The sequence below is a fragment of the uncultured Friedmanniella sp. genome (assembly GCF_964244285.1).
Lineage (GTDB): Bacteria > Actinomycetota > Actinomycetes > Propionibacteriales > Propionibacteriaceae > Microlunatus.
In genome coordinates, this window is sequence record NZ_CAXTHT010000010.1 from 1 (window position 1) to 48,073 (window position 48,073).

At 71.8% G+C, this 48,073-nt stretch carries 46 protein-coding genes, 2 tRNA genes and 1 pseudogene; 16 read left to right on the top strand and 33 right to left on the bottom strand.

From position 1 onward, the window contains the following. A pseudogene (locus ACFE7W_RS17700) lies at positions 1-100 on the bottom strand (3-isopropylmalate dehydratase small subunit); the annotation flags it as partial. A 1-nt stretch (position 101) separates the two neighbouring features. Continuing rightward, positions 102-1,508, bottom strand: a complete 1,407-nt coding sequence (leuC, locus tag ACFE7W_RS17705) for a 3-isopropylmalate dehydratase large subunit (protein WP_375426148.1) — start codon at positions 1,506-1,508, stop codon at positions 102-104. A gap of 128 nt (positions 1,509-1,636) precedes the next feature. On the opposite strand from leuC, the gene ACFE7W_RS17710 reads away from it, so the two are divergent. The 3 genes from ACFE7W_RS17710 to ACFE7W_RS17720 all read left to right on the top strand — a co-directional run bounded on the left by ACFE7W_RS17710 (position 1,637) and on the right by ACFE7W_RS17720 (position 4,307). Further along, a complete protein-coding gene (locus tag ACFE7W_RS17710) occupies positions 1,637-2,359 on the top strand; it encodes an IclR family transcriptional regulator (RefSeq protein WP_375426149.1) in 723 nt (240 codons plus the stop codon). Positions 2,360-2,392: 33 nt separating this feature from the next. Further along, positions 2,393-3,499: an App1 family protein gene (locus ACFE7W_RS17715; protein ID WP_375426150.1), complete on the top strand. Its 1,107-nt coding sequence runs from the start codon at positions 2,393-2,395 to the stop codon at positions 3,497-3,499. Positions 3,500-3,581: 82 nt separating this feature from the next. Then, positions 3,582-4,307, top strand: coding sequence for a DUF2470 domain-containing protein (locus tag ACFE7W_RS17720; protein WP_375426151.1), 726 nt, complete (start codon positions 3,582-3,584; stop codon positions 4,305-4,307). Between the two features lie 87 nt (positions 4,308-4,394). Here the strand turns inward: ACFE7W_RS17720 and ACFE7W_RS17725 are convergent, their stop codons facing one another. From ACFE7W_RS17725 to ACFE7W_RS17735, 3 genes are all read right to left on the bottom strand, one after another. Further along, positions 4,395-4,928, bottom strand: coding sequence for a mismatch-specific DNA-glycosylase (locus tag ACFE7W_RS17725; RefSeq protein WP_375426152.1), 534 nt, complete (start codon positions 4,926-4,928; stop codon positions 4,395-4,397). A 74-nt stretch (positions 4,929-5,002) separates the two neighbouring features. After that, positions 5,003-5,758 (bottom strand): SDR family NAD(P)-dependent oxidoreductase, encoded by a 756-nt coding sequence (locus ACFE7W_RS17730; protein WP_375426153.1) that lies wholly within the window; start codon positions 5,756-5,758, stop codon positions 5,003-5,005. A gap of 105 nt (positions 5,759-5,863) precedes the next feature. Beyond that, positions 5,864-6,682, bottom strand: a complete 819-nt coding sequence (locus tag ACFE7W_RS17735; protein WP_375426154.1) for an NAD-dependent epimerase/dehydratase family protein — start codon at positions 6,680-6,682, stop codon at positions 5,864-5,866. Positions 6,683-6,744: 62 nt separating this feature from the next. Between ACFE7W_RS17735 and ACFE7W_RS17740 the strand changes: the two genes are divergently transcribed. After that, complete coding sequence (locus ACFE7W_RS17740; protein ID WP_375426155.1) at positions 6,745-7,194, top strand: MarR family winged helix-turn-helix transcriptional regulator; 450 nt, start codon at positions 6,745-6,747, stop codon at positions 7,192-7,194. Positions 7,195-7,307: 113 nt separating this feature from the next. On the opposite strand, the gene ACFE7W_RS17745 is transcribed toward ACFE7W_RS17740, so the two are convergent. After that, positions 7,308-7,916, bottom strand: a complete 609-nt coding sequence (locus tag ACFE7W_RS17745; protein WP_375426156.1) for a TetR/AcrR family transcriptional regulator — start codon at positions 7,914-7,916, stop codon at positions 7,308-7,310. A 56-nt stretch (positions 7,917-7,972) separates the two neighbouring features. On the opposite strand from ACFE7W_RS17745, the gene ACFE7W_RS17750 reads away from it, so the two are divergent. Further along, positions 7,973-8,770, top strand: coding sequence for an SDR family NAD(P)-dependent oxidoreductase (locus ACFE7W_RS17750; protein WP_375426157.1), 798 nt, complete (start codon positions 7,973-7,975; stop codon positions 8,768-8,770). Positions 8,771-8,882: 112 nt separating this feature from the next. Here the strand turns inward: ACFE7W_RS17750 and ACFE7W_RS17755 are convergent. From ACFE7W_RS17755 to ACFE7W_RS17775, 5 genes are all read right to left on the bottom strand, one after another. Further along, a tRNA-Glu gene (locus tag ACFE7W_RS17755) sits at positions 8,883-8,955 on the bottom strand. A gap of 76 nt (positions 8,956-9,031) precedes the next feature. Then, positions 9,032-9,106 (bottom strand) — tRNA-Gln (locus ACFE7W_RS17760). Between the two features lie 62 nt (positions 9,107-9,168). Continuing rightward, entirely contained in the window at positions 9,169-10,185 is a 1,017-nt protein-coding gene (locus ACFE7W_RS17765) for a lysostaphin resistance A-like protein (RefSeq protein WP_375426158.1), read from the bottom strand. 81 nt (positions 10,186-10,266) lie between these two features. Further along, on the bottom strand, positions 10,267-11,808 hold the full coding sequence (gltX, locus tag ACFE7W_RS17770) for a glutamate--tRNA ligase (RefSeq protein ID WP_375426159.1): 1,542 nt from the start codon (positions 11,806-11,808) through the stop codon (positions 10,267-10,269). Continuing rightward, complete coding sequence (locus tag ACFE7W_RS17775; protein ID WP_375426160.1) at positions 11,805-12,650, bottom strand: fumarylacetoacetate hydrolase family protein; 846 nt, start codon at positions 12,648-12,650, stop codon at positions 11,805-11,807. Before ACFE7W_RS17775 ends, gltX begins: the two co-directional genes overlap by 4 nt. 51 nt (positions 12,651-12,701) lie before the next feature. On the opposite strand from ACFE7W_RS17775, the gene ACFE7W_RS17780 reads away from it, so the two are divergent. Then, positions 12,702-13,994, top strand: coding sequence for a thymidine phosphorylase (locus ACFE7W_RS17780; RefSeq protein WP_375426161.1), 1,293 nt, complete (start codon positions 12,702-12,704; stop codon positions 13,992-13,994). A 22-nt stretch (positions 13,995-14,016) separates the two neighbouring features. Here ACFE7W_RS17780 and cimA read toward each other — a convergent pair whose 3' ends face one another. Both cimA and ACFE7W_RS17790 read right to left on the bottom strand, forming a co-directional pair. After that, positions 14,017-15,684: a citramalate synthase gene (cimA, locus tag ACFE7W_RS17785; protein WP_375426162.1), complete on the bottom strand. Its 1,668-nt coding sequence runs from the start codon at positions 15,682-15,684 to the stop codon at positions 14,017-14,019. Between the two features lie 203 nt (positions 15,685-15,887). Next, complete coding sequence (locus tag ACFE7W_RS17790) at positions 15,888-16,973, bottom strand: branched-chain amino acid aminotransferase (RefSeq protein WP_375426163.1); 1,086 nt, start codon at positions 16,971-16,973, stop codon at positions 15,888-15,890. A 130-nt stretch (positions 16,974-17,103) separates the two neighbouring features. On the opposite strand from ACFE7W_RS17790, the gene ACFE7W_RS17795 reads away from it, so the two are divergent. Next, entirely contained in the window at positions 17,104-18,171 is a 1,068-nt protein-coding gene (locus tag ACFE7W_RS17795; RefSeq protein WP_375426164.1) for a 3-isopropylmalate dehydrogenase, read from the top strand. A 47-nt stretch (positions 18,172-18,218) separates the two neighbouring features. On the opposite strand, the gene ACFE7W_RS17800 is transcribed toward ACFE7W_RS17795, so the two are convergent. Further along, entirely contained in the window at positions 18,219-18,374 is a 156-nt protein-coding gene (locus ACFE7W_RS17800) for a hypothetical protein (RefSeq protein WP_375426165.1), read from the bottom strand. A gap of 135 nt (positions 18,375-18,509) precedes the next feature. On the opposite strand from ACFE7W_RS17800, the gene ACFE7W_RS17805 reads away from it, so the two are divergent. Beyond that, complete coding sequence (locus ACFE7W_RS17805) at positions 18,510-19,073, top strand: O-methyltransferase (RefSeq protein ID WP_375426166.1); 564 nt, start codon at positions 18,510-18,512, stop codon at positions 19,071-19,073. A 31-nt stretch (positions 19,074-19,104) separates the two neighbouring features. Continuing rightward, positions 19,105-19,644 (top strand): hypothetical protein, encoded by a 540-nt coding sequence (locus tag ACFE7W_RS17810; protein WP_375426167.1) that lies wholly within the window; start codon positions 19,105-19,107, stop codon positions 19,642-19,644. Here ACFE7W_RS17810 and ACFE7W_RS17815 read toward each other — a convergent pair. The 6 genes from ACFE7W_RS17815 to ACFE7W_RS17840 form a co-directional block, all read right to left on the bottom strand. After that, the gene (locus ACFE7W_RS17815; protein ID WP_375426168.1) at positions 19,641-20,549 is read right to left on the bottom strand and encodes an NAD-dependent epimerase/dehydratase family protein; all 909 of its coding nucleotides are present in this window, start codon (positions 20,547-20,549) and stop codon (positions 19,641-19,643) included. The two genes, ACFE7W_RS17810 and ACFE7W_RS17815, sit on opposite strands and share 4 nt — an antisense overlap. Positions 20,550-20,637: 88 nt before the next feature. Next, positions 20,638-21,657: a ketol-acid reductoisomerase gene (gene ilvC, locus ACFE7W_RS17820; RefSeq protein ID WP_375426228.1), complete on the bottom strand. Its 1,020-nt coding sequence runs from the start codon at positions 21,655-21,657 to the stop codon at positions 20,638-20,640. A 79-nt stretch (positions 21,658-21,736) separates the two neighbouring features. Further along, positions 21,737-22,285, bottom strand: coding sequence for an acetolactate synthase small subunit (ilvN, locus tag ACFE7W_RS17825; RefSeq protein WP_375426169.1), 549 nt, complete (start codon positions 22,283-22,285; stop codon positions 21,737-21,739). Between the two features lie 28 nt (positions 22,286-22,313). Beyond that, the gene (locus ACFE7W_RS17830; protein WP_375426170.1) at positions 22,314-24,068 is read right to left on the bottom strand and encodes an acetolactate synthase large subunit; all 1,755 of its coding nucleotides are present in this window, start codon (positions 24,066-24,068) and stop codon (positions 22,314-22,316) included. A 273-nt stretch (positions 24,069-24,341) separates the two neighbouring features. Next, on the bottom strand, positions 24,342-25,283 hold the full coding sequence (locus tag ACFE7W_RS17835; RefSeq protein ID WP_375426171.1) for an aminoglycoside phosphotransferase family protein: 942 nt from the start codon (positions 25,281-25,283) through the stop codon (positions 24,342-24,344). Continuing rightward, positions 25,280-26,134, bottom strand: a complete 855-nt coding sequence (locus tag ACFE7W_RS17840; protein ID WP_375426172.1) for a helix-turn-helix domain-containing protein — start codon at positions 26,132-26,134, stop codon at positions 25,280-25,282. The genes ACFE7W_RS17835 and ACFE7W_RS17840 overlap by 4 nt, the downstream gene beginning before the upstream one ends. 27 nt (positions 26,135-26,161) lie before the next feature. On the opposite strand from ACFE7W_RS17840, the gene ACFE7W_RS17845 reads away from it, so the two are divergent. Genes ACFE7W_RS17845 through ACFE7W_RS17855 form a run of 3 tightly spaced genes read left to right on the top strand, consistent with a single transcriptional unit; the run spans position 26,162 to position 27,243 of the window. Further along, positions 26,162-26,644, top strand: a complete 483-nt coding sequence (locus ACFE7W_RS17845) for a VOC family protein (protein WP_375426173.1) — start codon at positions 26,162-26,164, stop codon at positions 26,642-26,644. Between the two features lie 34 nt (positions 26,645-26,678). Beyond that, positions 26,679-26,909 (top strand): ribbon-helix-helix domain-containing protein, encoded by a 231-nt coding sequence (locus ACFE7W_RS17850; protein ID WP_375426174.1) that lies wholly within the window; start codon positions 26,679-26,681, stop codon positions 26,907-26,909. Then, positions 26,896-27,243, top strand: a complete 348-nt coding sequence (locus ACFE7W_RS17855) for a type II toxin-antitoxin system PemK/MazF family toxin (RefSeq protein WP_375426175.1) — start codon at positions 26,896-26,898, stop codon at positions 27,241-27,243. Before ACFE7W_RS17850 ends, ACFE7W_RS17855 begins: the two co-directional genes overlap by 14 nt. A 22-nt stretch (positions 27,244-27,265) precedes the next feature. Here the strand turns inward: ACFE7W_RS17855 and ACFE7W_RS17860 are convergent, their stop codons facing one another. The 6 genes from ACFE7W_RS17860 to hisF all read right to left on the bottom strand — a co-directional run bounded on the left by ACFE7W_RS17860 (position 27,266) and on the right by hisF (position 33,694). Then, entirely contained in the window at positions 27,266-28,444 is a 1,179-nt protein-coding gene (locus ACFE7W_RS17860) for a winged helix DNA-binding domain-containing protein (protein WP_375426176.1), read from the bottom strand. 88 nt (positions 28,445-28,532) lie between these two features. Continuing rightward, on the bottom strand, positions 28,533-30,260 hold the full coding sequence (gene ilvD / locus ACFE7W_RS17865; protein WP_375426177.1) for a dihydroxy-acid dehydratase: 1,728 nt from the start codon (positions 30,258-30,260) through the stop codon (positions 28,533-28,535). A gap of 10 nt (positions 30,261-30,270) precedes the next feature. Further along, positions 30,271-31,524: a glycosyltransferase 87 family protein gene (locus ACFE7W_RS17870; RefSeq protein WP_375426178.1), complete on the bottom strand. Its 1,254-nt coding sequence runs from the start codon at positions 31,522-31,524 to the stop codon at positions 30,271-30,273. After that, complete coding sequence (locus ACFE7W_RS17875; RefSeq protein ID WP_375426179.1) at positions 31,521-31,949, bottom strand: HIT family protein; 429 nt, start codon at positions 31,947-31,949, stop codon at positions 31,521-31,523. The genes ACFE7W_RS17870 and ACFE7W_RS17875 overlap by 4 nt, the downstream gene beginning before the upstream one ends. Beyond that, complete coding sequence (locus ACFE7W_RS17880; protein ID WP_375426180.1) at positions 31,946-32,881, bottom strand: 2-hydroxyacid dehydrogenase; 936 nt, start codon at positions 32,879-32,881, stop codon at positions 31,946-31,948. The genes ACFE7W_RS17875 and ACFE7W_RS17880 overlap by 4 nt, the downstream gene beginning before the upstream one ends. 39 nt (positions 32,882-32,920) lie before the next feature. Then, positions 32,921-33,694, bottom strand: a complete 774-nt coding sequence (gene hisF / locus ACFE7W_RS17885; protein ID WP_375426181.1) for an imidazole glycerol phosphate synthase subunit HisF — start codon at positions 33,692-33,694, stop codon at positions 32,921-32,923. 65 nt (positions 33,695-33,759) lie between these two features. Between hisF and ACFE7W_RS17890 the strand changes: the two genes are divergently transcribed. After that, positions 33,760-35,259 (top strand): TldD/PmbA family protein, encoded by a 1,500-nt coding sequence (locus ACFE7W_RS17890; RefSeq protein WP_375426182.1) that lies wholly within the window; start codon positions 33,760-33,762, stop codon positions 35,257-35,259. Further along, positions 35,259-36,713: a metallopeptidase TldD-related protein gene (locus tag ACFE7W_RS17895; protein ID WP_375426183.1), complete on the top strand. Its 1,455-nt coding sequence runs from the start codon at positions 35,259-35,261 to the stop codon at positions 36,711-36,713. The genes ACFE7W_RS17890 and ACFE7W_RS17895 overlap by 1 nt, the downstream gene beginning before the upstream one ends. A 22-nt stretch (positions 36,714-36,735) precedes the next feature. Here ACFE7W_RS17895 and ACFE7W_RS17900 read toward each other — a convergent pair whose 3' ends face one another. Next, positions 36,736-38,670 (bottom strand): S8 family serine peptidase, encoded by a 1,935-nt coding sequence (locus ACFE7W_RS17900; RefSeq protein WP_375426184.1) that lies wholly within the window; start codon positions 38,668-38,670, stop codon positions 36,736-36,738. Positions 38,671-38,821: 151 nt separating this feature from the next. On the opposite strand from ACFE7W_RS17900, the gene argE reads away from it, so the two are divergent. Both argE and ACFE7W_RS17910 read left to right on the top strand, forming a co-directional pair. Then, complete coding sequence (gene argE, locus ACFE7W_RS17905; protein ID WP_375426185.1) at positions 38,822-40,012, top strand: acetylornithine deacetylase; 1,191 nt, start codon at positions 38,822-38,824, stop codon at positions 40,010-40,012. Continuing rightward, positions 40,009-41,283, top strand: coding sequence for an MFS transporter (locus ACFE7W_RS17910; protein WP_375426186.1), 1,275 nt, complete (start codon positions 40,009-40,011; stop codon positions 41,281-41,283). Before argE ends, ACFE7W_RS17910 begins: the two co-directional genes overlap by 4 nt. 23 nt (positions 41,284-41,306) lie before the next feature. On the opposite strand, the gene ACFE7W_RS17915 is transcribed toward ACFE7W_RS17910, so the two are convergent. The 6 genes from ACFE7W_RS17915 to ACFE7W_RS17940 all read right to left on the bottom strand — a co-directional run bounded on the left by ACFE7W_RS17915 (position 41,307) and on the right by ACFE7W_RS17940 (position 47,872). After that, complete coding sequence (locus tag ACFE7W_RS17915) at positions 41,307-44,231, bottom strand: DEAD/DEAH box helicase (protein ID WP_375426187.1); 2,925 nt, start codon at positions 44,229-44,231, stop codon at positions 41,307-41,309. Between the two features lie 12 nt (positions 44,232-44,243). Next, positions 44,244-45,140: a diacylglycerol/lipid kinase family protein gene (locus ACFE7W_RS17920; RefSeq protein WP_375426188.1), complete on the bottom strand. Its 897-nt coding sequence runs from the start codon at positions 45,138-45,140 to the stop codon at positions 44,244-44,246. 3 nt (positions 45,141-45,143) lie between these two features. Next, positions 45,144-45,980, bottom strand: coding sequence for a twin-arginine translocase subunit TatC (gene tatC, locus ACFE7W_RS17925; protein WP_375426189.1), 837 nt, complete (start codon positions 45,978-45,980; stop codon positions 45,144-45,146). 97 nt (positions 45,981-46,077) lie between these two features. Continuing rightward, on the bottom strand, positions 46,078-46,491 hold the full coding sequence (tatA, locus tag ACFE7W_RS17930; protein WP_375426190.1) for a twin-arginine translocase TatA/TatE family subunit: 414 nt from the start codon (positions 46,489-46,491) through the stop codon (positions 46,078-46,080). A 91-nt stretch (positions 46,492-46,582) separates the two neighbouring features. After that, the gene (locus ACFE7W_RS17935; protein ID WP_375426191.1) at positions 46,583-46,780 is read right to left on the bottom strand and encodes a hypothetical protein; all 198 of its coding nucleotides are present in this window, start codon (positions 46,778-46,780) and stop codon (positions 46,583-46,585) included. Between the two features lie 111 nt (positions 46,781-46,891). Beyond that, on the bottom strand, positions 46,892-47,872 hold the full coding sequence (locus tag ACFE7W_RS17940) for a helix-turn-helix transcriptional regulator (RefSeq protein ID WP_375426192.1): 981 nt from the start codon (positions 47,870-47,872) through the stop codon (positions 46,892-46,894). Between the last annotated feature and the right edge of the window lie 201 nt (positions 47,873-48,073).

Below are 48,073 nucleotides of genomic sequence, written 5' to 3' on the forward strand. Positions count from 1 at the left end.
TCACCCGCTTGAGGTAGACCGCCGGGATGATCTGGTCGGTGTCGACGTTGCTGCGGCGCAGCGGCAGCGCCGTCCCGGTGTGGGTCGTGAACGCGTCCATCTCAGACCTCCTGCAGATCGGCGGGGGCACTCAGGGTGCCGGTCACCGCGGTGGCGGCGGCGACGGGCGGCGAGACGAGATGGGTCCGGCCACCCTTGCCCTGGCGGCCCTCGAAGTTGCGGTTGGACGTGGAGGCCGCCCGCTCGCCCGGAGCGAGCTGGTCGGGGTTCATCCCCAGGCACATCGAGCAGCCCGCCGCCCGCCACTCCGCGCCGGCCTCCTTGAAGATGAGGTCCAGGCCCTCGTCCTCGGCCTGCAGCCGGACCCGGGCCGAGCCCGGGACCACCAGCATCCGTACGTGCTCGGCGACGTGGCGACCCTCGATCACGGCCGCGGCAGCGCGCAGGTCCTCGATCCGGCCGTTGGTGCACGAGCCGAGGAACACCGTGTCCACCGCGATCTGGCGCATCGGCTGGCCCGCCTGCAGACCCATGTACTCCAGCGCCTTGCTGGCCGCGGTCCGGTCGGCCTCCTCGGAGAACGTCTCCGGGTCGGGGACGGCCGCGCCGAGGGGCACGCCCTGGCCGGGATTGGTGCCCCAGGTGACGAACGGACTGAGCTGGGTGGCGTCGAGGTCGACCTCGGCGTCGAAGACGGCGTCGTCGTCGGTGCGCAGCGTGGACCAGTACGCGACGGCGGCGTCCCAGTCGGCGCCCACCGGAGCGTGCCGACGGCCCTCCAGGTAGGCGAAGGTCTTCTCGTCCGGCGCGATCATACCGGCCTTCGCGCCCCACTCGATGCTCATGTTGCAGATGGTGAGCCGGCCCTCCATCGACAGGTTCTCCACCGTCGAGCCGCGGTACTCGACCACGTAGCCCTGGCCGCCGCCGGTGCCGACCTTGGCGATGAGCGCGAGGACGACGTCCTTCGCGGTCACGCCGGGCGGCAGGTCGCCGTCGATGTTGACCGCCATCGTCTTGGGCTTGGCCTGGGTCAGCGTCTGGGTGGCCAGCACGTGCTCGACCTCGGAGGTGCCGATGCCGAAGGCCAGCGCTCCGAACGCGCCGTGGGTGGAGGTGTGGGAGTCACCGCAGACCACCGTCATGCCGGGCTGGGTCAGGCCCAGCCACGGGCCGATGATGTGCACGACACCCTGGTCGGCCGAGCCGAGGCTGTGGATGGGGACGCCGAACTCGGCGGCGTTGCGGCGCAGCGTGTCGACCTGCGTCCGCGACACCGGGTCGGCGATCGGCTGGTCGATGTTCAGCGTCGGGGTGTTGTGGTCCTCGGTGGCCAGGGTGAGGTCGGGCCGTCGGACCGGACGACCGGCCTGGCGGAGGCCGTCGAAGGCCTGGGGACTGGTGACCTCGTGCACGAGGTGGAGGTCGATGTAGAGCAGGTCCGGCTCTCCCTCTGCTGAGCGCACGACGTGCGCGTCCCAGACCTTCTCGCTCAGTGTCCTGCCCATGCTTCTCCTTCGTCTGCGTGCACCCGGGTCGACCGCCTCCCGGTCCGGAACGGCGGTTCCCACTGTTGCGCCCGACGCCGCCGCCGGAGCAACTTGAGTTTCAACATCCGAGACGGCAGTATCAAGGCATGGACAACTCTAGCGGGGTCGGCGTGCTGGACAAAGCCGCCCTCGTGCTGGGCGCTCTCGAGACCGGACCGACCACGCTGGCCGGTCTGGTGGCGGCGACCGGGCTCGCCCGGCCGACCGCCCACCGCCTCGCCGTGGCGCTCGAGCACCACCGCCTGGTCAGCCGCGACCTGCAGGGCCGCTTCATCCTGGGGCCGCGGCTCGGCGAGCTCGCGTCGGCCGCCGGTGAGGACCGGCTGCTCGCGACGGCAGGTCCGGTGCTGGCCCGGTTGCGCGACATCACCGGCGAGTCGGCCCAGATGTTCCGGCGCCAGGGCGACTACCGCGTCTGCGTGGCCACCGCCGAACGGATGTCCGGGCTGCGTGACAGCGTCCCGGTCGGTACCCAGCTGACCATGACGGCCGGGTCGGCCGCCCAGGTGCTGCTGGCCTGGGAGGAGCCCGACCGAATGCAGCGCGGCCTGCGCGGCAGCCGCTACTCCGCCGTCGCGCTTGCTGCGGTCCGTCGTCGCGGGTGGGCGCACTCGGTGGGCGAACGCGAGCCGGGCGTCGCCTCGGTGTCCGCACCCGTGCGCTCCCCCTCCGGCAAGGTCATCGCCGCGGTCAGCGTCTCCGGACCGATCGAGCGGCTCTCCCGCCAGCCCGGTCGGCTGCACGCTCCAGCCGTCATCGCCGCCGCCGAGAGGTTGAGCGAGGTCCTGCGCCGCAGCGGCGCAGAGTGACCGCGGGCGGACGCAAACCGTTAGGTTGACGCCATGACGACGGAGACGGCCGACGCCCAGCAGGAGGGGTCGATGCCTGAGTCGTCCATGCACCGGGCGGCCCGGATCGACCTCGCGGTCCTGCGCTGGCGGGCCAAGCGGGCGCGTCGGGCCGGCTGCCACGCCACCGTCATCCCCTACACCGGCTACGGCTCCACCACCTGGATCCGGCTGCTGGGCCGGGTGCTGCTGACCCGGGGCGACCAGCAGCCCGACGTCGAACCGACCGGCGCGCGCGGCTGGCGCAGCTTCACCAGCGTCCCCGTCGAGGACGCCCAGGTGACCGTGCTGGTGGAGGGTCGCTCGTATGAGGTGCGTGCCGACCACAGCGGCATCGTCGACACGGTGCTCGCCGTCGAGCTCGGTCCCGGCTGGCACGAGATCAGCCTCAGCTCCGAGGGATCGGAGCCGGTGACCTCGGAGGTCTTCGTCGTCGACCCCACGACCCGCGTCGGCCTGGTGTCCGACATCGACGACACGGTGATGGTGACCGCGCTCCCCCGGCCACTGCTCGCGGCCTGGCACACCTTCGTGGTGAACGAGCACGCACGGTCCACCACCCCGGGGATGCCGGTGCTCTACGAGCGCCTGACCAGCCACTTCTCCGGGGTGCCGGTGGTCTACCTGTCCACCGGCGCCTGGAACGTGGCTCCGACCCTGACCCGCTTCCTGTCCCGCAACCTCTACCCGCCGGGCCCGCTGCTGCTGACCGACTGGGGACCGACGGCGGACCGGTGGTTCCGCAGCGGCCAGGAGCACAAGCGGGGGAATCTCGAACGCCTGGCCGAGGAGTTCCCCGACGTCCGGTGGCTGCTGGTCGGGGATGACGGCCAGCACGACCCGATGATCTACGGCGAGTTCCTCAACCGGCACCCCGACCAGGTCCTCGCCGTCTGCATCCGCCAGCTGACGCCAGGCGAGGCCGTTCTGGCCGGCGGCAGCACCCGCGTCCGCCCCGTCGACGAGGCGTCCGACGTCCCCTGGCTCTACGCGGCGGACGGGGCCGGTCTGGCCGAGGAACTCGACCGGGTCGGGCTGCTGCCCGATGGTCCGTCGCAGCCGGAGATCGACTCCCGCGACAGCCCGTCCGGCCGCCTCTGACTCCCACGGGAGGCGTGCGGCCGGCGACGTCCGCTCGCCGGTCCACATTCCCAGGCAGGTAAGGATAGGCTAACCTCATCGAGTGACCGTCTATGTCCCGCCGCCGCTCCTCGCTCTGAGCCCAGCCCAGCGAGCCCGGACTGCCGTCGTGGCGTGTCACGCCGTCCGCTGGTCGGCCGGTGATGACGAGGTGATCGTGCCTTTCGTCGAGCAGCGCGGTTCGCTGCTCCTTCTGGTGAGCGGGCACCAGCGGGAGCGTCTGCTCGACAGTGGCGGCGGGTGGGTCACCCTCGACGCCCACACGCTGGGCTCGGTACGCCTGACCGGAGAGTTCCGGGCGGTGGCGCAAGCGACGTCGCGGGAGGTGCTGGACCGTGTCCGGGCCTGCCACCGGGAGTGCCTCGACTGTCCGGCCAGGGGGCTCTCGGACGTGGTGGCGCTGGAGGTCGACCTGGTCGAACTGGGGACGCCGGGCTGCGGGTACCAACCCATCGACGTGGTCGGCTACGTGCAGGCGCAGCCCGACTGGATGCTGGCACTCGGGGTGCAGATCCAGCAGCACCTCAACGCCGACCATCTCCACCTGGTCGTGGCTGCAGCCTGCGCCTTCACCGGTGTGCGGACCGAGCAGGTGCTGTCGGCTCAGGTCGAGTGGATCGACGGCTGCGGGTTCGACGTCGGCGTGATCGACGAGAGCGGCGGTCGTCGGCTCCGCGTCGAGTTCGCGAACCCTGTCGTCGATCCGGACCAGCTCTCCGACGCCGTCCACGTCGAACTGGAGCGTGCAGCAGGCCCAGCGGGGGCATGAGCGGAGTCCGCTGCTGGCGATCCTCGCCGCATCCCGGAACGGGACCGTGCTCGACCTCGACGACCTGCGTCGCCGTACCAGGCCGGTTCACGTCGTCGCGAGAAAGTCGGCGAGGTCGGCCCACAGCGCCATCCGTAGCGGCAGCGGCATGCCGTTGTTCGCTCCGGAGGGGCCGGGGAGCACGAAAGCCGGGCGCCCGGCTACGGTCCAGCCTGGCTCGCCGTAGCCGCGGGGTACCCGCTCCCCGGCACCGCGGGCGTACCAGGTCGCCGCGGTCTTGCTGACGAAAGCCACCACTCGCGGTGCCGTTCCCTCGATGGCGCGGTCGAAGGGCTGACGGTGGACGACCATCTCCGGCTCGTGGCCGGCGCGCGCGACGCGTTCGATCACGAGATCGGTGAGACCCAGCCCGAGCGCCGGCAGCCGTACGGCGTCGTCGGGTCCGAGGCGTTCGGGGACCAGCCCGCTGCCGTGGAGGAGCTCCCAGAACCGGTTGCCGACGCCTGCGTAGTACCGGCTCGGCGCCCGCTCACGACCTACGGTGCCGGCGATCACCAGCCGCACCCCGGGCCGGAGCAGGGTGCGGTCGGGCTCGGTGTTCCTCACATCTGGGCTGGTCACGATGCTGACCATCTCACCTGGTTTCGGGAGAGCAGAACGACTGTCGGCGGCTTGCAGGCTCAGCGCGGCGACCGCTACCACGGGATGGTGGTGTTCTCCCAGCGCGTGAAGGTGTTGGTGGGCCCGTCGGGGCCGAGGAGTGCGACGCGGACGACCTCGCGCGAGCCGTCCTCGATCGACTCGGTGCCGGCGAAGTTGTTGAGCGCGGTGCTGGTGAAGCCCGGGGAGACGAGGTTGATCTTGATGTCGGTCTGCTCGAGCTCGATCATCATCGCCAGCGTGATGGCGTTCTCCGCGGTCTTCGACGCGGCGTAGCCGGGTGCATAGGCCAGGCGGTACGGGAAGCTCGGGTCCGCGTTCAGAGCCAGCGAGCCGACCCCGCTCGACACGTTGACGATCCGGGCGTCGGACGACTCGCGCAGGAGCGGCAGCATCGCCTGGTAGACGGCGAGCACGCCGAAGACGTTGACGTCCCAGATCGCGCGGACCTCGTCGAGGGAGACGATGCTCGCGGTCGACGACGCGGCCAGCTCCTCAGGCGTCGCGCGGTCGGTGCGGGTGTTGGAGATGCCCGCGTTGCTGACCAGCAGGTCGAGACGGCCGTGCTCGGCGCGGATCCTCGTCGCCGCGGCGGCGATCGACGCAAGGTCGGTGACGTCGATCTGGATCGCGGTCGCTCCCGTCGGAATACCAGCGGCGGCGGTCTCGCCGCGGGCGAGGTCACGGGAGCCGAGGTAGACGGTGACGCCGTTGGCGGCGAGCTTGGTGGCGACTTCGAGGCCGACTCCCTGGTTGGCCCCGGTCACCAGGGCGATGCGTTCTGCGGACATGTGGTCTCCTGTTGGTTTGCTGACGATGGGGCTGGCTAACGGCAGATGCCCGGACAGGGCTCGGCGTCCCGTCCCCTCCCGTGGACGTCGGTAGTCGGGACTGGGCTAGAGGATGCCGTCGCGGGCGGCGTGGTAGACGGTGGGCACGCTCGGGGTGAAGCCGAGGTCGCGGATGATGGTGCCGTCGAGGTGCCCGAACCATGGGTTGACCAGCGGTTCGGCCGACCCTTCGATCGGCTGCCCGGCGAGGCGGGCCATCTCGTAGATGGTGGCGGGGGCATCGGAGGCGACGTTGACGATCCGGCCGTCCATTCCTCCTCTCAGCGCGAGCCGTACGGCGGCGGCGATGTCGCGGTGGTGCGCCACCGCGTAGGTCTGCGCCGGGTGCAGGCCCAGCTGCGGGGCGAGCACGGAGAGGGAGGCGAGGTGACCATCGCCTTCGCCGTAGACGAACGGGAACCGCAGGACCGCCCAGGTCAGGCCGCTGTCGCGGAGCAGCTGCTCGGCGGCGACCTTGCTCGCGCCGTAGGCGGTGGTGGGTGCGCAGGCGTCGGTCTCCAGCGCCGGGCGGGTGGCGTCGGCGTTGTAGACGTTCCCGGTGCTGCTCATGACGAGCCGGGCGTTCGGCGCGTGCTTCCTGACGGCGGCGGTCAGGTTGCGGGTGCCGTCGAGGTTCGCTCGCCAGATGGCGGCCTCGTCCTGGGTGCGAAACAGCGCCGCCAGGTGGACCACCGCGTCGACGCCCTCGACCGCGGTGCGCAGAGTGCCGGGGTCGGTCAGGTCGCCGCGGACGGGGGTGACCTCTGGCGGCAGCGCCGCGTCGCCGCGGACAAGCGCGCGGCACTCGAAGCCGTCCCGGACCAGACGCGGCACGAGCCGCGATCCCACCAGACCCGTAGCGCCGGTGACGAGCACGCTGGCCATAAGACTCTCCTCCCAACTGATCGTCAGTACAACTGATGATCAGCGTAGCGTAATCTGGGGGAATGGCAACCGAGTGGGACGTAGGTCCGCGGCTGGCTGCGCGGCTGACCTATGTGCTCAAGCGCGCTCTGCTCGACCTCGAAGACCTGCACGCCGAGTACCTGGCGGAGGTCGGAGTCAGCGGCCGCGAGCTGGGGGTCCTGCTCCTCCTGGACAGCAAAGGTCCGGAGTCACAACAGGAGACAGCTCGACGCCTCGGGGTCGACCGAACCACGATGGTCGCGCTGCTCGACGGGCTGGAGGCCAAAGGGCTGGTAGCCCGTCGCGCGGACGCCGCCGACCGGCGACGCAACGTCCTCGAGCTGACCGACGCCGGGCAGACGGCCCTCGAACGAGCGGTCCACGCCAGCGACGAGGCAGAACGGCAGCTCCTCGCCGGCCTCGACGACGCCGAGTCCGCGCGACTGCGCACGCTCCTGACCCGCCTGGCCCCGGACCGCACGAAGCACTAGGCACCAGGCGCTAGGCACGCCTCGGCCAGACGCCGAGGGCGCTGAGCGAGGTCTACCCCAGGGTGGGTTGTAGCCGTCGGGAACGGTTCCACGTGTCGCCAACCCTCGTGCACCTAGGAGGCAGCGGCGAGGCCGAGGGGGTGCAGCACCTGGTCGAGAGACGCCTCGAGGGGCCAGGGGTCCCGCTCGGGCTGGCTGAGGACGAGACCGCCCTGGATTGCGGACAAGATGGCTGCGGCCAGGCGTTGGGGATCGGCGTCGCGACCGATCTCGCCCACGTCCTGCATGCGACGGACGCCTGCCGCCAGCAGGTCGCGCCACTGGGTGAACGAAGTGGCAATCATGCTCGCGAGCTCTGGGTCAGCGGAGGCCGCCTCCGTGGCCAGGGACCCGATGGGGCAGGCCCACCGGCCAAGGCCGATGTAGTAGTCCACCAGCCGGGTCCGCCACCTCTCCCAGGACGCCCAGCTCGAGAGGTCGTGGATCTCGGGCTCCTGGGCTGCGAGCAGCTGTTCGCCTTCCCACTCGGCGACGGCACGGACGAGCTCGTTCTTGCCGCCGGGGAAGTAGTGGAACAGCTGAGACTTGCTGGTCAGGGTCGCCGCGCGCACATCGTCCAGGCTCGTGCCGCCGATTCCTGCCGCCAAGATCTGATGGCCGGTCGCCTCGACGATCCGCTGCCGCGTGGCGCGGCCACGGTCGGTCAGTCGGGGCTGGGTCACGAACGTCAGCATAGTTGACTGGACCAATCGGTCCATGTCTGATAGAAGACTGGACCATGCAGTCCAATAGCGAACTCCTCGACTCCCTCCCTCCCGACCAACGACTCACCGGCCGCACCGTCGTCGTCACCGGCTCCACCAGCGGCATCGGCGAGGCCGTCGCCCGTGTCCTCGCCGCCTCCGGGGCCACCGTCGTGATCAGCGGCCGCGACCAGACTCGGGCCGACGCGGTGGTCGCCACCATCGCCGGAACCGGCGGCCGCGCGGTGGCCGTCCCGGTGGATCTCACCGCGTCCTACGCCGACCTGCGAGCTTTCGCGGCGGACAGCCGCGATGCGCTGGGCGGCCGCGTCGACGTGCTCGTCAACAATGCCGGCGTCTACCCCGTGGGCGCGACCGAGAGCTTGGCCGACGTTGATCTCGACACGATGCTGGCCGTCAACGTCCGGGCACCGCACGTCCTGGTCGGTGCGCTCGCGCCCGCGATGGCCGAGCGGGGCGGCGGGGCGGTGATCAACATCGGTTCGTGGATGGCCCGCGTGGGCAGCCCCTTCGGAGCGATGTACACCGCCACCAAGGCGGCGCTGGAACAGCTGACCCGGGCCTGGTCGGCGGAGTACGGTCCGCGCGGGGTCCGAGTGAACACGGTCGCCCCCGGGGTGACAGCCACCCCTGGCAACGCCGACGCGGCGGACATCGTGGCCGCGATGACGCGCAGCACCGTCGCCGGGCGACCGGTTCGCCCCGTCGACATCGCCTTTGCTGTCCGCTACCTGGCGAGCGACGAGGCGGCTTTCGTGCACGGCACGACCCTCGACGTCGACGGCGGGCTCCTCGCGGCGCGGCTCGGCTGAGGCCATCACCCACCCTGTCCGACCGGGGACACGAGCCCTGCTCCACCGAAGTCGGTGGCGGATCGATGGTCGACCTGACCATCTGTCCTCGTGAGCACGATGATCTGAGAGGTAGCCCCGACGGGATTCGAACCCGCGCTACCGCCTTGAGAGGGCGGCGTGCTAGGCCGCTACACAACGGGGCCCTAGCGCCTGTACGTCTGACCAGGCCGCAGAATCTTACCAACCCGCCGGCTGTCCGGCGAATCCGCAAGCTCTACGTGGCTGGGGTACTAGGACTCGAACCTAGACTAACTGAACCAGAATCAGCCGGGCTGCCAATTACCCCATACCCCACCGGGCGGCCTTGGCTGTCCTTGCCGCCTGGGTGCGCCCCGAACGGGGCACGAGGAAAGACTTTACTGTAGTGACCGGCCGCCGCCCAAACCGCCTGGCCGCGACGCCACGAGCTCGACGGTGTGCCGCAGCCGTAGCGCCCGGAAGGTGAGGTAGGCGAGCACCGCGAAGAGCGCGAAGCTGCCGACGTCGAGGCTCGCGTCCAGCCAGCTGAGGCTCTGCACCGCCTTGAGGGTGGCGATCGAGCTGGTCAGGCCCGCGATCACGAACGCGAAGATGTTGTTGACCACGTGGGCAGCGATGCCGGCCTCCAGACCGCCCGTCCGCCACACCAGGAGTGCGGCCAGCAGACCGAAGGCGAGCCGGTCGACGAACAGCGGCAGGTTCTGGCTACCGTGCAGCAGCGCGAACACGACCGACGAGCCGACGATCCCCACCCACGGTCGAGCGGCGAGGCTGCCCAGCGCCTGCAGCAGATAGCCCCGGAAGAAGACCTCCTCGGCGGCGGCCTGCAGGGGCGAGCTGACCAGGATCACGACCAGGAAGCCCCAGAACCCGTGCTGTGGGTGAAAGGCGGTCGTGCCGGTGACCACACCGGGTACCACCTGGACGCCGAGCAGGCTCACCACCGCGACGGGCCCGCAGAGAAGCAGATACCGCCACCGCAGCCGCGGCTGCACCGAGGACAGCCAGCGCGGGCGAACTCGGTGGAGGACGGCCAGCATGGCCCAGGCGATCGGAATCAGCGTGGCGAGGCCGAGATTGACCCCCAACATGCCCACGGGGCGCTCGAACGCGAAGGCTTGCCGGTAGTACTCGGCCCAGGACTCGCGGCGGCCGCTGACGGAGTAGCCGAGCGCCACGACGACCTGACTGACCAGTGAGGCGCTCAGCAGGTAGAACAGCACCAGCCCGAACACCACGCCCGCGCCGGAGCGCAGCCGCGACGCGTGGGGCCCGCGCAGGATCTGCGGGTAGGTGGCTCCCTCCTGCGGCAGCACCTCGTTCGTCTCGTCCAGCGGCGGGGTGAGCGGGACGCTGCGACGGGCCGGCCGCTTCGGCGGCTTCGGGGGCGCCACCGGCGCCAGCTGAGCTCCCGACCGCACGGCCGGGTTGCCCGAACGTGAGCCGCGGGCGGGCGGGCGGGCAGCCATCTCGGCCTACGCCGAGGGCCGGGTCAGCGTGGCCCGGGCCGACTCGATCCGGGCGAGGGCCGATGCGCGGCCCAGCAGCTCGATCGACTCGAACAGCGGTGGGGAGATCTTCCGTCCGGTGATCGCGACGCGAACCGGCCCGAAGGCGAGCTTCGGCTTCAGCCCGAGGCCCTCCACCAGGGCGGAGCGCAGCGCCGCCTCGACGGATGCGTGGTCGAACGTCTGCAGCTCCGTCAGCGCCGCCGCCGCTGCCGCCAGCGTCGCGTCGGCCTCGGGGGCGAGCGCGGCCGCCGGGTCGATGACCACGTCGGCGTCGGCCCGGAACAGGAAGCCGAGCATGTCGACGACCTCGGACAGCGTGTTCATCCGCTCCTGCACCAGCGGCGTGGCCGCGTGCAGCAGCTGCGCCTCCTCGGCCTTCGGGGGCTCGGCCACCAGGCCGGCGCCCTGCAAGAACGGCAGTAGCGCCCGGGTCAGCTCCGCGGGCTCGAGGGCGCGGATGTGGAGTGCGTTGATGGCCTCGCACTTGCGGGCGTCGAAGCGGGCCGGATTGGCGTTGACCCGGCGGATGTCGAACGCGTCCACCATCTCGGCGAGGCTGAACACGTCGCGGTCCTCCGCGATCGCCCAGCCGAGCAGGGCCAGGTAGTTGAGCAGCGCCTCCGGCAGGTAGCCGGCCTCGCGGTACTCGCTCAGGCCCGAGCCGCGGTCGCGCTTGGACAGCCGGCGGTTGCCCTCACCCAGCACCGTGGGCAGGTGCCCGAAGACCGGGGTCCGGCCGCTGCCCACGCCGATCGCCGCGAGCGCCTGGTAGAGGACGATCTGCCGCGGCGTGGAGGGCAGCAGGTCCTCACCGCGGAGGACGTGGGTGATGTCCATCAGCGAGTCGTCGACCGGGTTGACCAGGGTGTAGAGCGGCTCGCCGTTCCCGCGGACCAGGACGTAGTCGGGGACGTGCTCGGGCCCGAACCGGATCGGGCCGCGGACCAGGTCGTCGAACTCGATCGGGGCGTCCGGCACCCGCATCCGCACCACCGACAAGGTGCCCGCCCCCTCGAGCTCGGCCCGCCGCTCCGCGCTGAGGTCCCGGCAGAACCCGTCGTAGCCCGACGGTGCACCCTTGGGTCGCACCGCCTCGCGGGCCTCGATCTCCTCCCGCGTGCAGTAGCAGCGGTACACCAGGCCGGCCCTGAGCAGCTTGTCCACGATGTCGCTATAGATGCTGCCGCGTTCGGATTGGATGTAGGGGCCGTACGGGCCACCCTTGACCGGGCCCTCGTCCCAGTCCAGGCCCAGCCAGGTCAGGGCTTCGAGCAGTCCGGTGTAGGACTCCTCGAGGTTGCGGCCGGCGTCGGTGTCCTCGATCCGAAGCACGAACGTGCCGCCGTGGTGACGGGCGAACGCCCAGTTGAACAGGGCGCTGCGGACGTTGCCGACGTGCAGGTTCCCGGTCGGGGACGGGGGGAAGCGAACCCGGACCTGGTCGGGGCGGAGGTCGCCCAGCACCACGTCGAGGGGGGCGTCGAGGGGGGCGTCGGGAAGGGTCACGATGCTGCTTCCGGTTCGGGAGAGGCGCTGGCGGTCGTGCGTTCCGGGTCGGCGGTGACGGGGTTGGTCAGGGTGCCGATGCCTTCGACGGTGATGCTGACCTCCTGGCCCGGCAGCATCGCGCCGACGCCCTCGGGCGTCCCGGTCAAGATCACGTCACCCGGCAGCAGCGTGGTGTAGGAGGAGATGAAGGCGATCAGCGAGGGGATGCCCAGCACCATCGAGGCGGTGTTGCCGTCCTGGCGCAGGTCGCCGTCGAGGGTGGTCCGGATCGACAGCCCGGCGACCTCCTCGAGGCTCTGGTGGGTGGTGATCCAGGGTCCGAGCGGACAGAAGGTGTCGGACCCCTTCGCGCGGGCCCACTGACCGTCGGTGAGCTGCAGGTCGCGGGCGGTCACGTCGTTGGCCACGGTGTAGCCGAAGATCACCTCCGCGGCCCGGGACTCCGGCACCTCCTTGCAGATCCGGCCGATCACCACGGCCAGCTCGCCCTCGAAGCTCACCTCACGACTGGCTCGCGGATAGACGATGGCGTCGCCCGGCCCGATCACGGAGGTGTTGGGCTTGAGGAAGGTGAGCGGGGTCTTCGGGACCTCGTTGCCCAGCTCGGCGGCGTGGGCGGCGTAGTTGCGGCCGACAGCGACGATCTTGCTGCGCGGGATCACCGGGGCCAGCAGCCGGACCGCGTCCAGCTCAGAGCGCTCCCCGGTCAGCTGGACCGGCATGGCGATCGGGTCGCCGCTCAGGACGGAGACGGTGCCGGGGTGACGGCCACCGTCCTCGGGCAGCTCGACGATGCCGAACTGGGGGTCACCCCCGGCGGCAAAACGGGCGATACGCATTCGCCCAGCCTATCGAGGATCGGCTGTCCCTCCGTCCGGCATACTTCGGCCATGCCCAGCCCCGCCCCCGCCTTCGACGTGGTCGACCTGATCCGGACCAAGCGGGACGGCGGCGAGCTGGAGCCCGACGCGGTCGACTGGCTGATCGCCGCGTACACCGACGGCCGGGTCGCCGAGGAGCAGATGTCGGCGATGGCCATGGCCGTGCTGCTGCGGGGGCTGTCCCGGACCGAGCTGGCCCGCTGGACGGCCGCGATGATCGCCTCCGGCGAGCGGATGAACTTCTCCGGGCTCTCGCGACCGACCGTGGACAAGCACTCCACGGGCGGGGTCGGGGACAAGATCACCTTGCCCCTGGCCCCCCTGGTCGCCGCGTGCGGTGCAGCCGTCCCTCAGCTCTCGGGCCGCGGGCTCGGCCACACCGGCGGCACCCTGGACAAGCTGGAGTCGGTACCCGGCTGGCGCGCAGGCCTCGGCGTGGCCGAGATGACGGCGCAGCTCGAGGACGTCGGCGCGGTCATCTGCGCCGCCGGGTCCGACCTGGCCCCGGCGGACAAGAAGCTCTACGCCCTCCGCGACGTCACCGGCACCGTCGAGTCGATCCCGCTGATCGCCTCGTCGATCATGAGCAAGAAGATCGCCGAGGGCACCTCGGCCCTGGTGCTGGACGTCAAGGTCGGCTCCGGTGCCTTCATGAAGAGCGAGGCCGACGCGCGGGAACTGGCCGAGACCATGGTCGGGCTCGGTCAGGACGCCGGTGTGACCACGGTCGCGCTGCTGACCCAGATGTCCACCCCGCTGGGACTGACGGCCGGCAACGCGCTCGAGGTGGCCGAGTCGGTGGAGGTGCTGGCCGGCGGCGGACCGGAGGACGTGGTCGAGCTCACGCTCGCGCTGGCCCGGGAGATGCTGGCGGCGGTCGGGCTCACCGCCGTCGACCCGGCTGACGCTCTCGCCGACGGCCGTGCGATGGACGTCTGGCGGGCCATGATCGGTGCCCAGGGCGGCGACCCCGACGCGACGCTGCCGCGAGCCCGGGAGACCGAGGTCGTCCGGGCCGGACGTGCCGGCACCGTGCAGCGGGTGGACGCGATGGCGGTCGGGCTGGCGGCGTGGCGGCTCGGGGCCGGGCGGGCCCGGCGTGAGGACGCCGTCCAGGCCGGTGCCGGCGTCCAGCTGCACGTCCGACCGGGCGACCGGGTCGCCGCCGGTGCCCCGCTCTTCACCCTGCACACCGACACCCCGCAGCGTTTCGCGCGCGCCCAGGCCGTGCTGGCCGAGGGCTACGCCGTCGGCGACGAGCCGGTCGGGGCCCAGCCCCTGGTCATCGACCGGATCGGCTGACCCGTTCCCTGAGCTCTGAGGATCAGACGTTGAGCGGCTGGCGCTGGGGGCGAGGCGGGATGGCCGAGGCTTCCTCGGCGTGGATGAGGCCGAAGAGGTAGGCGTCGCTGAGGGCCTCCCAGGAGGCCTCGACGATGTTCTGGCCGACGCCGACGGTGGTCCAGGCGCGGCGCCCGTCGGTGGTCTGGATCAGCACCCGTACGGTGGCGTCGGTGCCGTGGCCCTGGTCGAGGATACGGACGCGGTAGTCGATCAGCTCGAACGCGTCCACGACCGGGTAGGCGGGCCGGAGGGCGTTCCGGACGGCGTGGTCGAGGGCGTTGACCGGGCCGTTGCCCTCCCCCACCACGCGCTGGCTCTGGCCCTTGGCCGTGAGCCGGACGGTGCACTCGGTGTCGGTCTCGTGACCGCCCGCGCCGGGAGCGGCGTCGCTGCCCGCGGGGGCCGGCTGACCCTGGGTGAAGACGCGCCAGGACTGCACCGCGAAGTACTCGGGCAGCTGGTCGAGCTCCCTACGCAGCAGCAGCTCGAAGCTCGCGTCTGCCGCCTCGTAGGTGTAGCCCGCTGCTTCCGCGTCTTTCACCCGGGCCGTGATCCGAGCCGCGAGGTCGCGGTCGGAGAGGTCGAACCCCAGCTCTTCACCCTTCATCTGGATGTTCGCCCGGCCCGCCATGTCCGAGACGAGCATCCGCATGTCGTTCCCGACCGCAGCCGGCTCGATGTGCTGATAGAGGTTGGGGTCGACCTTGATCGCGCTGGCGTGCAGCCCCGCCTTGTGGGCGAAGGACGACAGACCAACATAAGGCTGACGGGCGCTGGATGGTGCGTTCGTCACCTCTGCGATCGCGTGCGCGAGACGGGTGGCCTCACGCAGCGCGCCGGCCGGAAGCAGCGGCCAGCCGTACTTGAGCTCGAGGTTGGCGACGACCGAGATCAGCTCGGCGTTGCCCGTGCGCTCGCCGTAGCCGTTGACGGTGCCCTGGACGTGCATCGCCCCGGCGTCGACGGCAGCGAGGGTGTTGGCCACCGCGCACCCGGTGTCGTTGTGCGCATGGATGCCCAGCGGCACCCCGGTGGCGGCGGTCTCGGTGACGATCTCGCCCACCCACGGCGGCAGCATGCCCCCGTTGGTGTCGCAGAGCACGACCACCTCGGCACCGGCCTCGGCTGCCGTCCGGACCACCTCCAGCGCGTACGCGGGGTTCTCCCGGTAGCCGTCGAAGAAGTGCTCGCAGTCCACGAAGACCCGCTGGCCCTCGGACGTGAGGTGACCCACCGTGTCGGTGATCATGGCCAGGTTCTCCGCCAGGGTGGTGCGCAGAGCCTGCTCGACGTGCCGGTCGTGGCTCTTGGCCACCAGGCACGCCACCGGGGCACGGGAGTCGCGCAGCGCCGCCGTCAACGGGTCGTCGGCCGCTTTCATCCCGACCCGGCGGGTGAACCCGAACGCCACCAGGGTCGCGTTCCGCAGCGTCGCGCCGCCCTCCATCGCCCGGAAGAACGCCGTGTCGTTGGGATTCGCGCCCGGCCAGCCGCCCTCGACGAAGGTGACCCCGAGCTCGTCCAGCAGCCCGGCGATGGCCAGCTTGTCGGCCACGGAGAGGTTGAGCCCCTCCTGCTGGGACCCGTCACGCAGGGTCGTGTCGAAGACGTGGAACTCGGCCGGCATTGGCCTCAGGGTGGCGAACATTGCGGATCCCTCGATGTGTGGTGTGGGTGCGGTCCGGGAACGAAAAAACCTCCCGCACGAGGACAGGAGGTTTGGCGCGCTGACGAAGGAGTCAGCGCGCTAGGTAATGAGGACGTTCAGGTTCCGCATGTCGTCAGTCTTACCCCAGATGCCGACGTCCGTCCAGCACCGACCAGACTCTGGTCGCCGCGTCGCCAGCCGCTTCACAGCACCCGGCGCAGCCAGCTATGGGTGTCCTCGGCGCGGCCGTACTGCACGTCGAGCAGGTTCTTGCGGAGCGCCGCTGTGGTCTCCCCGGTCTCACCGGACCCGACCTGGTGGGTGCCCTGCTCGCTCTTGAGCACGCCGATCGGGGTGACCACGGCGGCTGTCCCGCAGGCGAAGAGCTCGGTGACGGCTCCGCTGTCGATCCCCTCCAGCAGCTCGTCGACGCCGATCCGACGCTCCACCGGGGTGAGGCCGAACTCACGAGCCAGGCTGAGGATCGAGTCGCGGGTGACCCCTTCCAGGATGGAGCCGCTCAGCTCGGGGGTGATCAGCTCCGCGTCGGCGGTGACCACGTAGACGTTCATCCCCCCGAGCTCCTCGACGAAGGCGTGCTCGGCCGCGTCCGCGAACATCACCTGGTCACAGCCCTGGGCCGAGGCCTCCTGCTGCGCGACCAGGCTGGCGGCGTAGTTGCCGCCCGTCTTGGCCGCGCCCATGCCGCCGGCGGCCGCCCGGGTGTAGGCGGTGGAGATCCAGATGCTCACCGGGTGCACGCCGCGGGCGAAGTACGGTCCGGCCGGGCTGGCGATGCAGCAGTAGGTGACGCGCTGGGCCGCCCGGACGCCGAGAAAGGCCTCGGACGCGAACATGAACGGTCGCAGGTACAGGCTCTGCTCGGCCTCGGTGGGGACCCAGGCCTGGTCCGCCGCCACGAGGGCGTCGATGCTGGCGAGGAAGTCCTCCTCCTCCAGCACCGGCAGGGCCAGCCGGTGGGCCGACCGGGCCATCCGCGCGGCGTTCTGGTCGGGCCGGAAGAGCCAGACGCTGCCGTCGGCGTGCTGGTAGGCCTTCAGCCCCTCGAAGATCTCCTGCGCGTAGTGCAGCACCGCGGTCGCCGGGTCGAGGGAGAACGGGCCGTACGGGACGACGGCCGAGTCGTGCCAGCCGTCTGCGGCGGTCCAGGTGGCGACCGCCATGTGGTCGGTGAAGTGGACCCCGAAGCCGGGAGCGGCCAGGACCGCCTCGCGCTCGGCCTGGGAGCGAGGATTCGGGTTGGGCCGGAGCTCGAACGGAAGACTCACGATCGCCACGCTAACAGGGGGCGCGGAGACCGGACCGGCCTCGGGAGCCCGCTCGCTGGTGCCGCGAGGTGCGCGGCTGGGCGCCGCTCACCGTCAAGAGACTTCGGCCTCGGGGCACTAGCATGCGCGGATGAGTGAGACGACCGCCCGCCGACCCTTCCAGCTCGCCGTGATCCCCGGTGACGGTATCGGACCGGAGGTCGTGGCCGAGGGCCTCAAGGTCCTCGGGGCCGTCGCCGGCCCGGGCACCTTCGCCCCCACCAGCTACGACCTCGGCGCGGCCCGCTGGCAGCGGACCGGCGAGGTGCTGCCCGACTCGGTGCTGGCCGAGCTGGCCACGGCCGACGTGATCCTGCTGGGCGCGGTCGGCGCGGCTCCTGGCGCGACCGACGTGCCGAGCGGCCTCCTGGAGCGTGGCCTGCTGCTCAAGCTGCGCTTCGCCTTCGACCACTACGTCAACCTGCGGCCCAGCCGGCTCTACCGGGGTGTGCCCACCCCGTTGGCGCCGAGCGTGACCGACCGGGGCGAGATCGACTTCGTCGTCGTCCGCGAAGGCACCGAGGGCCTCTACTGCGGCAACGGCGGCACCGTCCGTACGGGCACGCCGCACGAGATCGCCACCGAGGTCAGCGTCAACACCGCGTACGGGGTGGAGCGGGTGGTCCGGGACGCCTTCGAGCGCGCCGCCCGCCGCCGCAACAAGATCACCCTGCTGCACAAGCACAACGTGCTGGTGAACGCGGGCGGGCTGTGGCGCCGCGTCTTCGAGTCCGTGGCCTCGGAGTACCCGGGCGTCAGCACCGACTATCTGCACATCGACGCCGCGATGATCTTTCTGGTCACCGACCCGGCCCGGTTCGACGTAATCGTCACCGACAACCTGTTCGGCGACATCGTCACCGACCTGGCCGCGGCCGTCACCGGGGGCATCGGGCTGGCCGCCAGCGGCAACGTCAACCCGGACGGCACTCATCCCTCGATGTTCGAGCCGGTGCACGGCTCCGCACCCGACATCGCCGGCCAGGGCATCGCCGACCCGACCGCCACGATCCTGTCGGTCGGGCTGCTGCTGGAGCACCTCGGGCTGACTGAGGAGGCGGCCCGGGTGGAGCGGGCCGCCCTGGCCGACATCGCCGGCCGGGGGTCGTCGAAGCGCTCGACCAGCGAGATCGGCGACGCGATCGCCGGTGCCCTCTGAGCTGAGCCGTCTCCCGTCCGCGACGGGTCAGTTCGGTCGGGGGTGGGTCAGCCGAGTCGCCGGGACTCCCCGGCCTGGATGGCCCGCAGGATGACGGCGGGCAGCACGACGTGTTCCCTGCGAGGCCGGCGGCGCGGCCGTTCGGGCGCGCTGCCGAGGGTTCCCTCGTCGAGGGCCCAGGCCTGGGGGTACATGTCGTACATCGTCGTGCTCCTGATCGCCGCGTTCCCGATCCCGAGATACTAGGACACCCGACTATTTTCTGTGCGGTGTCCCGTGCGTCGGTACCACATCGTGGACCGAAGCTCGCGGGCGGGCGTTCCTGGCACAATTCGACGGTGAGCGCTCCCCCTGACCTGCCCGAGCTGGTCGTGCGCGCGTTGCGGATGTCGCTGCTGCGGGGGTACGTGCAGGCGTCGCGGACCGAGACCGGGCGGCTGCTGGCCACCCTGGCCGCCACCCGGACGGGCACCATCGCCGAGTGCGGCACCGGCTGCGGCGTGGGCGCGGCCTGGCTGCGCAGCGGCGCCCCGAAGACGACGCGGGTGATCACCGCCGAGCTCGACCCCGAGCTCGCCCACGGGGTGATGACGATGTTCGCCGACGACGACATCGACGTCATGCACGCCGACTGGGGCAGCCTCCGCGAGCATGCCCCGTTCTCGCTGATCTTCCTCGACGCCAGCAGCGCCCGCGAGTGGCCGCGGGCCGAGATCGTCGAGCTGCTCGACGACGGCGGCATGATCGTCCTGGACGACTTCACCCCCTGCCCCACCTGGCCGCCGCTGATCCGCGGCCGGGTGGACACGCTGCGGCTCGACTGGCTCTCCGACGAGCGGTTCACTAGCGTCGACGTGATGGTGGCCGAGGACACGTCGGTGCTGATCGCGGTCCGTCGCTGACGGGAGTCCCCGCGTCAGGCATCCTGTGGGGGTGGCGGCGAGGGGGCGGTGGGGCAAGGTCGGGCGGGTGCTCGGTGGCATCGCCCTGATGCTGGCCTTCGTGGCCGTCGTCGGCGGCGTCCTCGTGAGCCGGGCCGGGCGGTGGGGCGTCCCCTACTTCTCCTTCACCTCCGCCCACGGGTCGCACTGCACCAACAACCTCACCGGCTACACCTGCTCGCCGCTGACCCTGGCCGACGTCGAGTTCTTCGGCGACGTGCGGCTGCCGGAGGACACCACCGTCGGCGCCAGCACCTACCGCGCCACCCACGACTTCGCCCTCGACGCCCGCCTGGAGGTCCCGCGGGCCAGTGCCGCCGCCGCGTCGAAGCAGCTCCGGTCGGCCTACGGGCGCTGCCAGAAGGACGCCGCCTCGCCCCTGGTGACCGCCGGCCTGCGCGACGTCTGCGCCATGGTCAACCCCGACGGCGCCGAGGCCGACGGCCAGCTCTCGAGCCGCGTCTACGCCGTCGGCACCGGCCTGCGACGCGACGGGACCCTCGTCGTGGCCATGTCCGTCCGCTCCCGCTAGTCGGGCAGCGGCGACACGCGCCCTGACCTTGTCGAAGGGTCGAGCGGGTGCTCGGCGCGGAAGCCGAGCAGCGTCCTGGCCCTGGTGAGGTCGATGGGGACCTCGCGGTCCACGAAGCGACGCAACCGCGGGACGCCCGGCGCGTAGCGCTCGAGCAGGTCCTCGGTCGGGTAGGGCACCGAGGTGGTGTCGGCCGCGACGAAGACGGCGTGGGCACCCGTCGCCTGACTGAGCAGGGACAGCTCGATGGCCCGGGCGGCGTCGCGCGCGTCCAGGTGCGCCCAGGCCTCCAGGGCTCCGTGCCGCAGGTCGAGGTCCCGGGTCCGCTCCACCAGCTCCTCGTGGCTGGCGGTCAGCGGGAACCGTAGCGCGATGATGTCGGTCCCCCAGTGCCGTGCCGCCATCTCGGCGGTCCGCTCGTCGGTGAACTTGGACAGCGAGTACGGGTCGTCCAGGTCCGCCGGCAGCCGCTCGTCCAGCGGGTAGTAGGCGGGCAGCACGTCGTGGGAGTTGAACGGGCCGCCGTAGGCGTTGATGCTGCTGGCGATGACCGCCCGGCGGATCCCGCGCTCACCGGCATGGGCCAGCACGGTGAAGGTCGAGACGACATTCGTGGAGAAGACCTTGGTCCAGTCCGCCAGGTGCGGGGCCGGGATGGCGGCCAGGTGGACCACGAGCTCGATCCCCTCGAGGGCCTGCTGGACGGTCTCGTCGTCGCGGGTGTCACCGTGCAGCACCCGGTCGGCCGCGTGCTCGACGGCCGTCCGGCCCTCCTCGGGCAGCGACAGCGCCGTCACCGAAGCGCCCAGGGAGGTCAGGTGCTCACACGTCGCGCTGCCGATCCGTCCCTCGGCGCCCGTGACCAGGACCGTACGGCCCGCCAGGGCGCTGCGCTGCTCGCTCACCAGCCGAATGCTGCCAGCACGGCCGGGCCGAGAATCATTGGGTAGACCTGAGCCGGGTAGTCGCGGCTCAGGTCTACCCAATGTCGGCTCAGCGGGCGGCGGTGCCCTCGACGTAGTCGTCGTCGTGGCTCTTGACCCAGGCCATCAGGTCGCGCAACTCGCTGCCGACCTTCTCGATCGGGTGCTGCTCACCCTTCTCGCGCAGGGCCTTGAACTCCGGGGCGCCTGCGTCCTGGTCGTCGATGAAACGCTGCGCGAACTTGCCGTCCTGGATGTCGGACAGCACGCCCTTCATGCTCTCCTTGACGTGGGCGTCGATGACGCGCGGGCCGGAGACGTAGTCGCCGTACTCGGCGGTGTCGGAGATGCTCCAGCGCTGCTTCGCGATGCCGCCCTCGTACATCAGGTCGACGATCAGCTTCAGCTCGTGCAGACACTCGAAGTAGGCGACCTCGGGCTGGTAGCCGGCCTCGGTGAGGGTCTCGAAGCCCGCCTGGATCAGCGCGGACGCGCCGCCGCAGAGCACGGCCTGCTCACCGAAGAGGTCGGTCTCGGTCTCCTCGGTGAAGGTGGTCTTGATGCCGCCGGCACGCAGCCCGCCGATCCCCTTCGCGTACGCCAGGGCGAGGTCCCACGCCTTCCCGGTCGCGTCCTGCTCCACCGCGACGAGTACCGGGACGCCGCGACCCTCGGCGTACTCCCGACGGACCAGGTGACCGGGGCCCTTCGGGGCGACCATGGCCACGTCCACGCCTTCGGGAGGCTTGATGTAGCCGTAGCGGATGTTGAAGCCGTGGCTGAAGAAGATGGCGTCACCCGGTACCAGGTTCGGCTCGATCGCCTCGGCGTAGACCTTGCGCTGGATGGGGTCGGGGGTGAGGACCATGATCAGGTCCGCCTCCTCGCACGCCTCGAACGGGGTCAGGACGCGCAGGCCCTGCGCCTCGGCCTTGGCCCGGCTCTTGCTGCCCTCGGGCAGGCCGACCCGGACGTCGACCCCGGAGTCGCGCAACGACAGCGCGTGGGCGTGGCCCTGGCTGCCGAAGCCGAGGATGGCGACGTTGCGCCCCTGGATCAGGGACAGGTCGGCGTCGGAGTCGTAGAACATGGTTGCTGGCACGGGTGGATCTCCTTGGTTGTCGTGCAGGGCTTGTCGTGCGGGGTGCAGGGGCTCCGGGGACCGTCGATCAGACGGCGTGGACGGCTTTGGTGCGCTCGGCCCGGGCCGCCCGGTCGGTCATCGAACGGTTGCCGCGGCCCAGGGCGACGAGCCCGGACTGGACCAGCTCGCGGATGCCGTAGGGCTCGAGCAGGCTGAGCATGGCCGTCAGCTTCTCGGGCTTGCCGACCGCCTCGACGGTGATGATGTCGGCGGTGACGTCGACGACCTTGCCCCCGAAGAGCCCGACGACCTCGATCAGCTGACCGCGGGTCTCAGCCGTGGCCCGCACCTTGACCAGGATCAGCTCGCGCCGGACCGGGTCACCCTCGAGCTCGACGATCTTGAGCACCTCGATCAGCTTGTTCAGCTGCTTGGTGATCTGCTCGAGGACCTGGTCGTCGACGGTCACCGCCAGGGTGATCCGCGACATCGTCGGGTACTCGGTGGGCCCGACCGCCAGCGACTCGATGTTGTAGCCGCGGCGCGCGATCAGGCTGGACACGCGGGCCAGGACGCCCGGCTTGTTCTCCACCAGCACGCTCAGCGTGTGCGTGGACCGCTCCTCGCCGCTCACAGGCCTCTCCCCGACTCGTTCGCTCCGCTCACAACGTCTCCCCGTCCCAGATCGGGGCCATGTCGCGGGCCACCAAGATGTCGTCGTTGGCGGTCCCGGCGGCCACCATCGGCCACACCATCGCGTCCTTGTGGACCACGAACTCGACCACCACCGGCACGTCGTTGATCGAGTTCGCCTTGTCGATCACCGCGTCGACGTCGCTGGCGTCCTCGGCCCGGAGCCCGACGCAACCCATCGCCTCGGCCAGCTTCTGGAAGTCCGGGACCCGGTTGGTCTTGAGGTCGGTGTTGGAGTAGCGGCTCTCGTAGAACAGCGTCTGCCACTGCCGGACCATGCCGAGGCTCTGGTTGTTGATCACCGCGATCTTGACCGGGATCCCTTCCAGGGCACAGGTCACGAGCTCCTGGTTGGTCATCTGGAAGCAGCCGTCGCCGTCGATCCCCCACACGATGCTGTCCGGGACGCCCACCTTGGCGCCCATGGCCGCGGGCACGCAGTAGCCCATCGTGCCGAGGCCGCCGGAGTTGAGCCAGTGGCCGGGCTTCTCCCAGGGCAGGTAGTGGGCGGACCACATCTGGTGCTGGCCGACGCCGGAGGCGTAGTAGGCGTCCGGTCCGGTGATTTCACCGATCCGCTTGATCACGTGCTGAGGGGAGAGCGAGCCGTCCTCGGGGAAGTCGAAGCCGGCCGGGTAGCGGCCCTTGAGCTCGGACAGGTAGTGGGCCCAGTCGGTGATGTCGGGGTGGGTCTCGGGCGCACGCAGCAGGGTGATCAGCTCGGAGAGGACCTCCTTGCAGTCGCCCACGATCGGCACGTCGGCGGTGCGGTTCTTGGAGATCTCGGCCGGGTCGATGTCGGCGTGGATGACCTTAGCGCCGGCGGCGAAGCTGGACAGCTTGCCCGTGACCCGGTCGTCGAAGCGCGCACCGAGGGTGATCAGCAGGTCGCTGCGCTGCAACGCGCCCACCGCCGCGACAGTGCCGTGCATCCCGGGCATGCCCATGTGCTGGGGGTGGCTGTCGGGGAAGGCGCCGAGGGCCATCAGCGTCGTGACCACGGGGATCCCCGTCATCTCGGCGAGGGTCTTGAGCTCTTTGGACGCACCGGCCCGGATCACGCCGCCGCCCACGTAGAGCACCGGACGCCGCGAGGCGCTGATGAGCTTGGCGGCCTCCCGCACCTGCTTGCTGTGCGGCTTGGTCACCGGCCGGTAGCCCGGCAGGTCCAGGCTGCGCGGCCACTCGAAGCTCCCGGTGGCCTGCAGCGCGTCCTTGGTGATGTCGACCAGCACGGGTCCGGGGCGGCCGGTGCTGGCGATGTGGAACGCCGAGGCGATCGCGCCGCTGATGTCCTCGGGCCGGGTGACCAGGAAGCTGTGCTTGGTGATCGGCATCGTGATGCCGCGGATGTCAGCCTCCTGGAAGGCATCCGTCCCGATCGACGGGCCGGCGACCTGACCGGTGATCGCCACGATCGGCACCGAGTCCATGTGCGCGTCGGCGATCGGGGTGACGAGGTTGGTGGCGCCGGGGCCGGAGGTCGCCATGCAGACGCCCACCTTGCCCGTGACCATCGCGTAGCCCTCGGCGGCGTGCCCCGCGCCCTGCTCGTGCCGGACGAGGATGTGCCGCACGGTCGTGGACTCATAGAGCGGGTCGTAGGCCGGCAGGATCGCCCCGCCGGGGATCCCGAAGACGACGTCGGCCGCGACCTGCTCGAGCGACTTGACCAGGGACTGCGCCCCCGTCAGGTTCTCTGCTGTCGTATTCGACTCTGACATCGCCTGCTCCTTGGCCGTTCTGGGTCCGTCCGAACCCGGGATGGATGTTACGCCTGTGCTACGCCGGCCCCTCGTCACGAGATTCAGGCCAGAAAAAAACCCCCGCCGCCGTGAGGCAGACGAGGGAGCGCGTCGGGAGTGAGGAGAACTCAGCCGACGCGCTGACCAACGACGAGGAGGGGGTGAAGCACGAGCAACACGATAGGTCCCCCGTGGTCGCCCGGCCAACGCGGACACGAGATGTCTTGACATGCGGAAGGACGCTCGGGCGTCCTAGCAGTTCGCGTCGAGCAGCAGCTCAGCCGAACGGAGGAACGGGGCCCCGGCGCGGTCGGCGCCGAAAGAGCGCAGGTAGAGCCCGGTCGAGACCCGCTCGAGGTAGCTCCACTCCCAGATCCGGGTGGCGTCGACGCCGCTGCGCTCAGCCAGCAGCCGGCACCACTGCGCCAGCCGGGGTCGCGCACCAGACCCGGCCAGCCGACCGGACCAGTCGCGCAGCACGACCCCGAGGTCGTAGGCCCGGTCCGCGACGAAGCCGCTCGGGTCGATGAAGCACCACCCGGTCTCGCCACCGGGGCGTCCCGACGGCACCGCCAGCAGGTTGCCGGGATGCGGGTCGCCGTGCAGGAAGACCGGCTCTCCCGGGTCGGACCGGCGACGCTGGGCGTACGTCAGGGCCCGGTCGACCACCGCCTCCGGGCACGGCCGGTCCTGCTCGATCCAGGCCTGGGCCACGAAGTCGCCCAGGTCGCGTGCCTTGTCCCGGGCGGCGTCGGGGTGCTCGTCTGCCGGCTGCCAGGCCAGTGCCAGGGTGTCGGCCAGCAGGGCCAGCTGATCGGGGACCGGCAGAGTCGCGTGCTGCAGGCTCACCCCCAGCGCCTCCAGCAGCAGCGCGCCGCGTCCCGGGTCGGCCGCCAGCAGCCGGACGTAGCCGCGACCGTCGGCCCGCCGGAGGGTGTCGGCCTCGTGCACCAGCTGCGGGTCCGGCAGGCTCACCTTGAGCACCACCTCGCCGCCCGCGCCGGTGCGGGCGCTCGTCACGTAGGAGCTGCTGCCTCCGGGCTTGGGACCGCCGAGGGTGAGTGACCACTCAGCCGCCAGCTCGGACAGCAGCCGGGGCAGGCGGGCCTCCCAGGCCGAGCCCTCGTCCCCGAGCGCGCGGATCCGGGCTCGGGTGAGGGGCTGCAGCCGCAGCGGCGCGACCGGCCGCGTCACGACGGCGGCCGGGCCCGGGCCGCGTACTGCGCGGGGGTCTCGCCCAGGAGCCGACGGAAGGCGTTGGTGAGGTGGGCTTGGTCGTACCATCCGAGCTCCACCGCGAGTGCGGAGAGGTCGACGCCCGGGTCCTGCTCGAGGGCCAGCGCCGCCTCCTGCAGCCGGAACCGGGCCAGTGCCCACTTCGGTGAGACCCCGAGGTTGGCGCGGAACCGCCGCTGCAGGGTGCGGGCCGACCAGCCGCTGAGGGTCGCGACCTGCTCGACCCGGACCAGGGTGGCGTCCTGCTCCATCCGCCGGACCAGCTCCGTCAGGTCATCGTCGGCCGGCGCGGCGGCGCGATGCTCCGTCAGGCCCGCCGTGAAGGCGGCGGCGCGCTCGCCGGGACCCAGCCCGGCGGTCCGCTCGTGCGTACCGGCGAAGCGCGGCAGCAGCTCGCCCACGAGCGCGGCCCGATCGGTCAGCGCCGCGGCGTCGACCCCCGTCCAGGCGGCGAACCCCCCGGGGGTGAACCGGGCGCCGACCACCGAGCCCGTCCCACTGAGGGTGATCCGGAAGACGTGGGTGCCCGAACCGTGCAGCAGGGTGGCCGGCAGCACGACGCCGTGCCGGACCTCGCCGGGGTCGCCGTCCTCGGCCGTGAGGTGCAGCGCGGGATAGGTGATCACGGTCGAGGTCAGCGGCTCAGCCCCGCGACGGTCCCAGTCCACGGTCCAGAGGTAGGCGAACCAGGGCCGCAGCTGCTCGGGCACCGCGAACCGCTGGGTGTCGAACGCGGCCGTGCTGGCCGGCCGCCGGACCAGCGCGCGGACCGGCTCCACGGTCGCTGGCGCGTTCCTCCAAGTGCTCACCACCCGAACCTAGCCAGAGTGACTGACATGACCGACACCATTCCTGCGGGATACACCAGCCTCACCCCCTTTCTCTGCGTGGCCGACGGCGACGCGGCCATCGCCTTCTACACCGAGGCCTTCGGCGCCACCGTGGTCAGCCGGATGGATACCCCGGACGGCGGGGTCGCCCACGCCGAGCTCGACTTCGGAACCGGTCGGCTGCAACTCGGCGACGCGGCCGAGGCGTACAAGCTGGTCGCCCCGGACGCACCCGTGGGCGGCGGCGAGGACCGCGCCACCCACTCGATCGCCCTCTATCTCGCTGAGGTCGACGCTGTCACCGCTCGGGCGGTCGAGCTGGGCGCCGTGCTCCGGGAGCCCCCGACCACCTTCGTCACCGGCGACCGGTTCGCCTCCGTCCTGGACCCCTTCGGCCACCGCTGGTCGATCATGACCCGCGTCGAGGAGGTGTCCCCCGCCGAGCAGGAGCGCCGGCTGGCCGAGTGGGCCGCGAGCCGGCCAGGCTGACGCCAGCCCCTTGCTACCGCGGTAGCATCAGGGTGTGAAACTCAGTGTGAGTCTGCCCGCGACCGACGTGGCTGCGCTCGACGACTTCGTCCGCACCGCGGGTCTCCCCTCCCGGTCCGCCGCGGTGCAGCGGGCCATCCGGATGCTCAGGCTCGGCGAGCTGGAACAGGACTACCAGGCGGCCTGGGACGAGTGGGAGTCCGGCGGCGAGCAGTCGGTGTGGGACAGCACAGCGGCGGACGGACTCGACCGTGCGACGCGGTGAGATCTGCCTGACCGACCTGGAGCCGGCTCGCGGCAACGAGGCGAACAAGCAGCGGCCGGCGGTGGTCGTCAGCAACGACCAGGTGAACGCGGCGGCGACGAGGTCGGGCCGCGGCGTGGTGACCGTGGTCCCCGTGACCAGCAACGTCGAGCGGGTCTACCCGTTCCAGACGCGGCTGAGCGCCGACGCCACGGGCCTGCGGGTGGACTCGAAGGCCCAAGCCGAGCAGGTGCGCTCCGTCAGCGTCGAGCGGCTCGGTCGCGTCCTGGGGCGAGTTCCGGCGCCGGTGATGGCTGAGCTCGACGACGCGCTCCGGCTGCACCTGCAGCTCTGAGGAGCGGGTCCGGGTCAGCAGCTCAGCCGGCTTCGGCGAGGATCCTCGGCTGGATCAGACCGGGGAAGCGCACGGTGAACCGGGTGTCGCCGATCTCGGCCGCGAGCACGGCCAGCCGCTCGGCGAGCTGGTCGCGACGCTCGGCGGGGACGCGCTCGAAGTAGTGGGTGCTCAGCCGGCCGTCCTTGGCCTGCGCCCAGGCACCGACGACGCGGCCGTCCACCCAGAGGGTCGGGCCGGCGTTGCCGCGGCGGTCGAACGCGTCGGTCGCGCCGCTGGGGAGGTACCAGGCACGTTCCTTCCAGCCCATCGTGGTCGGATCGAGGCTGGGCAGCACGGCCACCCACGGCTCCGGGTCGGGCGAGCCCTCGTCGCCGGCGGCCAGCCAGGCCCGGCCCTCCTCCAGCTCGACGGGCACTACGGCCGCGGCGGCCAGCGCCCGTACCGTCCCGGTCTTCGTCCAGCCCGTCCACCACTGCAGGTCGACGGTCGTCGCCGGGCCGAAGCGCCGTAGATAGTGCTCGGCCAGGTCGGCTGCGGCCTCGGCCGGGTCCTGGCCGCCGAGACCGCCGGGGAGCCAGTCCTCCGCCCGGGCGTACCGGTACGCCCCGTTGACCCAGCTGCCCGTGGGTCGGGTGCGCAGCACGTCGCCGGTGAAGCCGAGGTTCAGCGTGACCCGGGTGTGGGCGGCCTGCGTCGCGGCGTACTGGGTGCCGGAGGCCAGCTGGAGCGGCCGGGCCAGGGCCGGGATCCGCCGACCCAGCTCACGCGCCGTGCTGGGGCCGTGCGTCTCCAGGTCGGCGAGCACCAGGTCACGAGCCCCGTCCAGCCAGGACTCCGGGTCGGCCACCCCCGACGCGGCCAGCATGCCGAGGGTCCGCTTGCGTTCCGGGGCCACCAAGGCCCGCGTCGCCGCCGCGTGCAGCCGCCGGACGGTGGCTGGCGTACCCACCCAGAGCGTCCGCCGCATGGCGTGGTGCCGGATCAGCGTCCGGTCGTCGTAGAGCGCGCGCCCCACCGCCAGCAGCGAGGGCGTCACCATCCGGGCCAGGGCCGAGAGGTAGACCGTCACCGGGTCGGAGGAGTGCAGCGCGACGAGGTCGTCGGACAGCTGCGGCAGGTCGTCGGTACGCGCTGAGGACAGCAGCCGGTGCCGTGCCGCCAACCGTGCCCGCCGCTCCTCGACCCCGATCACCCGCACGGGACTGCCCACCTCCTGGCCGAGTTGTCAGAATCCAGTTGTCCCCTAGGACAACTGAGGTCTGACAAGTCGGTCGGGGACCCGAGCCTCAACTGCAGACGGCACCGACGTTGGCGGACTTGACGAGCTTGGCGTACTTGGCCAGGACGCCGCGCCGGACGGGGCGCGTCGCCGGGACCCACGTGGTCCGACGCTCGGTCAGCTCGGCCTCGTCGACCTCGAGCTCGAGCGTGCCGCCGGCGACGTCGAGGACGATGGGGTCGCCGTCACGGACCAAGGCGATGGGACCGCCCTCGGTGGCCTCGGGGGCGATGTGGCCGACGCAGAGTCCCGTCGTGCCGCCGGAGAAGCGGCCGTCGGTGATCAGCATGACGTCCTTGCCGAGTCCCGCACCCTTGATCGCGCCGGTGATGGCCAGCATCTCGCGCATGCCGGGGCCGCCCTTGGGGCCCTCGTAGCGGATGACCACCACGTCGCCCTTGGTCACGGTGCCGTCCTCGAGGGCGTCCATGGCGGCGCGCTCGCCGTCGAACACCCGGGCGGTCCCGCGCCAGACGTCGGTGTCGAAGCCGGCGCTCTTGACCACCGCACCCTCGGGTGCCAGCGAGCCGCGCAGGATGGTGATGCCGCCGGTGGCGTGGATCGGGTTGCTGAGCGCGCGGACGATGGTGCCGTCCACGTCGGGTGGCGCGATGTCGGCCAGGTTCTCCGCCATCGTCTTGCCCGTGACGGTGAGGCAGTCACCGTGCATCAGCCCGGCGTCCAGCAGGGCCTTCATCACCACGGGCACGCCGCCGACCCGGTCGACGTCGTTCATCACGTAGCGACCGAACGGTTTGAGGTCGCCCAGGTGCGGCACCTTCCTGCCCACCCGGACGAAGTCGTCCAGGGTCAGCTCGACCTCGGCCTCGGCGGCGATGGCCAGCAGGTGCAGCACGGCGTTGGTGGAGCCGCCGAAGGCCATCACCACGGCGATGGCGTTCTCGAACGCCTCCTTGGTGAGGATCTGGCGGGCGGTGATGCCCTGCCGCAGCATCTCGACCACGGCCATCCCGCTCCGCCGGGCGAATCCGTCACGGCGCCGGTCGACGGCGGGCGGGGCGGCCGAGCCGGGCAGCGACATGCCCAGCGCCTCGGCCGCACTGGCCATCGTGTTCGCGGTGTACATGCCGCCGCAGGCACCCTCGCCCGGACAGATGGCCTTCTCGATCTCGGTCACCTGCTCGCGCGTGATCAGCCCGCTCAGGCACGCCCCGACGGCCTCGAACGCGTCGATGATCGTCACGTCCCGGTCCCCCACCTTGCCGGGCATGATCGAGCCGGCGTAGAGGAAGACCGAGGCCAGGTCGAGGCGGGCGGCGGCCATCAGCATCCCCGGCAGCGACTTGTCGCAGCCGGCCAGCAGCACCGATCCGTCGAGCCGTTCGGCGCTCATCACCGTCTCGACCGAGTCGGCGATGATCTCCCGGCTGACCAGGGAGTAGTGCATGCCCTCGTGGCCCATCGAGATGCCGTCGGAGACCGAGATGGTGCCGAACTCCAGCGGGTAGCCGCCGGCCGCGTGCACCCCGTCCTTGACCGCCTTGGCCAGCCGGTCGAGCGACAGGTTGCAGGGCGTGATCTCGTTCCAGCTGGACGCCACCCCGACCTGCGGCTTGACCCAGTCGTCGTCGCCCATCCCGACCGCCCGCAGCATCCCCCGTGACGCCGTCGCCTCGAGGCCGTCGGTGACGACCCGTGAGCGCGGCTTGATGTCCACCCCGGTAGCGGCGGCGGGAGGGGCGGTCGGGTCGATCGTGGTGGTGTCGGCGCTCATGGCCGCCAACCTACGCCGCCGGCGCCGCCGCCCTGGAAGCGTCCGTCCTGCGGAGCGCGTGCTGGCCACGGGCGCCGGTCACCAGCCCCAGCGCGAGCCCGACGACCAGCACCACGCCCAGCGCCGGCCCCAGGTTCGCGACCAGCTGCTGCAGCGCGGTGAAGCTGCGCTCGCGGCCGCCGCCGTAGGGCAGCACCGCCAGCGGGAGGCACGCGCAGACCCACAGCACCCAGGCGCCGGCCAGCAGCCGGCTCCAGCGCGGGATTCGCGCGGTGACCACCGCGACCGCCATGGGCAGGATCCAGACGTAGTGGTGGGTCCACGAGAGCGGGGAGGCCAGGCAGGTGCAGAGCCCGACCAGCGCGACCGCGAACACCCGCTGGCCGCGCCCCCACCAGTGCGCGCCCACCACGGCACCGAGCAGGGCCACGATGCCGGCGACGCCGAGCCCCAGCAGGGTCGTGGTGCGCGAGCTGTCACCCAGACGGAAGAACACCCCGAGCAGCGACTGGTTGCCGGAGTAGAGGGGGGAGGCGGTCCGGGTGTCGCCGCCGGACAGCCCGGTGAAGAAGCTCAGGGTCTGGTGCGGCAGGAAGATCGCGCCGATGCCGGTGAAGACCGCGAAGCTGACCGCCCCGGTGAGCGCGGCCCGCCGGCGCCCGGTCAGGAAGAGGAAGACGACGAAGAGCAGCGGGGTGAGCTTGATCGCCGCCGCGAGGCCGATCCAGACGCCTTGGGGGACCCGACGCCGCCGGCCGGTTCGGCTCGGCAGCAGGTCCAGGACGACCAGGGCCATCAGCATGGTGTTGACCTGGCCGTAGCCCAGTGTCGTCCGGATCGGCTCGACCGCGAGGACGACCGCGACGCCGAGCAGACCGAGCTTCCAGCCGCGCGGGATCCCGCAACGCTGCAGCACCGCCTGCTGGGCCAGCACCAGGACGGCCGTCCAGATCACCTGCCACATCACGTAGGGCCCGAACGCCAGCGGCACCATGAGGACGGCCGCGATCGGCGGGTAGATGAAGTAGAGGTTCCAGAACGGCGTCTTCGTCTGGAAGATGTCGAGACCCGCGAGCATGTCGTGGACGGCGTAGACGTACACCTGCAGGTCGATCGTCGACGGCGCCCACGGCCGGAACGTCCCGTAGGAGATGACGTACGGCAGGATCACCAGAGCCACCACGAGCGGGGGCAGCAGCTCGACCAGCAGCCGGCCGGACCTCAGCCGGTCCCGGTGCCCCGGGGCCGCGACGGCGGAGCTCACGGCTCCCCCTCGAGCTGCCGCCGGACCGACTCCAGCTCACCTTCGGGCGCGCTCGCCGGGTTGACCAGCCGCTGGATGCCGGGCTCGTCGGCGTACCGCGGCACCACGTGGACGTGCAGGTGGAAGACCTCCTGGCCGGCCACCGGACCCGCCGAGGACAGCAGGTTGACCCCGTCCGCCGCGAGCCGGTGCTTCAGCAGCCGGGCCACCGCGTCGACCGCGGGAGCGATCTCGGCCAGCACGGGTTCCCCCGTCACCAGGTCGGGCACGTGCCGCCGGGGCACGACGAGGGTGTGCCCGCGGTGCCACGGGGCCAGGTCGAGGAAGGCCACCGCGTACTCGTCGGAGTAGACCGGGTAAGACGGCAGGGCGCCGGCCACGATGGCGCAGAAGACACAGTCGGGGTCGACGACGAGGTCGATCACCGGATGACGTTCTGCAGGTCCTCGCCGGCGGCGAAGCGACGCAGCTGCGAGGCGATCAACCGGTCCGCGCGTGGCCAGAACGCCGTGCTGGCTCCACCGACGTGGGGTGAGATGAGCACGTTGGGCACCCGCCACAGCGGGTGGTCGGGCGGCAGCGGCTCCGGCTCGGTGACGTCCAGGGCGGCGCGCAGCCGGCCCGAGCCGGTCTCGGCGAGCAGTGCGTCGGTGTCCACCAGCTTGCCCCGGGCCACGTTGACGACCAGGGCGTCATCGGGCAGCAGGGCGAGCTGCTCCGCGCCGAGGAGGCCCTCGGTCTGCGGGGTGTGCGGGGCGATCACGAACACCACGTCGGCCTCGGGCAGCAGCGCGGGCAGCTCGGCGATGGCGTGCACGGTCGGCGACCCTTCCCGTGCCCGGCGCGCCACCCGGGTCACCGACGCGACCTCGAAGCCGGCGAGCCGGGCCTCGATCGCCTCGCCGATGTGGCCGTAGCCGAGGACCAGCACCCGCCGGTCGGCGAGCGCGCTGCCGAAGCGGGGCTGCCAGGTGCCGGTGCTCTGCAGCCGGGCGAACTCGTCGAGGTGGCGGCCCTGGGCCAGCGCCAGGGCCAGGGCGATCTCGGCGGTGCTGGCGTCGTGCACCCCGGCGGCGTTGCAGAGGGTGACGCCCTCCGGCACGACCGGCAGGAAGTTCTCCACGCCGGCTGTGAGGGTCTGCACCACGGCCAGGCTGCTCATCTCCCCGGCGCGGGACAACACCTCCGGCCCCTTGAGGTAGGGGACCACGAAGAAGCTGACGTCGGCGATCGAGTCCGGCCAGTCGTCCTCGCCCTCGAAGCACGCGACGGTCACGCCGTCCGGCACGCCGCCGATGCGGGACTCGGCTTCGGCCAGGCTGCGGTAGGGCAGCCAGGCGAGGGGGTGGGAAGACACGGACAGCTCCTTGTTCGAGCGGCGGATCAGGCGGTGCGATCAGGCGGCGCTGAGGCGCACGGGGAACCCGGCCTCGCGGAGCGCCAGCTTGACGTCGGCGATCCGCACGCTACCAAAGTGGAACACCGTGGCCGCGAGCACCGCGTCGGCTCCGGCCGCCACCGCGGGCGCGAAGTCGGCGAGCCGCCCGGCCCCGCCCGAGGCGATCAGCGGCACGTCGACCACAGCGCGGACCGCGGCGATCATCGCCAGGTCGAAGCCGTCGGTCGTGCCGTCGGCGTCGATGGAGTTGAGCAGGATCTCCCCCACGCCGAGCTCGGCGGCCCGCTCCGACCACTCGACGGCGTCCAGGCCGGCCGACTGTCGGCCGCCGTGGGTGGTCACCTCGAACCCGGACGGGGCGTGCGCCGCGCGCCGGGCGTCCACCGAGAGCACCAGCACCTGGTTGCCGAACCGGGCGGCGATCTCACGGATCACCTCGGGCCGCCGGACGGCGGCCGTGTTGATCGAGACCTTGTCCGCGCCGGCCCGCAGCAGCACGTCCACGTCCTCGGCCGAGCTCACGCCGCCGCCGACGGTGAGCGGGATCAGTACCGTCTCGGCCGTCCGCCGGACGACCTCGAGCGTGGTGGCGCGTCCCTCGACCGAGGCCGAGACGTCGAGGAAGGTCAGCTCGTCGGCCCCCTCGTCGCCGTAAAGCGTGCCCAGGGCGACCGGGTCGCCGGCGTCGCGGAGGTCGGCGAAGTTGACGCCCTTGACCACCCGACCCTCGTGCACGTCCAGGCACGGGATGACCCGGACGGCGACCGACATGGCCGTCACTCTAGGCGAGCGAACGGGCCGGACGCGCTGTCACCCGGGCCGGTTAGGCTGCCGCCGTGCCGGAACTGGACCCCAGCTTTCTCGACCTGCCCCTCGAACGACTGACCGACGCCGCCCTGTCCCGGGCGGCCGAGCTGGGCTGCTCCTACGCCGACCTGCGGGTGGAGCGGATCCGCGGCGCCGGTCAGGAGTTCCGTGACCTAGCCCTGGAGAGCTCCTCGACCAGCCAGACGCTCGGGCTCGCCGTCCGGGTGCTGTTCGAGGGGGTCTGGGGCTTCGCCTCCGACATCGCCCTGACCGCGGAGGTGGCGACGCGGCTGGCTGAACGGGCCGTCGCCACCGCGCGGGTGGCCAAGCCGCTGACCAGCGAGATGGTGGAGCTGGCCGACGAGCCGGTCCACGCCGACGCGCGCTGGGTCTCGGCCTACGAGGTCAACCCGTTCGACGTCGACGAGGCCGAGCAGCAGGCGCGGATGCTGGCGTTGAGCGAGACGCTGCTGGCCGCGCCGGGGGTCACCCACACCAGCGCTGGCGTGGAGTACGTTCTGGAGAACAAGTACTTCGCCAACCTGGCCGGCACGTCCGTCCGGCAGCAGCGGGTGCGCACGCTGCCGCGGCTGACCGCCATCCGGGTGGGCAGCTCGGGGTTCGACACGATGCGGACGCTGGCCCCGCCGGCCGGCCGCGGCTGGGAGTACCTGACCGGCACGGGCTGGGACTTCGACGCCGAGGTGGCCCAGCTGCCCGAGATCCTGGCCGAGCACGTCGCCGCGCCGAGCGTCGAGGCCGGCCGCTACGACCTGGTGATCGACCCGACGAACCTGTTCCTGACCATCCACGAGTCGATCGGGCACGCCACCGAGCTCGACCGGGCCCTGGGCTACGAAGCGGCCTACGCGGGCACCTCGTTCGCGACCTTCGACCAGCTCGGCGCCCTGCACTACGGCAGCCCGGTGATGACGGTCACCGGCGACCGCACCGTCGAGCACGGCCTGTCCACCATCGGCTACGACGACGAGGGAGTGGCCGCGCAGGAGTTCGACCTGATCCGCGACGGCACCCTGGTCGGCTACCAGCTGAACCGCCAGATGGCCGCGGAGAAGCAGCTCGGCCGCTCGAACGGCTGTGCCTTCGCCGACGGTCCCGGCCACATCCCGATGCAGCGGATGCCGAACGTCTCGCTGCAGCCGGCGCCGGACGGGCCGAGCACGTCGGAGCTGGTGGCCGGGGTCGAGCGCGGCATCTACGTCGTGGGCGACAAGTCCTGGTCCATCGACATGCAGCGCTACAACTTCCAGTTCACCGGGCAGCGGTTCTACCGGATCACCGACGGCCGGATCGTCGGGCAGCTGAAGGACGTGGCCTACCAGGCGACCACGACGGACTTCTGGCGCTCGATGGAGGCCGTCGGCGGTCCCGGCACCTACCTGTTGGGCGGGGCCTTCAACTGCGGCAAGGGCCAGCCCGGGCAGGCGGCGCCGGTCTCCCACGGCTGCCCGTCAGCCCTGTTCCGCGGCGTCAACGTGCTCAACACCGCCGCCGAAGGAGGCATCTGATGACCGACGCGAGCCCGCAGGACCCGACGGTCCAGGAGCTGGTCGAGCTGGCGTTGGCCGCCGCGACCCTGCCCGTCTGCGTCCACCTGACCGAGCGCTGGGAAGCCAACCTGCGCTGGGCCGCCAACGCGCTGACCACCAACGGTGAGATGCACAGCCGCACCCTGACCGTCGTGGCCACGGCCCCGGTCGAGGGCGGCACCGCGGTGGGCACGGTCAGCCGCGAGCTCTCCGGGTCCGAGGAGGTGGCGGCGGTGGTGGCCGCGGCCGAACAGGCCGCCCGCAGCGGTCCCCCGTCGGAAAACGCCGCCCCGCTGCTCGGCGCCGACGCGCCCGCGCCCGAGTGGCCTGAGCCACCCGCGACCACCAGCATCGAGGTGCTGCAGCAGCTGGCCCAGGATCTGGGCGCGGCCTTCGCGCAGGCCGTCACCGACGGCCGCCTGCTCTACGGCTTCGCCGAGCACATCGTGACCACCAGCTACCTCGGCAGCAGCGCCGGCCTGCGCCGCCGCGGGGTGCAGCCCACCGGCCGGTTCGAGTTCAACGGCAAGACCGCCGACCTGGGCGCGTCCGCCTGGGTCGGTGCGGCGACCCGCGACTTCACCGACGTCGACGTCGCTGCCGGCTACGCCGAGCTCGGTACCCGGCTCGGCTGGGCGTCGACCAGGGTCGAGCTGCCGCCCGGCCGGTACGAGACGCTGCTACCGCCCGGAGCGGTGGCCGACCTGATGATCTACGCGTACTGGACGGCGAACGCCCGCGACGCCGAGGAGGGTCGCAACGTCTATGCCGCAGGCGAGGGCCGGACCAGGATCGGTCAGCGGCTGTCCCCGTTGCCCCTCACGCTGCGGTCCGACCCCGCCACCCCTGGTTTGGAGACGGTGCCGTTCGTGGACACCACCGCGACGGCCGACGGGACGTCGTGGGTGTTCGACGCCGGGCTGGAGGTCCCGGCAACGTCCTGGGTCACCGGCGGCGTGCTCACCGAGCTGGTCCGCAACCGCGCCCAGGCAGCGAAGACGGGGCTGCGGGCCACCCCACCCGCGGACAACCTGATCATGGAGCTCGGCGAGTTGATCTTGCCCGACGGCGCGGGTCCGACGCCCGGCGAAACCTCGCAGGGGCAGGCGTCCCTGGCCGAGATGATCAGCACGACCAAGCGCGGGCTGCTGCTGACCTGCCTTTGGTACATCCGCGAGGTCGACCCGGAACGGCTGCTGCTGACGGGCCTCACCCGCGACGGGGTCTACCTGGTCGAGGACGGCCAGGTCACCGGGGCGGTGAACAACTTCCGCTTCAACGAGTCCCCGATCGAGCTGCTCGGCCGGATCACCGAGGTCGGCGCGCCCGAGCAGACCCTGTGCCGGGAGTGGAACGACTTCTTCAACCGGACGGTCATGCCGCCGGTCAGAGTCCCCGACTTCGTCATGTCGACGGTGAGCCAGGCCTCCTAGTGGCGTGCCCCGACCGGAGCATCTAGCCGGGGTAGGTCGCGGTCACGGTGGCTTCGGCTCCGGCGCCGGCCGCGGTGACCAGGGCGACGCTGAAGTGGTAGGTCTGGCCGTGCACCAGGTTGGTGAACTCGTAGAAGCTGTTGGTGGTGTCCGTGGTCACCGACACCGGTCCGTTCCCGTCCTGGTCGACGCCGTCCCGAGTCCACCGGTAGGCGGTGATCGGTCCGGTGCCGTACTGCTCGACGGGGGTGACGAAGAGCAGGATGCCTCCGGCCTCCTCGTCCACCGTCGCCGTCAGCCCCGGCGCGACCGGTAGCGCCGGTGCCAGCCGGATGTCGGTGCTGCCGCTCAGCCCGCTGCCTGCCTTGCTGACCGCGACGACGTAGACGGTGTAGATCCCGTCGTCCTCCAGCGAGACGCCGTCCCGGCCGCCGCCGATGGTCAGCGTCCTGGCCGTGGCGGAGGTGTAGGAGCAGACCGGGCCGGGGAACTGGGTGATCACGTTGCTGGCGTTGAAGCAGACGCCGTAGTTGGTGAGGTGCGCGCTCCCGACCTGCGCCGGCGGTGACCAGGTGGCGGTGATGGTGTTCGCGTTGTCGTCCTTGCTCCACCCGACACTCCGCGGCCCGCCCGGCGGCACGGGCGCCGGGAGGTAGAGCAGCCGGTCCGGCGCCCCGCGACGCGCCGGAACGACGCCTCTCGTCGCCTGGGCCCGCAGGTACTGCGCCACCGCGGCCGGGCTGGCGCTGCGGTGGTTCTCCAGGTAGCGGGCCACGGCGCCCGTGACGTGCGCGGCGGCGAACGAGGTGCCGCTCACCGCGCCGTCGGTGGTGGCGATGTCCACCCCCGGAGCCAGCAGGTCGACGCACGGGCCGGCGTTCGAGCTGGGCGCCAGCCGGTCGTCGATGCCGGTGGAGGCCACGGTCAGTACGGCAGGCACCCGGGCGGGGCTGTACCGGCAGGCGCTTCGCCCAGCGTTGCCGGCCGAGACCACGACGGGCAGGCCGTGCGCGATGGTGGCGCGGACGGCCCGGTCGCCGAGGGTGAAGGCCGCGCTCGACCCGCTGAGGTTGACCACGGCGGGCCCGTGCGGCCGGTGGGTGACCGCCCAGTCCAGCGCCGCGATGACGTTGCTCCAGCGGCCCTGACCCGAGCACGCGAAGACCCGGAGCGGCACCAGCGACACCCGGTCGGCCACCCCGGTGACATCGCCGCCGATGATGTCGGCCACGTGCGTGCCGTGGCGGCGACAGGCGGCGTCCGCGGACCCGCCGACGAAGTCTCGGCCTGGCCGGACACGGTCGCTCTGCAGCTCACCGCCCGCGGTGATGCCCGAGTCGAGCACGAATGCTGTCACGCCCTCCCCGTCGGAGTCGTAGCGGTAGACCGGGCCGTTGGGCTCCTGCGGTTCCAGGGTCACGGCCGTGCGCGAGGACAGCCGGAGCAGCCCCCAGTTCGCGACCGCCTCCCGGCTCAGCGACTCCGGCGGGCAGCCGAGGCAGGGGTTGGCGACGATCGCCCGGTCGCGGGTCACCGTCCGGATGCCGGCGTGGGTCCGCAGCGCCCGGGCCTGCGCGACGGTCAGGGTGGCGGCGAAGCCGGTGATCACGGTGCCGTAGCGCCGCGTCACCGTGCCCCCGGCACGGCGGACCTGCTTCACCGCCACCGCCGAGGCCTTGCTGCTCGTGGCCTCGACCAGGAAGAGCCGCCGACCGGCGCTGGAGCGCGGGAGGGGCCGGGGGTGACGCGTGGACGAGGGGGACGCGACGGCGGTGTCGGAGGTCGCGGCGGTCGCGGTCTCGGCGGTGGAGGCCGCCACCGTGGACGAGGGCGGCGCAGCGGCGGCCGGGGTTACCGTGGCAGCGCCGAGAGCGAGCACCGCGAGCACCACCGCTCCGCGCAGCCTGCCGATCAGACCGTGCCGACGTCGACCCTGGCTGGTGCGCGCTCGAGGCATTCCGACTCCTTCGTCCGGGAGCGGTCGATCCTCCCCGAGGACCGCCGGCGTCAGTCAACCACTGCCGACGGGCGCCCGTCACGGTCCGGCTCGATCCGGCGAGTCCCGGGCTGCCGCGCCGGCCGACCGAGGGTGCGAAAGACTGGCGACCGTGCCCGCGTCGACGACCCCCGCCTCCCTGCCCTGGATCGAGCGGCTCGTGTCGTTGGACACGACCAGCCGGAGCTCCAACCTCGAGCTGATCGGCCTCGTGGAGGATGAGGTCCGTCGCCTCGGCCTGGAACCGGTCCGGCTGCCGAACGCCGACGGCAGCAAGACGAACCTGCTGGTGACCCTGGCCGCCGCGGACGGCCGGACCGGCGGTGGGGTGGTGCTGTCGGGTCACACCGACGTGGTGCCGGTGGACGGCCAGCGCTGGAGCAGTGACCCGTTCGTGCCCGAGATCCGTGCGGGTCGGCTGTACGGGCGCGGCACGGCCGACATGAAGTCCTACCTCGGCGTGATCATGCACCTGCTGCCCGACCTGGCCGCGGCCGCCCTGGCGGAGCCCGTGCACCTCGCCTTCTCCTACGACGAGGAGGTCGGCTGCATCGGCGGTGGTGAGATCGCTGCGGCGATGGCCGCCTGGCCCGAGCCGCCGCGGGTCTGCCTGGTCGGTGAGCCGACCAGCATGCGGGTGATCGCCGGCCACAAGTCCAGCAACCTGGTGGAGCTGGTCTTCCACGGCCGCTCGGCCCACTCCTCGCTCACACCCGACGGCGTGAACGCCATCGAGTACGCCGCCCGGGCCGCGTCCGCCGTCCGTGAGCTCGCCGACGGCCGCCGCGCCAACGGGCCCTTCGACGAGCGGTACCGGGTGCCGTTCACCACGGCCGGGGTGAACGTGATCTCGGGCGGCATCGCCAGCAACACGGTGCCGGAGCGGTGCTCGCTGCAGTACGAGTTCCGCACCGTCGGCGACGACGACCCGATGGCCGTGATCGAGACCATCACCGCCCGGGCCCGTGAGCTGGAGGCCCAGATGCGGGCCGAGCATCCGGACGCGTCGGTAGAGGTGCTCGTGGGGCCGCTGGTGCCGAGCCTGGACAGCGACGACAACGGTCCGGCGTACCGGCTGTCCGTCGCCCTCGGCGGCACCCGGAGCACCGACAAGGTCACCTACGGCACCGAGGCCGGCCAGTTCGCGAACGCCGGCATCGACGCGGTGGTCTGCGGGCCGGGCGACATCGCCCAGGCGCACGCGGCCGATGAGTACGTCGAGCTGGACCAGGTGCTTGCCTGCGAGGACTACCTCGGCGCCCTCGTCACCGCCCTCGGCGCTCCGACCGGCAGTGGCCGATGAGCACGTCCGCGACACTCTCCGACGCCGAGCGCGTCACCGCCCGGCGGGCCGTGATCGCGTCCTCGGTGGGCAACGCGCTCGAGTGGTTCGACATCATCGTCTACGCCTCGTTCGCGGTGGTGATCAGCAAGCTGTTCTTCCCCGAGGCGGGGGGCGTCACCGGGCTGCTGTTCACCTTCGGCGCCTTCGCGACGTCGTATCTGATCCGTCCCCTCGGCGCGCTGGTGCTCGGCTCCTACGCCGACCGCTCGGGCCGCAAGGCCGCACTCACCCTGACCATCGGCCTGATGACCCTGGGCACCGGGCTGATGGCCGTGGCCCCGCCCGCCTCGATGATCGGACCGGCGGCGGGCCTGGTCATCCTGGCGTCGCGGCTGGTGCAAGGGTTCTCGGCGGGCGGGGAGTTCGGTACCTCGACCACCTACCTGGTGGAGAGCGCGCCGCAGCACAAGGCGTACTACGCCTCCTGGCAGGTGGCCACCCAGGGAGCTGCGCTGTTCCTGGCCTCGGCGTTCGGGTTCGGCCTGAACGTCGGCCTGTCCCCCGCCCAGCTGAGCTCCTGGGGCTGGCGGGTGCCGTTCTTCTTCGGCCTGCTGGTGGGTCCGGTCGGGCTCTACATCCGGCTGCGGATGTCCGAGACGGCCGAGTTTGCCACGGCGGAACGGGTGAAGTCGCCCGTGCTGCAGACCCTGCGGGGCCACCCGGGCCGGGTGCTCAGCGCCGCGGCCGCCGTCGGCCTCGCGTCGATCTCGGTCTACCTGATCCTCTACCTGCCGACCTTCGCGGTCACCAACCTCGGGCTGCCGCGCTACGCCGGCTTCCTCGGCGGCATCATCAGCGGCCTGGTCAGCCTGTTCGGGGTGCCGCAGATCGGACACCTGGCCGACCGCGTGGGGCCGTTGCGAATCATGCTGGTGGCCGCCGTCGTCTCGCTGGTCCTGTCGCTGCCCCTGTTCGCGATCCTGGTCGCGCACCCGTCGGTGCTGGTCCTCACCCTGGTCCAGGTGGTCCTCGGGATCCAGATGGCGACCTACTTCGGCCCGCTACCGGCCCTGCTCAGCTTCATGTTCCCGACAGCGATCCGCACCACCGGGCTGTCGATCTCCTACAACCTCGGCGTCACGCTGTTCGGCGGCTTCGCCCCCATCCTGCTGACCGCCCTGATCAGCACCTCCGGCAGCCTGCTCTCCCCCAGCTGGTACTTCATGGCTGTCGCCGTGGTGTCCCTGCTGGGCCTGCTGGTCATCCGGGCCCGCCGCTACGCGGACTGACCCTGGCGAGGGGCGCCAGGGGCTCAGGGCAGGTCGCCGCCCCTCACGTCGTCCGCCGTGTCCTCCTCGTCGGCGGAGTAGGTGACCACCCCGCGACGCATGGCCACCAGCAGCTGACGGCAGGTCTGGCGCAGCTCTCCGGGGCCGGCGGCGTCGGAGACCTGGCCGGCGAAGTCGGTGACCTGGCGGACCCAGCGCACGAAGTCCCCCGCGGTCAGGTCACTGTCGGCCAGCACCGCCGAGAGCGAGCGACCCGCGGCCCAGCCGAAGGCGATCTCGCTGAAACCGATCTCGGGCTCCGGTCCACGCGGGAGCCGGGCGTCTCGTTCCACCAGCGAGACCTCTCGCCAGATCCGCCGCACCTGCGTCATCGCGTCGTTGCTGCGGGCGTCCGGCATCCGTGGTCGTCGCGCGCCGTCGTCGCTACGTCGGGCCTGGAACACCAGCGACGCGAGCACCGCCGCCAGCTGGGGGGCGGTCAGCCCGTCGAGGACGCCGGCCCGGATGCACTCGGCGGCCACCAGGTCGAGCTCGGAGTAGATCCGGGCGAGCGTGCGCCCGGCCGGGGTCACCTGCAGCCGTCCGTTGCCCGAGGAGGCGTCGTCGGTCAGGTAGCCGAGCGACTCCAGGACCAGGCAGATCCGGTCGAAGTGCGTGGCGATCGTGTTGGTCCGGGTGTCCGACCGCGCCTGCAGCCGGGCATTGTCGCGCTCGAGCTTCAGGGCCCGCTCCGCCCAGCGGGCGTGGCTCTCCCGGTCCGGACACAGGTGGCAGGGGTGCCGGCGGAGCTCGTCACGCAGGCCGGCGATCCGCTCGGCGAGCTCGGACTCCAACGCTCCGCTGCGGGCCCGGGTGGGCGTCAGGTCGACCTCGGCGAGCCGGCTGCGGAACGCGGCGGCGAGGTTGCGGCGTGAGGCCGGTTCCTTCGGGTTGAACTGCTTGCCGATCTTCATCCGGCCGACCACCGCGGGCGGGGCGGGGAAGTCGGCGAGCGAGAGCCGGCGCACCTGCCGTTCCTCGGTCATCACCAGCGGCCGCGGACCCTGCTGGTCCACCCGGGTGCCCGGGTCGATGACCACCACCCAGCCCTGGCTGCGGCCGCTCGGGACCCGGATGATGTCGCCGGGTTTGAGCCCGAGCAACGCCTGGGTGGACTCGGCGCGCCGGTCGGTCCGCCGCTCCCGCGCGGCGGAGGCCTCCAGCTCGGCCACCTCGGCCCGCAGCCGCGCGTACGCCGCGAAGTCGCCGCGGTCGCACTGCGCCGACTCCAGGTAGCCCGCGATGGCGTCGGTGTTCTTGGCCAGCGTGCGGGCCACGCCGACCACGGACCGGTCGGACTGGAACTGCGCGAAGGACTGCTCGAGCAGCGTCCGGGCGCGTTGCCGGCCGACGCTCGAGACCAGGTTGACGGCCATGTTGTACGTCGGGGCGAACGAGGAGTTGAGCGGGTAGGTCCGCCGCGAGGCCAGTCCGGCCACAGCCCGCGGGTCCAGTCCCGGCTGCCAGAGGACGACGGCGTGGCCCTCCACGTCGATGCCGCGACGCCCGGCCCGCCCGGTGAGCTGGGTGTACTCCCCCGGCGTGATGTCGGCGTGGGTCTCGCCGTTGTACTTGACCAGCTTCTCCAGCACCACGCTGCGTGCCGGCATGTTGATGCCCAGCGCCAGCGTCTCGGTGGCGAACACCACCTTGACCAGGCCTCTCACGAAGGCTTCCTCCACGCACTCCTTGAAGGCCGGCAGCATGCCCGCGTGGTGGGCCGCGACCCCGCGGACCAGGGCCTCGGCGAAGCGTTCGTAGTCCAGCGCCCGCAGGTCGGCCGGCGAGAGGCCGGAGATGTGGCGGTCCAGGATCGCGCTGATCTCGGCCTGGGCCGAGCCGGTGGTCAGCCGGACGCCGGAGGCGAGCAGCTGCCGGACCGCGCCGTCGCAGCCGACCCGGGAGAAGATGAACACGATCGCCGGCAGCAGCGCCTGCTCGTCCAGCCGCTCGATCATCTCGGCCCGGCTGGGCGCCATGAGCGAACGGGGTCGGCGGCCGCCGCTGTCGGCCCGCGAGCTGTGGGCGCCGCCGCCGTAGGAGCCGCTGCCATAGCTGCTGGTCCGACCGCGGCCGTTGCGGCCGCGCGGCTTGCGCGAGTCGTCCCGGACGTAGCGGGACTCCTCCCGGGCGACCTTGAGCAGCGCCGGGTTGACCTCGTGGCCGCCCTTGACCGGCGCCGCCACGGCGGTGGGCGCGTCGCCCGCGAACAGGTCGAAGATGGTCGGTCCCACCATGACGTGCTGGAACAGCGGCACGGGCCGGCGCTCGGAGACCACCACCGACATCTCGCCGCGGACGGCACCCAGCCATTCCCCGAACTCCTCGGCGTTGCTGACCGTCGCCGACAGGGCCACCACCTGGACGGACTCGGCCAGTCCGATGATCACCTCCTCCCAGACGGCACCCCGGAACCGGTCGGCGAGGTAGTGCACCTCGTCCATCACCACGAAGCCGAGGTTGGCCAGCGTTGCCGAGCCGGCGTAGATCATGTTCCGGAGGACCTCGGTGGTCATCACCACCACGGGCGCCTCGGAGTTCACCGAGGAGTCACCGGTGAGCAGGCCGACGTTGGCCGCGCCGTGCCGACGGACCAGGTCGGTGTACTTCTGGTTCGACAGGGCCTTGATCGGCGTGGTGTAGAAGCACTTGCGACCCTGCGCCAGGGCCAGGAAGACGGCGAACTCCCCGACGATCGTCTTGCCGGCGCCGGTCGGGGCCGCCACCAGGACGCCGGAGCCCGCCTCGACGTGGGCGCAGGCCTCGCGCTGGTAGTCGTCGAACGCGAAGCCGTAGCCGTCGGCGAACTCGCGCAGCCGGGGCGACTGCTGGGTGTGCCGGAACCGGGCGTACGCCTCGGCTGGGCTCTGCGGCGCGTCGAGGGAGGGGTCGAGAGGGGAAGCGGACATGGTGCAGCCAAGTTACCGGGCTGCGGCAACCACCAGCGGCAGCGCCCGCGGCGCGACGGTCACCTCGATCGGGGTCGCCCCCAGCCGTTCGCCGTCGCCGTAGCCGACCAGCCCCTCACCCGCCACGGTCACGGCGCGGACGCGGAGCTGCTCGACGCAGGGGTCGCGGGCGAAGCGTCCGGACCGCATCTGCGGCAGCAGCTGCAGCAGCTTGAGCCGGCTCACCGGGTGGACGACGGTGACGTCCAGCAGTCCGTCGGTCGGGTCGGCCCGCGGGCAGATGCGCAGCCCGCCGCCGTAGGTGGTGGTGTTGCCGACGGCGACCAGCATGGCCGGCTGCTCGCGGACGACGCCGTCGAGGGTCAACCGGTAGGTCAGCGGGCGGAAGACGCCGAGCTCGGCCAGCGCCGCCACGGTGTAGCGGAGCGAACCCCGCGGCCAGCGCATCGCGTTGGCGCGCTCGTTGACCCGGGCGTCGAAGCCGGTGGCCAGCACCGCGCCGACGTAGCGGTCCCCCGCCCGGATCAGGTCGAGCGCGCCGCGGTGGTCGGCAGCGACCACGTCGGCAGCGGCCAGGGTGTCCTCCGGGTCCAGCCCGACACCCCGGGCGAGGTCGTTCCCGGTGCCGGCCGGGATCATCCCGAGCGCCGTCCGGCCCAACCCGCCCGCGTCGGCGCAGGCGTTCAGCCCGAGGTGCATCATGCCGTCGCCCCCCATCACGGCGAGGACGTCGACGCCGCGACGGACCGCGGCGGCCATCAGCTGCTCCGCGTGGGACCAGCTCGTGCTGCGGAGTGTCTCGAGCTGCGCACCGGACGCACGGAGCCGGGCCTCGACTGCCGCCAGGGTGGCCGCGCCCCGACCCCGCCGGGCGGTCGGGTTGACCACCAGGCTGATCTGTCGAGCCACCGGTCAGCCCGCGGCGGGCGGGTCGGCCTCGTCGTTGAGCCGCTGCAGGGCCCGGTCGTTCTCGACGCTGCCCGCGACCACCAGGTCATCGCCGCCGATGGCCGCCCGACGCACCTTGCGGCGGTCGAGGATGTGGGCGATCACCTCCGCGGCCAGGAACAGCACCGTCATCGGCAGCGCCAGCGCCAGCATCGAGAACGGGTCGGTCGAGGGCGTGGCCACCGCCCCGAACACGAACGTGCCGAAGATGACGTAGGTCCGGTACTTGGCCAGGTAATGGGCCGGGACGACGCCGAGGATGTTGAGCAGCAGCACCACGAGCGGGATCTCGAACGCCAGCCCGAAGACCACCATCATCCGCATCAGGAAGGACAAGAACTGGTTGAGGTCCTGCAGGTTCGCCACCCCCGAGGAGGTGAAGCCCAGCAGCACGGCGATGCCCTTGGGCATCACGATGTAGCCCACCCACACCCCGGCCAGGAACAGCGGGGTGGCCGCGCCGATGAAGATCAGCGCCCACTTCTTCTCCTTGGCCAGCAGGCCCGGCACGATGAACGACCACACCTGCCAGAGCCAGATCGGCGACGTGAGGATGATCCCCGCCAGTGCCGAGACCTTGAGCGCCAGGGTGAACGGGGACGCCAGGCCCGTGTTGACGACGATGATCTGCGCGTCCGGGTTCTTGGCCTTGAGGGCCGCGGCCGCCTGGTGGTAGGGCTGCATGAGCACGTCCACCAACTGCTCCCGGAAGAACCACGCGATGACCGTGCCGGCCACAATCGCCAGCGCGGCCACCACGAGCCGGTAGCGCAGCTCACGCAGGTGCTCGAACAAGGTCATGGACCCGTCGGCGGGCAACGGCGGAGGCTTCAGCCAGGCGAGGCTGAGGTGGATCGGCCGGCCCCTGACGCTCAGAGACACCTAGACCCCGACGAGGTCAGACGTCGCGGCGAGCGTCACGCTCGGTCGGCTGAGCCTGTGACGGCTGACCGTAGGGAGCACCGTTGGTCGGCTGCCCGTTCTGCGGCGGGGCGTCGTAGTGGACCTCACCCTGCTGCGGCGGCTGGTTGTACGTCACGCCGGGCTCCGGCTGGGGGTACGGGTTGGCCTGCGGCGAGGGTACGAAGGTCGAGCCGGCCTCGGTCTGGTACGGGCTCTGGCCGACGACGCCGGGCGCCGGCGGGGTCTCGCCCGCCTTGAGACCCTTGGTCTCCTCCTTGAACTCCTTGAGCGCGCGACCGGTGCTCTTGCCGAGCCCGGCGAGCCGCGAGCCTCCGAAGAGCAGCAGCACCACAGCAAGAATGATCAACAGCTCGGGGACACCGAGTCCGAACATGGCCAGCGGGAACATGAATCCTCTTCTCCGAGACGCGGCGAACGCCCTCGATCGTGCGTCGGGCCCATCCTACGTCGGTCGGTCCGGCTGGAGCCCTCAGTCGAGCCTACGTCCGATGGTTCGGAGCCGAGGGCCCGGCGGGCTGGATCTGGGCCAGCAGATCGCCCAGCTGACCGGCCTGGTCGGCCAGCACGCCCACCTCGCTGAGCAGGTCGGCCGTCTTGTGCGCCAGCCAGACCGCGTAGCTGATCAGCATGACCAGCCCGCCGACGGCGATCGCGACGAAGACCCAGACCCAGAGCACCTGAGCAGCCTAGTGCCCGTCGACCGGAGCCATCCCCGACGACGCCTGAGCCGGCGCACCCACGGTGGTACTCGACGTCCGGGAGCCGCCACCGATCGCCCGGCCGAGGGCTCAGCCGCGGACTGAGCCGGCGCCGAGCAGTGCGGCGTACTGGTCGAGGGCCTCCTGGGCAGCCTCGGCCGCGGAGTCTCCGGCGCCCGCCGGAGCGACCACCACGGCACCGCCGCGCAGCTGCAGCAGCAGACCGCGGAGCCAGGCGGGGTCGGTGACGCGGAGGGTGACGGTCAGGCCGCCGTCGACGCGGGCCGACGTGGCCTCGGTCGGGTAGTACTCCGCCACCCAGGCAGCCTCGGGCGCCAGGTCCAGCGTGACCAGCGGGGCGTCGCGGAGGGCTTCGAACCAGCCGGTGGACAGGTCCTTCAGCCGGACGTCGTGCGGCGCGACCGGAGTCTCGGTGACGGTCGCCTCCGCCACCCGGTCCAGCCGGAAGGTGCGCAGCGCCGCCGCGGAGTAGCACCACGCTTCCAGGTAGCCGTAGCCCTCGAGCACGAACACGCGCAGCGGGTCGACCTGACGCCGGGTGGTCTCGGCCCGCGACGCCACGTCGTAGGTGAGGTCGAGGCGTCGGCCGCGCTGGAGAGCGTCGGTGATCCTGGCCTGCACCTCGTCCTGGCCGGCGGTCACGGCCACGCTCGCCCGGTCGGTCGTCGAGGAGCCGGTGGCCACCTCCAGCTTGCTCAGAGCACGGTCCACCGCGGCCCGCTGACCCGGCCCGGCGATCTCGCGCAGCGTGCGGAGCCCCAGGACCAGGGCCAGCGCCTCGTCCGCCGACAGCCGCAGCGGCCGGGTGAGGTAGTCGGCGTTGCTGAGGTGGATGACGCCCTCGCCCTCGACCGCGTCCATGTCGATGTCGATCAGGTCGCCCGGGCTGAGGCCGGGCAGACCGCACATCCAGAGGACGTTGAGGTCCTCCCGCAGCGTACGGACACTGATGTCGAAGGCGCGGGCGACGTCGGCCATCGCCGCCCCGTCGTGCTCACGCAGGTATGGGACCAGGCTGAGCAGTCGCCGGACCTGCGCCTGCGAGGTCATGGGTGGAGCCTCTCGGGAGTGAGGAGCGATTCCGGGCGACACGCCCCTCTCGAGCAGTGCAGATTGCCGTCGTCCGGAATCGGGACGAACGAGCGAGACCGGGCGGAACTCAGGACCTCGGAGCGCGGAGCGCGACCCTCGGACACGGTCATGGGTGGAGCCTCTCGGGAGTGAGGAGCGATTCCGGGCGACACGCCCCTC

Coding starts and splice junctions, on each gene's coding strand:
- ACFE7W_RS17910 (WP_375426186.1), top strand. CDS start 40,009: ATGAGCACGTCCGCGACACTCTCCGACGCCGAGCGCGTCACCGCCCGG.
- ACFE7W_RS17795 (WP_375426164.1), top strand. CDS start 17,104: ATGAGTGAGACGACCGCCCGCCGACCCTTCCAGCTCGCCGTGATCCCC.
- cimA (WP_375426162.1), bottom strand. CDS start 15,684: ATGTTCGCCACCCTGAGGCCAATGCCGGCCGAGTTCCACGTCTTCGAC.
- hisF (WP_375426181.1), bottom strand. CDS start 33,694: ATGTCGGTCGCCGTCCGGGTCATCCCGTGCCTGGACGTGCACGAGGGT.
- tatA (WP_375426190.1), bottom strand. CDS start 46,491: ATGTTCCCGCTGGCCATGTTCGGACTCGGTGTCCCCGAGCTGTTGATC.
- ACFE7W_RS17845 (WP_375426173.1), top strand. CDS start 26,162: ATGACCGACACCATTCCTGCGGGATACACCAGCCTCACCCCCTTTCTC.
- ACFE7W_RS17715 (WP_375426150.1), top strand. CDS start 2,393: ATGACGACGGAGACGGCCGACGCCCAGCAGGAGGGGTCGATGCCTGAG.
- tatC (WP_375426189.1), bottom strand. CDS start 45,980: ATGACCTTGTTCGAGCACCTGCGTGAGCTGCGCTACCGGCTCGTGGTG.
- ACFE7W_RS17940 (WP_375426192.1), bottom strand. CDS start 47,872: ATGACCTCGCAGGCGCAGGTCCGGCGACTGCTCAGCCTGGTCCCATAC.
- ACFE7W_RS17750 (WP_375426157.1), top strand. CDS start 7,973: ATGCAGTCCAATAGCGAACTCCTCGACTCCCTCCCTCCCGACCAACGA.
- ACFE7W_RS17730 (WP_375426153.1), bottom strand. CDS start 5,758: ATGTCCGCAGAACGCATCGCCCTGGTGACCGGGGCCAACCAGGGAGTC.
- ilvD (WP_375426177.1), bottom strand. CDS start 30,260: ATGAGCGCCGACACCACCACGATCGACCCGACCGCCCCTCCCGCCGCC.
- ilvC (WP_375426228.1), bottom strand. CDS start 21,657: ATGTTCTACGACTCCGACGCCGACCTGTCCCTGATCCAGGGGCGCAAC.
- ACFE7W_RS17735 (WP_375426154.1), bottom strand. CDS start 6,682: ATGGCCAGCGTGCTCGTCACCGGCGCTACGGGTCTGGTGGGATCGCGG.
- ACFE7W_RS17710 (WP_375426149.1), top strand. CDS start 1,637: ATGGACAACTCTAGCGGGGTCGGCGTGCTGGACAAAGCCGCCCTCGTG.
- leuC (WP_375426148.1), bottom strand. CDS start 1,508: ATGGGCAGGACACTGAGCGAGAAGGTCTGGGACGCGCACGTCGTGCGC.
- ACFE7W_RS17915 (WP_375426187.1), bottom strand. CDS start 44,231: ATGTCCGCTTCCCCTCTCGACCCCTCCCTCGACGCGCCGCAGAGCCCA.
- ACFE7W_RS17775 (WP_375426160.1), bottom strand. CDS start 12,650: ATGCGTATCGCCCGTTTTGCCGCCGGGGGTGACCCCCAGTTCGGCATC.
- ACFE7W_RS17800 (WP_375426165.1), bottom strand. CDS start 18,374: ATGTACGACATGTACCCCCAGGCCTGGGCCCTCGACGAGGGAACCCTC.
- ACFE7W_RS17895 (WP_375426183.1), top strand. CDS start 35,259: ATGACCGACGCGAGCCCGCAGGACCCGACGGTCCAGGAGCTGGTCGAG.
- ACFE7W_RS17740 (WP_375426155.1), top strand. CDS start 6,745: ATGGCAACCGAGTGGGACGTAGGTCCGCGGCTGGCTGCGCGGCTGACC.
- ACFE7W_RS17830 (WP_375426170.1), bottom strand. CDS start 24,068: ATGTCAGAGTCGAATACGACAGCAGAGAACCTGACGGGGGCGCAGTCC.
- ACFE7W_RS17900 (WP_375426184.1), bottom strand. CDS start 38,670: ATGCCTCGAGCGCGCACCAGCCAGGGTCGACGTCGGCACGGTCTGATC.
- ACFE7W_RS17780 (WP_375426161.1), top strand. CDS start 12,702: ATGCCCAGCCCCGCCCCCGCCTTCGACGTGGTCGACCTGATCCGGACC.